The sequence below is a fragment of the Anaerolineales bacterium genome (genome assembly GCA_037382465.1).
Taxonomy (GTDB): domain Bacteria; phylum Chloroflexota; class Anaerolineae; order Anaerolineales; family E44-bin32; genus WVZH01.
In genome coordinates this window covers 1-56,638 of sequence record JARRPX010000014.1, presented here as the reverse complement: position 1 = coordinate 56,638, position 56,638 = coordinate 1, and the positions used below count along the sequence as shown (strand labels likewise).

Below are 56,638 nucleotides of genomic sequence, written 5' to 3'. Positions count from 1 at the left end.
TCGAATCCGGGGGAATGGCCGGCGCAAGGAGTCCGTCGTGCCGACGTATGAATATCTGTGTATGGATTGTGAAAAACGAATTTCTGTGTACCAGTCGTATGAGGAGTACGGCCGCGTCACAGTTTCATGTCCACACTGCAACGGAACAAATCTTCAGCGCCTGATCAACCGGGTGCGATTCGCCCGCTCGGAGGATTCACGCCTGGAATCGTTGGCCGACCCAAGCGAGTGGGGAAACTTCGACGAGAACGATCCCCGCTCGATGGCGCGCATGATGCGTAAGATGGGGCAAGAAATGGGGGATGAGATTCCCGGCGAATTCGACGAAGTCGTGGATCGATTGGAGGCCGGTCAGAGTCCGGAGGAGATCGAAAGGGACATGCCGGACCTCGATATCTAAATCAATGAGGTGAGCGGACTGCCGGCGTTTCGATTCTCCCCATCTCCTGCTTGCGAAGCGTGGGACGCCGGAAAAAGTTCCTCCTTAAAGGAACCATCTAACCACCCAGCGTTCCACGACGATACAAAAACCCGAAGGCGTCGCCTTCAGGCAGAGGTCGATTGAGCCAGTTTCGTCTCGACGGCTTGTTGGATTTCGGCATGAACCTGCTCGACGTCCTGCAGCCCATCGATGACGATCCAGCGCTCGGGTTGGCTTTTCGCCAGCGCCAGATATCCCTGCCGCACCCGGCGATGAAATTCCAGATCGTAGGCATCCAGACGATTCCAGTTGCCACCTTGTTCTCTACGCTGCAAACCCCTTTCCACAGGCAGGTCGAGCAGCAGCGTGAGATCGGGCGTCAAGCCTTGCGTGGCGAAGGACGTAATCGTACGCAGCGAATCCAGATTCAGTTGATGACCATAACCTTGATACGCCAGGGAAGCATCAAAATACCGATCGCAGATCACGATCCCCCCGCTTTCGAGATGCGGACGGATGCGTTCGGATACGTGCTGTGCCCGGGATGCGGAGAAAAGCAGGAACTCGGTGCGCGGGTCCATGAGCGTATTATCGAGAGACATCAACACATGCCGGATTTGCTCTCCGATTTCCGTCCCACCGGGTTCGCGGGTGAGAAGGACATCATGCCCCAGCGTACGCAGCCGCTCGGCAAGCAATGAGGCTTGGCGGGTTTTTCCGCTCCCGTCGGGTCCTTCCAGCGTGATGAATAATCTCAATTGCGATAAATCCTTACCCGCCGTTGCGGTTCGTTGCCATAGGAATGTGAAACCAGGTTGGCCTGCCGGGCCATCTGGTGCTGCAGTCGGCGAACGTAGGCCGATGCCGGAGAAAGGTCCACCGAACGGGCGCCGTCGAGCACGGATTGGACGGCCCGACGGGCCTCCTCCATACCCGCTTCCAAAGCCGGATCATCGGAGGACAGCCCATCCAAGTTGAACAAATCGGCGAGGAAACTTTCCATCTGATTGACCGTATTCGACCGCAAGACGTAAATAGGCATACGGCGGCTCTCGGCGTTGGAGATCACCTTCTGCCGTTTCCGGTAGTAGGAACGCAAAGTCACCATCACGTCGGATTCCCCCAAATCGTTGACCAGGACGACCGGCACACGCAGGCGTTTGGCCGCCTGGCGCAAACGATTGCGAGCCACACCGTAAGCATAGATACGCACCGTTTCCAGCGCCGTACCGGGCATGCGGGGTGGCGTGGGGGAATAAGGCAGCCCGTTATCGGAAGCCATGGGTGCCGAGGGAAGCGCGGTCTGACGCCGGTATCCTTCTTGGCCGCGGCCTCGGGAGGAAGTCGTCTGCGGGGGTGTTTCGATCTTGACCTCGCCATTTTCATCCCGGTAGCGAAGCTCGGGAGTCAGCGGACGGCCGCGCAGCATGGCGTCGACGGAGGCGGCGACGTCGCGGTGAACCGCCAGCCGTTCGCGATCCTGGATTTCGATCAGCACCGGGAAGGTGGGCGCAGCACGGCGCTCGAGCACCGTTTTCTGCGTACCTCGACGGCGGGCTTCCTCGTCGGAGAGAGTGACCGATTCGATGCCGCCCACAAGATCGGACAAGGTGGGATTGAGCAGGAGATTTTCCAGCGTGTTTCCGTGTGCCGTACCGATTAGCTGCACCCCGCGTTCGGCAATGGTGCGCGCCGCTACGGCCTCCAACTCCCGCCCGATCTCGTCGATCACGATGACCTCGGGATTGTGATTCTCGACCGCTTCGATCATCACCTCATGCTGCAAGGTGGGTTCGCGCACCTGCATGCGTCGAGCGCGCCCGATGGCCGGATGTGGAACGTCACCGTCGCCGGCGATTTCGTTCGAAGTATCCACGATAACGACCCGCTTCTCCTCGGCCAGGATTCGCGCCGCCTCACGCAGCATGGTCGTTTTCCCGACGGCAGGACGTCCGACCAACAGGACGCTTTTCCCGCCGAGAATGAAATCCTGGATGATGTCGATCGTGCCGTAGACGGCACGGCCCACCCGGCACGTCAATCCCACGATCTGATCGTGCCGGTTGCGAATGGCCGCTATTCGGTGCAGCGTACGTTCGATACCGCCGCGGTTGTCGGCGTCGAAACCACCGACTCGCGAGACGACGTAATCCAGCTCTTCGCGCCCGACTTCCCGATTGCTGAGGGTCACCTCGCCATCGACGAAACGCGCCGTTGGTACGCGCCCAAGATCCAGGATGACTTCGAGCAAATCGTCCTGACGATTGATTTTCCGAATCTCTTTCGTGATCTCCGGCGGTAAGATGGCCAGAAGGTCATCCAGATTATCCGTAATTCGTTTTCCAGTCATGTTCATACACGTTTCTGCATCGATGTTCGTTCTTGTTGGTTTAATGAGAAACCTCAGTAATTATTATAAACTTCAGCTACTTGAACGCGTCCATCCTGGACGGACCAGATTCACACTAGTCCGCTGGATTCTCCCATACGACGTAAACGGTATCTCCGATGGAATTCTTGACTTCTTCAGGCTGTTTACCCGCCCGGATGAGAACACGTTCGATCGACGTCCTGGTTTCACCGTATACCCATGGGGTAATTATAATCAAGCTGTGCGCATCGTGAAGCCATTCGTCATACTTTGTTTCGTCTTCCAGGACAGTTACGGCGTCCACTTCTTCCAATTGTTCCCGGTGATACGGAATGCGATAGATGTCGAGAAGCTCGTACAGCGATTCCAGTAGATGCGTGTCTGGCCGATTCAATATCGTAATCTGCGGGTCCACATCGTTCCCGGGCGTGAGCAACCGTGCCGCATCTCGCAGGAACAGGACCTGGAATGAATGATAGCGATCTGACATTCGTTTCTCCGCCAGGGGAAACGCCTGGTAGAGATTTAAACCGAGACAGCCGACCATAATCATTCCGGCGACGACGGACGTGACCGTTCGTTGCGAGGGTAGACATCGCGATCGACGAATGATCCACGTCATTCCAATCGCAGATGACACAGCAAACCAGGGCAGCAAAAGGAACATTCGTGTGGTCGAAGGAACGCTGCGATCGTGCGTCGCACCGAGAAAGAACAACAAGAAAGCAAACCCGGTGACGAAAAAGGCTGCGAATTTTTGAGTGCGGAATTTCGACAGCAGCAGCGAGAAACCAATCAGCGCCAATGCGGCAGATAACGGATCGATATATGAAGCGGCAACGAAGTGTGTTTCTTGCGGCGCGTAAAGGAAAGAAAAAGTCGCGGAGAGCAGATTGCTGGAAAGGTGATAGGCAATGCTCGATGGGCTCCGACTCAATTCCGGCGTGTTCAAAAAAGTGCCCGGAATTTTATTCAACCAGTAAACTTGTTGAGAAAAAAGGGGGAGAAGCAAAACGAGTAAACAAAACGAGAAAATGGCCCAATTTCGAATTGCGCCGCGCGTAACCGGCGGATCGTACAGCAGTAAAAGAAAAAGAGCGAGTGGAGGCACGAACAATGCCGCGGGATAGACATAGAAACATAGGCCGCACGCGGCGCCCAACAAGGCGAAATCGTACGCTCTCCTGTGCGCGATCGTTTTGCGGGCGAAATAGAGCACGACTGCGAGAAGGAAGAAAGCTTGCAGATTGTTGTAGCCGATCTTTCCGAACGAGATCAAGTACTGCGAGAAAGCCAGGAATAGAGCGGCAAAGTCGGCAACCCGTTCGCGCAGGAATCCCCGGAAAACAGAATGCAAGAGACCAATCGCCACCGCTGAAAGATAGATGTTGCTGAAACGCCAGCCGAAGTTGTTCACACCGAATATTTTCATGAACGCGGCTTGAATCAAAGAAGAAAAGTAGGGATGCGTCTGATATACCCCCTGGCCGAAGAAAAGGTGATCCCCAATATTGGATATGCTCTGTGCTTGGACGATGTTTTGGGCGTAGCGAAAGAAAGCGTATTCGTCGCCAACGATCGAAAAACCCCAATGGTTGATACCCGGCGTGAAGACAATCAACGCCAGCGTAAATATCCAATAACTGACCGGAACGCGCCGCAATGCGTTCCGATACGCGATGAGGCTCAGAGCAAACACGAGGAGAAATATCTGCCAGTATTTGCCGGACGTGAAAACACTCGCCAGAACTCCGAGCAGGGAAAGATGATTGATCAGCAGAAAACCGAATCTGCTGCGCCTCTCTTTCCAACCAGCGGCGATTCGGGCAAGCGGAACCTCTCGCAACAGCCATCCACACAGCAACAAGAGATAGGCACAAAGATATTCCCGGCCCGGCAAGGAAATTCGAGTCCAAACATTCAGGATGCGCCATCCGAGCCAAACGATGGAGATCATGATGAGAAAATTGCCGGCGCGCCGTTGTCGCAGAGATGGTCGCTGATCGGTCCGGCCGAGAAAGGGGTCTCGAACAGATAGGTAAGTGCGGATATCGTCGCTGCGCAGGACGAACAAGAGCAGAAGGAGCAGCACGCCGGGAAGGATGATCACGAAGTAAGCCGGGAGGACGGCATTACAGTACTCCGTCGGGTAGCACCACGCCGGTAGAAATTGGGTTCTTATCCACTGGACATCCAGCCAGCGATCGAGCACGACCAGAATCGGCGGGAACAGGGCCAAAAGTAGAATCACGAAAGTCATCACGTTTTCTCGAAGAAACCTGGATCCCGAAAAACGTGATGGTGTACGCCAAACGGCTCGAATCGCGCGCTGCGCTCTAGACGACATATTGATACAGATCGATCGTCGTACGAAATTTTTCCATCGACGCCGAGGATATTATACGGTTGAAGTACATTCCCGCTATCCATGACGGAGATGGGCGCATTAATGAATTGTTCTGGCCTGGCTCGCAGTGAACTCAGGGGTGAATAACATTCGAGTCGAGGTGATTTTGAATCGGACTTTCCGCAACCGCCTGAGCCGTAGAGGGGGATTGCGTAATCGGTGCGGTTGGTTCGGGCTGCGTTCCTTCGATGGCGGGCAACGCAGCAGAGACCCGATCCCGCATCGCGACGGTCAGACGCTTCACCATGACCGCTTGATCGCTTCGAGGAACAAAACCGAGATCCTGGAGGATGCGGCTCAAGCCAGCCTGGTATGAACGCACGCAGAAATAAAGCGGTTTTTGCGTGCTCGTATTCACATGTTTCAGGAAACTGATCAACAGGTCATCCGTACGTTCGACCGCAGGATGAATGTAAGCTTGGACCCAGAGACCTCGGGGGCCGTCTTCCATTTCCAGATATCCGAGAAGCTCTTCCTGCCGCCAGTGGACCAGGCTGCGGTCGTTCGACGACGGCGGGGCTTCCACCTGCTGAACCAACCCCGGCACCAGATTTTGGTACAGGCTACGAATCGCCGCTACGTCGGTTGCCGCTTCGAGACGCCAATCCACGTTGATTCTCTCCGGGTCGATTGAAAGCGGAAGGGAATGCTGCCAGATTCTCTGCCGGGCATAGACGGCGAACCCCGCTCTGCGCAAGAGCTCGAAGGCGGGGCTGTGCTCGTCGATTTCGGCAATCAGGTGATGGATGTTATGCGATCCGGCGGCTTGACTCAGCGCGTCGACGAGATTCAAACCCGGGGACAAGGAGAGTGCTTCAACCGGACCGAGAAATGTGAGACGCGCGAACACGTGACGGATCTGGCGCGTGAATTGACCCACGGCGATGGCGTCATCCGAACGGGCAATTAAAGTACACGTGTTTCTGCTGCGCGAAAAAGGATCCAGCAGCGCATCATGAAAAGCATCCGGGCCTCGCGTGCTGTCGAGCTGGGAGTCAAGGCACAAACCACGACTGCGCAGTCGATGCAGCATTGCCAGGTCTCGCCAATCCATGGGCCGAATCATGAGCAATTCATCCTTCCACGAGATTCAGAAAATAGCGATGGAAGCGATCGTCGTGTGTGAGTTCGGGATGGAAGCTGGTAGCGAGCAAACGGTCCTGCTGTGCGGCGACGATGATTTCAGGTGAGCCGTTATCTGCCGGTAAGCGTGCAAGCACCTCGACGGCCTTCCCCGTCTGTTTGATGATCGGTGCACGGATGAAGACGGCCGGAAAAGGTTCCTGCGGGGATTCCAACGCGGGGACGTAAATATCGCTTTCGAAACTGTCGACCTGTCTGCCGAAGGCGTTGCGTTCAATGGAAATGTCCATCAACTTCAACAGCGGCTGCTTTCGCTGGACCTCACTCGCAAGCAAGATTGCGCCGGCACAAGTCCCCCAAATTGCGTGCCTCTTTCCGAAGCGCTTGATGGGAGCCATTATTTTATACTGAGTCGCCAATTTCCCGATGGTGGTGGATTCGCCGCCGGGGATGATGAGACCATCGATCTCTTCGAGTTGTTCCGGCAGGCGAACTTCGACGGTTTCCACGCCGATTCTGCGGAGCATCACGATGTGTTCCGCGAAATCTCCTTGAAGCGCAAGAACGCCGATCTTCACGAATCTGCAACTTTCCGCTTTCCACTCCAAGATTCGATCTCGATGGCAAAGACTGTGGTGCGTTTGATTTCGTTGCGGGTGATGGGACGATAGTCTTCTCCGGAAACGTGATCCGGAAAATACTTATCCAGAAGGCCTTGCAGTGCGAATCGAGCTTCCTCTTCGTCCTCGACAATTCTGGCCTCTCCGAAGACACAGACGCTATCGTAGGCGACACTGAATTCGTACGCGGTTTCAGCAGGGAGCAATTTCCCCATCGTCGCCACACTGGCACTGACCTTGGGATTGGATTCCACATTCTCGCGCGTGCGGCCCTCGGCGGCGGTGTGGAAGTAGAGGGCTCGTCGATCGGCATCAAACCAGTACAGATTGGGAAGGACGTAGGGCTGATCGTTGGAGCAAGTCGCCACGAATGCGACCTGTCCTTCGCTCAGCATTTCGGCAATGTCGGCATCATCGAAAACCGCCCGGTCACTGCGCCGGATATCTGCTCGCTCATCTTGTGTGCGAGGTTTACGGGCCGTGGGAGTTACCAACCGCGTACCGCCAGTCGCTCCGCTTCGGGAAGCTCGCTCACGCCGATGCCGACCATGGCCTCGCCGAGACCGCGACTCACTTCGGCGAGAATTTTGGGATCGCGATAGTGGGTCGTCGCCTCAACGATCGCCTTGGCGCGCGCCGCAGGATCTCCGGATTTGAAGATGCCCGAACCAACGAAGACGCCGTCCACACCGAGCTGCATCATCAGCGCAGCATCGGCCGGTGTGGCGATCCCGCCGGCGGCGAAGTTGACCACGGGCAGGCGTCCAAGCTCTTTGGTTTCATTGACCAGGTTATATGGAGCACCGATCGTTTTGGCAAAGGCCATCAGTTCTTCATCTGGCATGTTTTCCAGGCGCCGGATATCACCAAGCACGGACCTTGCGTGGCGCACGGCTTCCACGATGTCGCCGGTTCCGGCTTCGCCTTTCGTGCGAATCATGGCGGCGCCTTCTCCAATACGTCGTAGCGCTTCGCCCAGGTTGCGGCAACCACACACGAAGGGAATCTTGAAGGGATGTTTATCGATGTGGTTCGCCTCGTCTGCCGGTGTGAGCACCTCTGATTCGTCAACGTAATCCACGCCGAGCGCCTCGAGGATTTGTGCTTCCACGAAATGGCCGATACGGCATTTGGCCATCACGGGTATGGTTACGGCCTCCATGATTTCGAGGATGAGTTTCGGGTCGCTCATGCGGGCCACCCCGCCCTGGGCCCGAATGTCCGCAGGCACGCGCTCCAACGCCATCACGGCAACGGCGCCTGCATCCTCGGCGATGCGAGCGTGCTCCGCGGTGACCACATCCATGATCACGCCGCCTTTGAGCATCTGCGCCAGGCCTTTTTTCACGGCAAAAGTACTGACTTGCTTCTCCACACTTTCCTCCTACGAGGACATTTTCGGCCCTCACTGCGATTTTACCACGCTGACGGATTCATCGGCAATGAAACCTATCTCCACGCGCAAGTCAACAAACCCAGCACCGCTGCAAGAAATGCCCGGTCTACTTACCTCGCTAGCGCTTGACAACGCCGTCATAACTAGTACAATTAGTACAATGAGACAATTGGTACAATGCAGACGATGTTTCTAGAACTCGATTTCCGCAGCCACACGCCGATCTACGTTCAGATCGTAGAACGCATCAAACACCTGGTCGGCACTGAGGCCCTCAAGCCGGGGCAGCAGCTGCCGACGGTGCGGCAGTTGGCTACGGATCTGCGGGTGAACTTCAACACAGTGGCCCGTGCGTATCGCATCCTGGACGAGGCGGGCGTGATTTCGACGCAGCAGGGACGGGGCACTTTCGTCCTCGAACCACCCCTTCCGGAGGATGCAAAACGAATGCGGAACGCCGCACTCGATGCGATGACTCGCTCGTATCTGTATGAGGCGCATCGACTGGGTTTCGAACCCGAGGAAGTAGAAGAGATCGTGGAAAATCTGCTTGCACACTGGCAAGAAGAAGGTTCGCCACCGGACGAACTCTAACATTGGATAGCAAGTCCTTAAAGGACCAAGGAAGGTGTGAGATGATACAAAAAGCATCACAAATTTCCCGAAGGAAAGAGGGAGGAATGCAGCAGAGGAACATCATCCATGTTCCTACAGTTGCAGTGGCATTGGATCTACTACTGCTGGTTATCTCCATTTTGCTGGCACAGTTGATGCGTAAGATCAGCGCTCCGGACTGGACAGTCACGGCCATTCTGGTGGGGATCAATCTTATCGGCCTGTACCTTTTATTCGGGGTGAAAGTGGCCGATCAATGGGAAAAAGCCGTCGTGCTGCGTTTTGGACGATTCGTGGGATTGCGCGGGCCGGGATTGTTTCTCATCGTCCCCATCATCGATCGAGCGTCCGCATGGATCGATCACCGCGTGATGGTCACCCCGTTCAGCGCCGAGAAAACGCTCACCAAGGACACCGTTCCTGTCGACGTCGATGCGGTACTGTTCTGGATGGTCTGGGACGCCGAGAAAGCTGCCCTCGAGGTGGAAGACTACCAGATGGCGATCGCCTGGGCCGCGCAAACCGCCCTGCGGGAAGTGCTCGGTCAGATGAATCTGGCGGACATCCTGGTCGGCAGGGCGCGCATGGACAAGGAACTGCAGAAAATCATCGACGAAAGGACGACGCCGTGGGGAATCACCGTTCAATCCGTAGAAATCCGGGACGTCGTCATTCCGCAAGATTTGGAAGATACCATGAGCCGCCAGGCGCAAGCCGAGCGAGAACGGCAGGCGCGTGTCATCCTGGGCGAATCCGAGCTGCAGATCGCCCAATCGTTTGCCGACGCTTCGCTGGCGTATAAGGACAATCCGACCGCACTGCACCTGCGGGCAATGAACATGCTCTTCGAAGGCTTGAAGCAGCAGGGCGCGCTGGTGATCGTTCCCTCCAGCGCCGTCGAGACGATGAATCTGGGCGCCATTGCGGGCGTAACCTCGCTCGCCGAAATCGGCCTGGCGGAAAGCCGGGGTGCACAGGAGCGGAAAAAGTGAGCGCACAGTGGGAATACATCGTCGAGGTGTTGGGAGGCTCGTTACGCGGCACAAGACCGGAAGAATTGGCAGATTTACTCAACCAGGCCGCCGAAGAGGACTGGGAACCCATGGAGATTCTGCATCGTTCTTCCAACAGCAATCAGTTGATGGTCGTATTTCGACGGCCCTCCCAATCCCGTTCGCGCGAGCGAAAACGAGTCTGGCCGTAGCGGGTAATGTTTCACGTGAAACGTCGAAGCCGTAACGCCCGTGGACTACCCGGCTGCTCACGCCGTCGCGGGTGAACCGTAGGCTGAAGCTGCCGATCTGGGAGCGATCAATGGACGTGTTTATTCACTCACTCAACGCACTCGTAATGATCGGACTACCCATTTTATTGGGAGTCCTCTTCGTCAAGCGCCTCCGTGTTGAATGGCGGCTGTTCCTGGTCGGTGCGGTGACGTTCGTCGCCAGCCAGACCGGGCATCTTCCATTCAATTCGTTCGTTTTGCCCGGGATTCTCGATCGACTCGGTTTTTCCGTGCAGCAAACGGGGTTCCCGCTGGTTGGAGCCGCCCTCATCTTGGGACTTTCAGCCGGCGTTTTCGAGGAAGGCGCCAGGTATCTCGTCTACCGCTTCTGGCTGCGAAAAGAGCGTTCATGGCGGGAAGCCTTGATGTTCGGTTTGGGGCATGGCGGCGCTGAGGCGATCATCCTGGGTGGCCTGGCGACATATGGATTGATCCAGGCCATCGCACTGCGAGGTGTGGATCTCTCATCCCTCGTACCCGCAGATCAGGTTGCAGATACGGCGGCGCAGCTCGAGGCATACTGGAGCATGCCCTGGTACGCCTCACTGCTCGGTGCCGTCGAACGCTGTTTCGCCCTGACGATTCAGATCAGCCTGGCCGTGCTCATGCTGCAGGCGTTCACCCACAAGCAGGTACGCTGGGGCGTTGCCGGCGTGCTCTGGCACACGCTGGTCGACGCACTTTCGGTGTTTGCGTTTCGCACGTGGAACGCCTACGCGGCGGAAGGGCTCGTCGCATTAACCGCGATCGCCAGCTTGGTGATAATATTTAAATTACGCGATATCAACGTGGAATCCATAGAACCGGACGCCGAACCATCGGTCGAACCGCCTCCACCCGCAAAATCGATCCCGGCGGCGGACGCCGATGACATAACGGCAGAACAGGTTGACGATAGCCGATTTGTGTAATCCTACATCATCAGAAGACCTCCAGCGCATTTCGTGGGTTCTCCTACAGGACGCGATAAGGGGAAAGTATTCCGAAACGCATGTGTGGTCTGACAGGTTGAGAAGATGATAAAAACCGATTCATTGACCAAGCAGTTTAACGACGTCGTTGCCGTGGATCGATTGAGCCTGGAGGTGAACTCCGGTGAGGTGTTCGGCTTTCTGGGTCCGAACGGCGCCGGGAAAACGACGACGATCCGCATGTTGACAGCGTTGATCGCCCCCACATCCGGAAGCGCGGTGGTAGCAGGCTTCGAACTCGGCAAGGAGGATACCCAGATCCGCAGAGTGGTGGGCATCCTGACCGAATCGCCGGGATTGTACGATCGCCTCAGCGCCGAGCGCAATCTGGATTTCTTCGCCCGTCTCTACGAAGTCGAAGACGTTCCCGGGCAGGTCGAACGCTATCTGCGCATGCTGGAATTGTGGGATCGACGCCAGGAAGCGGTTGCCCAGTTTTCGAAAGGTATGCGCCAAAAGTTGGCCATCGCCCGGGCCCTGCTGCACGAGCCTCAGATTTTGTTCCTCGACGAGCCGACCAGCGGCCTCGATCCGGAAGCAGCGCGCCTGGTGCGGGATTTCATCGCCGAACTTCGCAGCGAAGGGCGTACGATCTTCATGTGCACGCACAATCTGGATGAAGCGGATCGATTGTGCGATCGCATCGCGGTTTTCAACCAACATATTCTGGCGCTCGATACACCTTCCGCGCTGCGGCGTTCCGTCTACGCCCGCACGGTGGTTTTCCATCTGCGCGGCATCCATCCGGGTTTCGTCGAACGGATCGAGAACTTTCCATTCGTGCGCTCCGTGGAAACGATGGACGGGAAATTGGTGGTTGGCCTCGACGAACCCGAGGAAAACAATCCCGCCATCGTTCGGGCATTGGTCGAAATGGGCGCCGATATTCAATTCGTCGGCGAGCTGCGGCGGTCGCTCGAAGATGTGTATTTACGGCTGGTCAATCCGCAGGATCATGACGCCGACGATTCGAAGTAACGGAATGCAAAAACGCGTCGCATACCGACGACAGAGGTGATGGATGAACAAGGTTTGGATTATCGTTCGCAAAGAATGGGCGGAGGTGTTCAAGAACCGCTTTGTGCTCTTCACTGTTGCCTTCCTGCCCATCATTTTCACCGCGCTCCCGTTGATCATGCTCTACGCGACCCGCAGTTCGGCGGATGTCAGCGGTCTTTCGTCTGCGGACATGCCCAGCGGATTCACACAATTATGCGGTGATCAGATGAACGCCGCAGAATGCAGCCAATATTTCATCATCAGCCAATTCATGCTGCTTTTCATGATCATGCCCTTGGCCATTCCCGTTACGATTGCCTCGTACAGCATCGTCGGTGAGAAATCCACACGAACACTGGAGCCGGTCCTGGCCACACCGATAACCACGGTAGAACTGCTGGCCGGCAAAGGCCTGGCGGCCATTCTACCTGCGATTGGCGCGACGTGGCTTGGATTTATAATCTTCGCAGTAGGGGCACGCATGCTCTCGGCCAGTCCCGTCGTGTTGAGTCGATTGGCGGATGTGCTCTGGCTGACGGCGATTTTCGTCGTAGGCCCGCTGTTGTCGATTGCTGCAGTCAGCGTGGCGGTGATGGTCTCTTCGAGAGCCAACGATCCCCGGGTCGCCGAGCAGCTCTCGATGCTGGTCATCCTGCCGCTATTGGGAGTCTTCTTCGGCCAAATCACCGGACTGTTCTTCATCAACGACCGTCTGATCCTCTGGATGGCCGCCGTCCTTCTGGTGATAGACGCCGGATTGGTGGCTCTGGCCACACATCTCTTTCAGCGTGAGACGATTCTCACGCGTTGGAAATAACCTCATGAAAAATACGACTCGACGCACATCGATCATTCTCTTGCTTTTGGCACTTCTCGTTCCGCTTCGCTTTGCTTCGGCACAGGACGAAACCGGTTCGCTCACCTTGAATCTGCGCAGAGATTTCGGCTTCAGTATGGGCGGACAGATCCAGGGCAGCTTCACGCTCTCGGCCTCGGGTCCGGCCGATCTCCGCAGCGTGGATTTCATGATCGACGATACGTTGGTATTTCATGATGCCGATTCCCCCTTCGAATTCAAATTCCATACTTCGGATTACAGCCTCGGAGTCCACACCATCCAGGCCGTCGGTTCGACGGCCGGCGGCGCGTCGCTGCAGAGTAAGGTTTTGCGCTTCGAGTTCGTCAGCGCCGAGCAGGGCTGGAAATCGGCCTCGGTGATTATTATTCCTTTGTTTATTCTAATTGTCGTAATTGGCGTCGCCGGTGTTTTGGCTTCTTCTCTTTTCGGTCGCAAGAAGGAATTTCACCTCGGAGAATACGGCGCTGCCGGCGGTGCGGTGTGCTCTCGCTGCGGCCTGCCTTTCAGCCGCCACGTCTTTTCGCTCAACGTGTTTTTCGGAAAACTCGAGCGCTGCCCGCACTGTGGAAAGTTGGGACTCGTTCGCCGGGCGACGCCCTCCGAGTTGACGCAGGCGGAAGCCCGGTACCAGGCCGATCGTAAACAAGGGCGCATCGAGCCGCAGGACGATAAAACCAAGCGGGAGCGCCTGATCGACGAATCCCGATTCGAAGACCAATAACAAAACCCGGATGCATTCCTGAAAGCCACGCATCCGCTGATGCGCCTTTTCTCTGTTTGGATTGCATGGAACGGAATTAACTGCAGACGAATGCGCGTTCGAACTGCGGGTTGAAACGTTCTTCCTTCCCATGCAGCGCAACTTGAGGGTACAATCGAAACGATCAGCAAACACCGGCGGCGACATGCCCCGGTTTTTCTATGGTGATGTGGAATGCAAAAGGACCGCCCGCCCGTCTGCGATTACGAAGGATCCGATTACCAGACACGTTTCTGGGAAAACGCCGATCGTGTCTACGAGGATCGTGTCGAAGCCGTCGCATTGCGACGTTTACTGCCGGCTGAGGGCAACTTGCTGCTCGAGGTGGGTGCAGGTGCAGGGCGGAACACACCGCGCTACTCGGGCTTTCAAAGAATCGTTCTTCTTGATTATTCGTATTCGCAGCTGCAGCAAGCCCGCCGCCGCCTCGGTGACAGTTCGCGTTATTGCTACGTGGCAGGAGACGTGTATCACCTGCCCTTTGCCGAGTCTGTTTTCGACGGCGCCACGATGATCCGCACCCTGCATCACATGGCCGATCCCTTCGCAGCCCTGCGTCAAATACGAGTTGCGCTCAAACCTCAGAGTGTTTTCGTGCTGGAATATGCGAATAAGCGGAACATAAAGGCGATAATCCGCTGGCTTCTGAGGCGGCAATCCTGGAGTCCATTCGACCCTGAACCCGTCGAATTCGCCGAATTGAATTTCGACTTCCATCCCAAAACCGTGCGCAAGTGGTTGGATGAGGCGGGCTTCAAGCTCGAACGTCAATTATCGGTTTCCCACTTTCGAATTGCCATCCTGAAACGACTCGCGCCACTCGATCTTCTGGTAACGCTTGATTCGGCACTGCAGTGGACCGGTGCATGCTGGCAGTTATCGCCGAGTATGTTCGTACGCTGCAGATCGATCGCCGAGTCGCAAAAATCCGTAAGAGAAAATTTTTGGAAGTGCCCCGCTTGTGAATCGAACGATATGCAATCGAACGACGAGGGAATTCGGTGTGCAGCATGTGGACGGATGTGGGCGATACGAGATGGGATCTTCGACTTTCGAGAACCCCTGGGATAGCCACTAACCTGACGGCATAGGGCCTAACCCCATCGCCTCCATCCAGATCCGACCGCACCTTCAAAACATCTGCGACGATAGCCGCGAATTGATGACCGTCCTCGATTCGAAATAATTGCATAGATAACGTAAAATCAGCAGACGTTCCCGAACAAGTGCTGATAACCCGGAAAAACGCGCGACGCCGGAGCCAATCTGCCGTATATTATGTTAAAGAACATCAGGAGGTTTGCATGGATAAAAAGCGACGCTCTAATCTCGGTGCGGGATTGGTGTTGATTTTACTCGGGATCGCATTTTTGGTTGGCCAGTTGTCTCCAAATTGGTATGAATGGCTGGATCCAGGCCGTAATTGGCCCACGATTATCATCGGCGTCGGACTGCTGTTGTTGATCATGGGTTTAATGATCGGCGTACCGGCGATGGCGGTGCCCGCCTGCATCGTGGGTGGGATTGGTGCCTTACTGTATTGGCAAAACGTAACCAACAATTGGGCGAGCTGGTCCTACGCCTGGGCCCTGATACCGGGTTTCGTGGGAATCGGTGTCATTCTCTCCGGATTGCTCGGTACGGGATTTAGACAGGCGCTCCGCGAAGGGTTGAATTTGATCAAGATCAGCATGTTGTGTGTGGCGATATTCGGTTCCATTTTCGGCGCCAACGATTTTCAGGCTCCTGTGTGGCCCATTGTGCTGATCGCTGCCGGTGCACTCTATTTACTCCAAAGTATCTTCCGATGGCCATGAGTGTGCGTTGACTTCATTCGATCTCGGAAGGCAGCCGCCGGCTGGTCGTCGGCGATGTTCCTAGCAGAAGGTTGTGGAGAGCGTTACCATGGAAACGAAAAGGATGAGACGCAGCAGCACCGATAAAATGATCGCGGGAGTGTGCGGCGGATTGGGCGCATATTTCAACATCGACTCGACATTGATCCGCCTGGTATTCGTGCTGCTGCTGTTTGCGCAGGGTGTGGGCGCGATCCTCTATCTGGTGCTTTTGATCGTACTCCCTTCGGATGAGGAGTTGGTGAAATCGGAGAAGGCACATTCGATCCAAAATCAAATCAGCGGCGCAGCGCGCACATCAGGCGATCAGATAGCATTGATCCTCGGTGGAACGCTGGTTGTGTTTGGCGGTATATTCCTGCTCGAAGAGATAAGCCCGGCGGTGTTCGCTACGATCAGCCATTTCTTCTGGCCTGCTATCCTCATCCTGGGCGGGCTTGCTTTGATCCTGCGTTACCAAAGAGCAGAATGATCCTTCCCGACGAGCGCGTGCTTTCGACTTCTACCGTGTGCCGCTGAAAGGAATCGAGAATGATGACTGCTTGGGACGATCTCATGAGTGGAGAAGGCGTGGTCCTTGCAGACGGGGGCATGGGCACCACGCTCTTTTCATTGGGACTCGACCGGGGAACCGCGCCTGAAATGTGGAATCTCGAGCACCCAGATAGGATCGCGAAGATCCACCGAGGTTACATCGATGCCGGTGCACAGATCATTCTGACCAACTCGTTCGGCGGAAATCGCGCCCGCCTCGGGCGACATAAATTGGCGGAAAGAACGCGGGAAATAAATCGGGCGGCCGCAAAAATCGCACGCGGTGAAGCGGATGCCGCAGAAGAGCCCATCCTCGTTGGTGGTTCCCTCGGTCCGACCGGTAGATTGATGGAACCGCTGGGTGACCTGTCACCCACTGAGGCGGAGACGATTTTTACGGAGCAGGCATCGGGATTGATCGACGGAGGCGTCGACGTACTCTGGATCGAGACGATGTCGGATTTACAGGAAGTACACGCCGCCCTGCGGGGTTGCATTCAAGCAGGCACCGACCTCCCACTCGTCGCCACGATGACCTTCGATACGCACGGCCATACATCGATGGGGGTTTCCCCCGAAGACGCTGTCGCGAATCTGGCAGACTTCAACCTGTCAGCCATCGGCGCAAATTGCGGCAACGGACCGGAGGAGATCGAAGTTGTGATCGCCAAGATGCACGCCGCTGCGCCCTCCAAAATTTTAGTGGCCAAATCCAATGCGGGGATGCCGCGACTTCATGAAGGTAAAACAACCTACGACGCCTCGCCGGAGATCATGGCCGAGCATGCCTTAAGGGTTTCCGCCCTTGGTGCGCGGATAATCGGTGCATGTTGCGGAAGCACCGCCGACCACATCCGCGCCATGCGCAAAGCCATTCTGTCCCATGCCGGATAGGAATCGCCGTCCAGCGAACAAACAGCGGACATCGTTTCGCTCTATACCCAAGTCCACCGAAGTGGAATGAACCACGCAGAGGCCATGCTAGATGGTTCGAAATAACGCAAAGCGACCCATTCCCATCTTCCATTCGCTTACTTACAACGAGATCCGGGGGCTTCGCTTCTGAGTCTGTGATACTATGGATACTGCTACAATCGTATTCTGGGACTTGGCAGCCGTGGTTTAAATCAGTGCCGGAGGCAGCACATTTATGTTAACTTCACGGGATGATCGCCGCGAACTGGAAACCGAGATGCGTAAAGCTGGCCGCCTACCACCCGGCCAATCTGCGACGCTGAAGTTTCCGGTTTTGCATTACGGCTCCGTTCCTTCCTTCGCTCCCCAGGCGTGGACCTTCCGCATCTGGGGCGAAGTCGAACAACCAAAATCCTGGACCTGGACAGAATTCCAGGAACTACCTCGCACGAAAGTCACACTGGACTTGCACTGCGTCACGAGATGGAGCAAATTCGACACACTCTGGGAAGGCGTGGCCTTGAAATCTATCGTTAACGCCGGCTTCATCGATCTAAAACCTTCGGCCCGATACGTTATGCAGCATTGTGAGAACGGATTCACAGTAAACATACCCATTGAAGTCGCGCTGGCCGATAATTTCCTTTTGGCCATACAATTCGACGAAGCGCCCATCGAGCCGGGTCATGGTTATCCTCTGAGGGGCGTCGTCGGGTCGATTCCAGGGCGCAAGGACTTGAAAGATCTTTACCTGTGGAAAGGTGGAAAATGGTTGAGGGGCCTGGAGTTTATGGCCTCCGATCGCCTCGGTTTCTGGGAGCAGGCCGGATATCACAACGAAGCCGATGTATGGAAGGAACAACGCACCGTTTGAAACGACACGACTTTCCTGTCCACCTCGGCCACGTTCCAGCGTAGGCGCTGCACTTCTCTCTCATTCTTCGGAATTGTATAATCGAGGGGGATGATGAAAGAAGAGCAGATTCGAGAAGCGCGCGAGCGCATGGTAGAGCGGCAGCTACGCAATCGAGGCATATCTGATGCCCGCGTTCTCGACGCCATGCTCAAAGTTCCCCGACACCTCTTTGTTCCCGACGAAAATCGTGAAGTGGCTTACGCAGATGCACCCCTGCCGATCGGATGCCGCCAGACGATATCTCAGCCATACATCGTTGCGTTGATGAGTGAACTGCTCGAGCTTACCGGCTCCGAAACCGTCCTCGAAGTCGGAACGGGGTCCGGCTATCAGGCAGCAGTCCTCGCGCACTTGGCCAAAAAGGTATATTCCCTGGAACGCATCGAAGAATTGGCCAATAAAGCCCGACAAACGCTGCACTCTCTTGCGCTCGACAACGTGGAAGTGATCGTTGCCGATGGATCCTGCGGTTTACCTGAGCACGCACCATATGGTGGAATTATCGTGACCGCGGCGGCACCGGACGTGCCGGATCCACTGAAAGAGCAGTTGGACGACGGAGGCAGGTTGGTGCTGCCCGTTGGCGGCCAAACCGGACAAATTCTCGAGTGCTGGCAGAGACTCGGAGGACAGTTCAAACGCGAACACGTCGTTCCGGTCTCATTTGTTCCACTGATCGGTGAACACGGCTGGAAATCAGACGAGCGCCCCTCATCCTGGTGGAAGTGAAGCCACGAACGCCGAGACAATCGATGATTGGCGTTACGTCCTTACATCTCTAGGGATACGATTCTTGGATATGGGCGTCGATCTTCAACGCTACATCTTGAATGGGCATGACGGCGATTTCTCCGTCCAGATAAATAGTGACACAGTACACTCCCGCGGCATCACGGCGGAACAGAACCATATCGAATCGAAAATCCACATCTTCGATCTTCGCAACGACGGTAATTGCCCGTGAAAAATCGCCCAGATCCGCCGGCATTCCTAATTCTTGTTGATCGATCACCTCTTCCACACTGAGATCTTCGATCATTTGCTCCGTAAAAAGATCCATCTCCCGGATATCGGAATCGAAGGCGGCTTGATCCGACTCGTCTTCGATCAGGAACGTCCAGCCGTAGATTCCTTCGAACTCTTCGTTGGAGTCGATGAAACTAAAAATATTGATCAGAGGATACTCCCCCTCAAAGAGAAGATTGTCCGATACAATGCCCAGCTCTTCCAGGGTAGTCGCCTCGAAATCGGCCGTCAAATCATCCCGTTCCAATGTCCAGGAAGCGGTATCGATGGGCACTTCGGTCAACGTTGGCGTTGGAGTCCATGTGGCGGGCAGCAGGTTGCTTTCCACCGTTTCGGGGGTCACGCTCGGAGACGGCGAGGGTTTGCTCGTAGAAGTCATCGTCGGCGTCGCTGGAGATTGCCCCACAAGTCTGGTCTCCGCGCCGCCGATGAGTCCCGAATCGCTGAGAACGTAGTATCCACCCCCAATGATGACGCTGAAGGTGAGTACGGCCAAAACGGCCAGAAACGCAATTTGTTTGCCCGTCATACCGAAGCGGCTTCGTCCCTGACTGAAATTGCGCATGTCTTGATTTCTCATCAACGGTAGTCCCAGGATAAGCGACCGTAGAATGTGTTAATCATACACCGGTTGCACGCCATTACGACAGGCTGCCTGTGCAGAACGAAATCCTGCACCCACAAGTAATACCCGGCTAAGGATTTTTGGCAACGTCGGAAGAATGCGTTGATCCAACGTATATGCAAGCTCTCGAACAGAAGCCGCCTCCGGATAGCCGTCTACGTAACCCGTGAACATCATTACCCCGGCAATGTCCCTGCGGAAAACGATGACGTTCAAACGCAGTTCGATACCTTCCATGTCCAGGAGATAATGATAGCCAACGGCAACATCCCCGAGATCTTCCAAACCGCCGATTTCCTCTTGCTCCAAAATACCGTTGTGATCCAGGGAATTGACGACCTCCTCGACCGACATTTCCGGCCGGGAGATCTGTGCGTCGAATTCCTGCTGCTCGTGCTCCAGGATCAGGCCTGTGATGCCGAAGACAAATTGGGAGTCGTCGCCCTCTTTCGTGAAGGCAAACGAATTAACCATTGTGCCTCGACCATCCTCGCCGATGAGGCCAGATTCTGAATCGAACGCTTCAACGGGTGATATCTTGAATCCCTCCGGCAGATCCGAAAGCCGTAGTGACCATTGTGCGTAATCGATTTCTGAGAGACCAAACGGGGTAGGAGTCCACGTGGGTGGAAGAAGCTTGCCGGCTGTTTTATCGGGAGCCGATGTGGGTGAAGATTCATCGGAGGGGATCGGAGTTCTGGTTGTCGGGGGCCGAGCGACAACTTCGTTTTCATTGGCTCCGATGATACCGGAATCGGCAAGCACATAATATCCCCCGCCAATAACTACCACGAGGCTAAGCACAGCCAAAACGGCGAGTATCGTTATCTGTCCCCTTGTCATACCGAAGCCACCTCGATCCTGACCGGAATGATGCATCGACCGTTTTGCCCTTGAAAATCAATCATATCGAACCCCGGGTAAGCCGCGCAAACGCCGAGTGCGTGTTTCTGCATCCAGATGCCGGAACACGAGTTGGTCGCGTTTCACCAAAAACGGATCGGACCTACGGATTGCTCGGCAATGTGGGGATGATCCGCTGGTCTAAAATCTCGGCCAGGTCTTGAACGGAGATTTCCAGCGGATATCCGTCGATGTGAAGGACAAACAAAAGCGCACCGGCGATGTCCCTGCGGAAGCCGAGGCCGTCCACGCGCATTTCTACGGCTTCCATGTCCAGAACACAGGTCAGTCCGTAGGAGTAGTCCCCGATCCCCTCCAAGCCATAGATTTCATCTTGTTCCAATATCCCGTTGTGATCAAACGAGGAGAGGATATCGTCAACGATGAACTCGGGGTTTGATATTAGTTCATCGAATTTTGCTTGTCCGCTTTTACTTGGAATATACAGCGTGAAGCCGATGAGCAATTGAGGAGAGTCGCCCTCTTCAGAAAATGCGAAACGCTTAACGAGCGTGGCGTCCTCAATTCCGTTCGCAAGACCCGGCGGAATCCCCGTTTCATCCATCGGTTCTTTCTCGAATCCGAGGGGGAAATCCGGAAGCTGGAGGCCCCATTGGGCAACATCGATTTCTGAAAAACCAAACGGCGTTGGAGTCCACGCAGGGGGCAAATCGACGCTCGAACCAGCGGATGTACTTGTCGGTTCGGGCTGCGCCCCCTCCGATCCTGTGGGAGTTGTGTTCGACGTGGAGCCGATGATGCCCGAGTCCCACAAGACGTAGTACCCACCCCCAACCGCAATGACGAGCGCAACACTGGCCAAGGCGATGATCAGCGATCTCTGGCGTTTGCTCATCCCCTGGAGTCTCCTTTTCCGTCCATGTTTGCTCGTGGCTCTTGGTCCCTCAAATCACCTAAATGCACTCAACTGCGATTCGCGTTTTCGAGTGGAGAATTAACGGGGGAAGCCACAGATTTAGATTAACGACCCATCTCCNNNNGAAGGGGAGATGGGTCGTCAATCTAAATCTGCGGCTTCCCCCTTCGATACGATTTTCAGCGACCGAGATGCATGGGCATGATCACATGGATGAAGTCGGTCTGGTCGACGGGGCGAAGTACACCCGGGGAAGAAGCTCCGGTGGTTTCAAGAGCGACGTTGGGCGCTTCGATGACGTTCAGCGCCTCAGCCAGGAAACGTACATTAAAGGCGATTTCGATCGGCTCACCCTCAATCGTAGCATCGACGATGCTTTCGTTTGACCCGGTCTCCGCGGCGGTCGCCGACACTTCGACGACGCCCGGTTCGAGCTCACTTCCCGGCGTGATCCGCAAACGCGCAGAATGCGCCGCTTCACGGGCAAATATATCGGCCGCCTTGCAGGCTTTCAGGAATGCACCCGTGGGCAGTACACTCCGGGTCGTGTGACTCGTGGGGATGATGCCCTGGAAATCCGGGAACGTGCCTTCGATGAGCTGCGAGACAAGTTCGGCGTTCGTGCTGCGAAAGATCACCTGACCGCGATTGGGAGGAAGATGCATGGTCACAATTTCGTCGTCCTCCGAGATCACGCGGGCCAGTTCTGCCAACGCGCGAGCAGGAATGATGGCTTTCAAGGGGCCGCTCGCCGGTGATGAAAGCTGCGCCTTTCGTACAGAGAGGCGGAATCCATCCGCGGCCGCCATCGTCATCTTGTCGCCGTCTATTTCGACGAGAACGCCAGTTAGCACCGGTCGTGCATCATCGGCGGACGCAGCAAAAATGACCTGGCGGATGATCTCGCGCAAGTCTTCGATGTTGAGTTCCAGCCCGTCATCCAGATCGGATGGCGGCAATGGGGGGAACTCTTGAGCATCGATGCACTTGATCTCATTGTTGAAAACCCCGCACCGCACGTTGATCGTTTGCGTGCGGGTGTCCAGTTCCATTTCGACCTTATCCGTGGGAAACGTGTTCACCAGGTCGACAAACGTTCGCGCCGGAATGGTTGTCGAACCATCTTCTTCGACCTTCGCCCCAATCCAGCAGGTAATTCCCATCTCGAGGTTGGTGGCTGAGAGCCGAAGACGGCCGTCTTCGGCGGCGACAAGCACGTTCCCCAGAACGGGCAGCGTGCTGCGTTGGGCAACCGCACGCGCAACGGTGCTCAACCCGCTGGCCAAATTTTCTTGTAGACAAGAGACTTTCATCTGCAATTCATCCTTGGAATTCGATCGAAACCGTGAGGAAGTATACAACGAACGCACATACGGGACAATGCCGCATGGACAAGGCAACCCATCTGGCATAAACTTGAATCATGGACGAAACCGTTCCATCGTTCGATATCGAAGATCTACGCCGCATGGTGATCCGCCTCTCTCGTCTGGTCGAGATCAGCGTCACGCTAAATTCAACGCTGGATCTCGATCGACTGCTGCAGTTCATCACAGAATCCGCTGCCGACTTACTCGAAAGCGAAGAGGCTTCGATCCTTCTTGCGGATGAGAAGACGCACGAACTTTGCTTCGTCGCCGCGACCGGCTCGGATCCGAGCGAACTGCGCAAGATTCCCGTACCGCTTGAAGGATCGATCGCCGGTACGGTTTTTCGGGATGACGAGCCCTTGATCATCAACGAGGTCGAAGGTGATTCGCGGCACTTCAGCAACGTAAGTGAGACGATCGACCTCGAGGTCCGTTCGCTCATCGCGGTTCCCTTGCGCATTCGAGATAAAGTGACGGGGGTACTGGAGGCGCTCAACAAACGGCACGGGCGTTTCGATGAGATGGATCTGCAAACCCTATCCAACATCGCTTCCCAGGCCGCCGTTGCGCTCAACAACGCACACCTGGTCGAGGCACTCAAGCGCGCCTACGATGAATTGGGAGAACTCGACCGCTTGAAAAGCGATTTCATCGCCATCGCTTCGCACGAACTGCGTACGCCGTTGGGATTGATCATGGGATACGCCGCACTGCTGAAGGAGGGCACGGATACGAAAGCCTCGGAACACGCCGACGCCGTCCTGTCCTCCGCGCTGCGCATGCGCGCATTAATCGAAGCAATGACGAACATGAACATGCTGCAGGCGGGTTCGGCAGAAATGGAAACCACTGAAACGTCGTTACAGAAGATTGTTCAAACCGCACACGACGAGGTGATCGGCTTGGTCGAAACCAAAGGCCAGACGTTCACACTTCAACTGCCCGAAACGCCGATCGAAATTCTTGCCGACGAAAGGAAGCTTACCCTGGCTTTGGTCAACGTATTGAACAACTCGATGCGCTTCACGCCCGCCGATGGTCATATTCAGCTCATGTTGGAAAGAAAGGGGCGCGAAGCGTGGATCGAGGTCAACGATAACGGCATCGGCATCCCTGCGGAACAACTCGACCGGATTTTCATCGGGTTCTATCAGGTGGACGATCACATGAAACGGCGCTACGAAGGTTTAGGGCTGGGCCTGGCCATCGCCAAAGCGATCGTCGAAGCGCATCATGGTCGTATCTGGGCGGAAAGCGAGGGGGTCGGCCACGGATGTACGATCACGATGGCGCTGCCGTTGACAACGTAGGTCCATAGCTTGCCGTTCGATCTGCGCACCTCGCGGCGCTGAAGCTCCGACTTGAATTTTGAACGAATCCAGCGCAGTCAACTAATCTTCGTCCGCGAGGCGATACACAGTATCTCCGTCGCGAACGCGGTCCTTGACCTTCATCGCCACATCAGATCCCGCATCAGCTTCCGAGACGTCTTCGTGTTCGATCTGCAAGGATTTGATTTCTTGGGAAAAGTCGGTATGCGTTCCGACGAAATGCAGCTTCTCCCCGAGCTTGATTCCTTTTTCGATCTTCAAGACGGCTACATCGATCTTTCCAAAATAATGTGTCACCTTGCCGATCTTCTCTTCGTTGGACATACTCACCTTCCCTCAGGTCCTCGATCGTTTCCGATTGACGATCAACGATCGCTGTTTCGATTGTACATCCAGTTTATCTCTCGTCAAATCGTACTGCGCGACAAGCCGGTCTCGACCGGGCATCTCCGGGGCTCCGGAATTTTGATCAACGCAATGGATGAAAGCAGGAAGAGGATCGCAAAAACGGCAAACAACAAGACGTATCCAAGACCGGGGGTCTGCGGAACGGCTCGGGTTATGGAATCAGCGATGGGACCGCCGATGTACGCTCCTACGGCACCCGCGCCGGCGCCGGCCAGGTTTGCGATTCCCAGGTACCTGCCGGCTTCGTCTTTCGGAACCAGATCCGTGCCCAACGCCCAATTGGCGCTGTAAAACAAGCCGGTCCCACCGCCGATCAGGCTCGCACCAATGAACAGAACGGTCAGGTTGGGAGACAGCAAGGTGACCAGGGTTCCGACGGCCGAGATCAGACTGCTGGCGATCAATATCCGCTTGCGGCCGTAGCGGTCAGCAAGCCATCCGCTTGGAAGCGCCACGAGCAGCAAAAACAGGCCTACGACCACGATCAACTGGCTGGCCGGCACCGCAGCCTCTTCGTTGGTGAAGCCAAAACGCCCTTGCAGGAAGTAAACCGCGAAGGCCGCCAGGTTCGACGCCGGCACCAGATAAGTGAGACGATTTACGATCCACCAGAAGAATTCTTTCCGCTCCCGGATCGCCTCGCCGACTGCGATGCGTACACTGATCCATACGCCCAAACCGATGACGATCACCACGGCCGCGAGCCCGAGTACGCCCAGATACGCAAGCAGCATCGCTGCCGAAGGGATCGCCTCGAGAACCACCGCCATGCGTTTCACAAGTTCTCCGACGCCCAGGATAATGCCCGTGAAAATCACCGTCATGAAAACCAGGCGGAGAAATGGTGCCCAATCCCCTTTGCTTGGCGCAGCTTCCGATGGCTTTTCGCGCACGAACATCGCTATCAGCATACTGAGAAAGAGGATGCCACACGTTACGGCGATTCCCGTCACCAATCTTCCCGCTGCAATCAATCTTCCGACGGTAAACGCAACCAGGATGATGGGGATGGGCAATTCGAAGATGACCTTGACCGCCGAGAATCGCCCGCGATGATGCTGCGGCACGAGGTCGGGTATGAGCGCTTGCTGCGCACTGTATGCGGTGTTGGAGGAGATGGAAAGCAGCGTGGCGCTCGCGAAAAGAACCCAATAGCCCGTCATACCCTCGAGGCCGGCGGAAAAGGCGATCAGTCCCAGAAATACAAGATCCACCATCGTCCCCAAAAGGATGAACGGCCTGCGGCGTCCCCAGCGAAATGTGCTGCGGTCGGACAACATTCCCATGAATGCCTGGGAAAGAAGTGCGACCATCAAAGTCCACAGGCGGATGCTTCCCAGAAACGAACCTTTGACAGCCTCGCCGACAAAGCGCTGCACGAGCAGTGGCCCGATCAAGGGGGTAAGGGTGCTCGTGATCGTGGTCAGTCCGACCCAGTAGATATTTATGGTGAAGCAGTCATACCAACGCAGATTTTTCGTCATGACCCCCGGCGATCCTTGGGCCGCTGCAGTTGAATTCGTTCCTCCTGCTGCGCGTTGATTGATTCATTCAACCCGGGTTTCAGGCTCAACCGGTTCACTTCGCGACGAGTTGAAGATAGTACACACAGATGTCCTTCAAGACGCAGCGCTCGCATTCCGGATTTCTCGCGTGACACACCTCTCTGCCGTGCCGGATCAGATTAAGGTGCACAGCGTAGTACTGGTCCTCCGGGAAAATTTTCGCCAGGGTCCGGTGCGCTTTTGCTTCGCTCGTTCCTTCTGCTCGAATGCCGAGCCTTCCGGTGACCCGATACACGTGTGTGTCCACCGGAAAGGCAGGTTTGTCCAACGAAAAGAGCATCACGATCGATGCCGTTTTTGGACCCACGCCTTTGAAGCGGGTCAGCCAATTAAAAACCTCATCGGCAGGCCAATCACGCAGGAATTCGAGATCGAGTTCGCCGCGTTCCTGCGTGATCTGCTGCAGCACGCGTTGAATGCGGGGGCCTTTCTGATTCGCCAGCCCTGCAGTGCGAATGGCTGCAATCACCAAATCGGGATCGGCATCCCGCACCGCTTCCCAAGTGGGAAAAGCAGCCTGTAGCGATGCGAAAGCACGGTCGCGATTGACATCGTTTGTGTTCTGGGAAAGGATCGTGGAAACCAATTCGTCCAAAGCTGGCAATGGATTGCGCCATTCGGGCTGGCCGTACGCATCCAGGAGACGTTGGCATACCTCCAACGCGCGCGCTTTGATCGACTCCATGGTTGTTTAATTCCCCATGTGCTCGATCACCGCACTGCCGAATTCGGAGCACTTCAACTTCGTCGCACCCGACATGAGACGATGGAAATCGTAGGTCACGGTCTTGGCCGCGATAGCGCCTTGCATGCCGCGCACGATACAGTCCGCAGCTTCGTTCCAACCCATATAACGCAGCATCATTTCGCCGCTGAGGATCACCGACCCCGGATTGACCTGGTCCAGGTTTGCATATTTCGGGGCAGTACCGTGGGTGGCCTCGAAGATCGCGTGGCCGCTTTCGTAGTTGATATTGCCGCCCGGGGCGATGCCGATTCCACCGACCTGCGCCGCAAGGGCATCTGAAAGGTAGTCGCCGTTGAGGTTCATCGTTGCGATCACGTCGAATTCACGCGCGCGGGTGATGGTTTGCTGAAAGGCAATGTCGGCGATGGCGTCCTTGACGAGCATACGTCCCGCGTCCAGGGCCGCCTTCTGTTCCGCGTTTGCTGCCTCTTCCCCCTTTTCCGCTTTGGTGCGATCCCACTGCGACCAGGTATACACGCTGTCGCTGAATTCCCGCTCCGCCAGTGCGTATCCCCAACTGCGGAACGCCCCTTCCGTGAACTTCATGATATTACCCTTGTGCACCAGGGTCACCGAACGTCGTTCGTTGTCCAGCGCATAACGGATGGCCGCGCGGACCAGCCGCTCGCTGCCCTGCCTGGAAACGGGTTTCAGACCGATGCCGGAGGTTTCCGGGAAACGCATCTTGGCGTACTCCTCGGGAAAGTTTTCCTTGAGCAGTTTTTTGAACGCTTTATTTTCTGCGCTGCCCTGTTCGAATTCGATTCCGGTGTAGATGTCCTCCGTGTTCTCGCGGAAGATGACCATGTCGACGAACTGTGGGTTCTTGACCGGTGAGGGGACTCCTTCGAAATACCGCACCGGACGCAGGCATACGTAGAGATCGAGGGCCTTGCGCAGCGCCACGTTGAGCGAGCGAATGCCGCCGCCGACGGGCGTAGTCAACGGGCCTTTGATCCCCACGAGAAATTCGTCGAAAGCTTTCACCGTCTCCTGTGGAAGCCATTCGCCGTATTGATCGTAGGCTTTTCCGCCGGCGAAGACTTCCATCCAGGCGATGCGGCGCTCACCGCCGTAAGCCTTTTCCACAGCGGCGTCCAGGACACGCACCGAGGCGCGCCAGATATCCGGGCCGGGTCCGTCGCCCTCAATGAAGGGCAGAATTGGATTATTGGGCACATCGAGTACACCATTGGATATGGAGATCTTCGCTCCATCATTGGGAACTTTGAATAACTCATAGGTCATGGAAAAATTACTCCTCGAAAGATTTGGATATGGGTATTCGGGCGATTATAGCACGGGGTTGCGGCATGGCCGCAGATCATCCAGCGAAACGGGCTTTGTGCGGCATGAGCGTGTAAAAATCATCGCACGCCGCTTGAACGTACGGCAGTTCAGAATTCTTGTGCCATCCCGTTCTCCCACACGCGCTCATCTCAGGCGTATCCCTGGGGATGCGTTCGATGCCACTCCCAGGCGCTGGCGATGATCTGCTCCAGTTCGGTGAACTGTGGTTTCCATCCCAATTCGCGCACGATCTTATCGGCACAAGCCACAAGGCGCGGTGCATCACCGGGTCGGCGGGGTGATTCCACGGCTGGAATCGGATGACTCGTCACCTGGCGAGCGGTCTCGATCACCTCCCGCACCGAATATCCCGCGCCGTTGCCCAGGTTATAGATCAAACGATCGTGGTCTTGAAGTGCGTCGAGCGCCAGTATGTGGGCGCCAATCAAGTCCAGGATATGGATGTAATCGCGGATCGCCGTTCCGTCCGGTGTGGGGTAATCGCTGCCGTAGATTTGGGCTTCTTTACGCTGCCCGAGTGCGACTTGAAGCACGAGCGGGATGAGATGGGATTCGGGCTGGTGCGCCTCCCCTCGCTCGGGCAGCGCGCCGGCGGCGTTGAAGTAGCGCAGCGCACTGTAGTGCAGGCCGTGGATGCGGCGGTACCATTCCAGTGTCTGCTCGATCATCAGCTTGGTCTGACCATAGGCGTTGACCGGTCCGATGGCGGAATCTTCCAAAAGCGGTTCGTCGCTGGAGGCGTAAACGGCGGCCGTGGAGGAAAGCACGAAACGCCGCACGCCGGCCTTGAAACAGGCGTCGATGAGATCGATCGACAGCGAAACGTTGTTGTAGAAAAATTTTCCCGGAAATCGCATGCTTTCCCCGGCTTCGATGAAGGCGGCGAAATGCATCACGGCGTCGTAATTTTCAGCCGACAATTCGGTGTCCAGCCTATCCCGATCCGCCAGGTCGGCGTGGACAAAACGCGCGCTCTCAGGGACCGCCGCGCGGTATCCCTTTACGAGCGAGTCGTACACCGTGACCTGATGGCCGTTCTCCAGCAATATCTGAGCCGCAGCCGATCCGATGTAGCCGGCGCCGCCCGTGAGGAATATGTTCATCTTCATCAACCTGATTTTGGATATCTTACCGGCGATATTATAACGGCATTTCAGCCGTTGCTGGCGGGCGTCCGTACTGCCTCGCGATATTCTATGCTCACAGCAGGGAATTACCGCATCCGATCATTCCGCCAGGATTTTCAGATTGGCCAACGAAGCGACCAGGTGCTTCGTCTCACCGTCGTCGAAAACGATGGTCACCTCCTCGTCATCGAATTCGATTTCCGTGGACAGAACGATCCCTTCTCCAAATCGGGGGTGTACGACGCGCATGCCTGCCTGATAGCGCGCTTGAGTCCGAGGCGGTGCCGCATCTTCCCAACGAGTCTGGCGTTGAAAAGAAACTTGATCCCAGGCATGTCGATTGGGGTGAATCCCATCGAGTCGATCGGGGGGGAGATCGTCGAGAAACGGCGAAGCATCGCTGAGCGTGGAAACGCCGGCCTGACGACGTCGGAAGGCGCGCAGCAGAAAAAGTCGATCCTGGGCTCGCGTGATGCCTACGTAAAAGAGCCGGCGCTCCTCTGCCATCGCCTCCGGATCGTTGAAGGATCGCTGGTGGGGCAGCACCCCATTGTCCAGTCCAATGATGAACACGACGGGAAATTCGAGTCCCTTGGCGGCGTGCAGCGTGAGCAGCGTAGGGGCGTTCAACCCTTCCGTCAGAGTGTCTTGATCCGAGACCAGGGCAACGTGTTCGAGGAAGGTGGTCAATCCCATTTGTGCGAATTCCTGCGCTGCAGCACGCAACTCCAGGACATTCGCCCAGCGCTCATCTCCCTCTTCCGTGCCATCATCGATGAAGTCCCGATATCCGGTATCTTGCAACACTCGATCGATCAAGGCATCGATGCCCAGCTTATCGCGCTGCTCGAGCCAGCCCTTTAACATTCTTCCGAATTCAGACAGGGCCTGCCTCGTACGCCCCGAAAAAGCCGCTTCCGCCTCAGGCATGGTCTGGTCTGCCAAAGCCAAGATGATCTCACACGGGGTAAGATGCTGAGTCTCGGCCGTTTCGAGCAACGTTTCGATGGTCCTCGCCCCGATGCCGCGGGGCGGAACGTTGATCACTCGCAGCAGCGCGACCTGATCGCGCGGATTGTGGATCAAACGCAGATAGGCGACGACGTCCTTGATTTCCCGCCGGCCGTAGAACCGCTGGGCGCCGACGAGCCGGTAGGCAAGCCCGGCCTTCAGAAACGCCTCTTCCAGCACCCGGGATTGTGCGTTCGTGCGATACATCACAGCGCAATCCCCGGGTTCGATATCTTCCAACAACGTCAAACCGGCGATGGTTTCTACGATGTAGCTTGCCTCGTCGTTTTCATCATACGCTTCATGCAGCGTGATCTTCGCCCCCTCTCCCCGGTCGGTGAAAAGGCGCTTGGGCTGACGATTGGGATTGCGATCGATGACCGCCATCGCTGCGTCGAGTATGGTCTGCGTCGAGCGGTAGTTCTGCTCCAGCAGGATGACTTGGGCATCGGGGTAATCCTTGCGAAAACGATTCACGTTGCGGTAATCCGCACCACGCCAGCGGTAGATGGACTGGTCGGGATCGCCGACGACGAAGAGGTCCGGCCGGTCTCCCGCGAGGAGGCGCAGGAGCACATACTGGGCGGTGTTCGTATCCTGGAATTCGTCGACCAGAATGTGTTGGTAGCGCTGCTGGTAATGCAGGCGCAGGTCATCGTTTCCGCGCAGCAGCAGCACGGCGAATAGCAGTAAATCGTCGAAATCGAGTGCATTGTTGACGCGCAGCTGTTCCTGATAACGCTCATAGACCCGCCGCGTGACCTCCGCATTGTAACTGTCGGCCGAAAAATCTTCGAGCTCGATAAGTTCGTTCTTCGCCCGCGAGATGCTGCTGAGGATCTTTCGCGGGGAGATCTGCTTGGGATCGATGTTTAGTTCCTTGAAGGCGTTGCGGATCAGAGCCTGCTGGTCGGCGTCATCGTAAATCACGTAGTCCCGCGTGAAGGGCAAACGGTCCGCTTCGCGGCGCAGCATGCGAGCGCACAGGGAATGGAAGGTCCCCAGACTGACGCCCGTTTGCACGGCGCCGCGTTTGCTGCTGGATTCATCGAGCAGCTGCGCCACGCGCTTCGCCATTTCGCGCGCCGCCTTGTTGGTGAAAGTCACAGCCATGATGTGGCCCGGTGATACACCGACGTGGCTAACGAGATAAGCGATGCGATGCGTCAATACGCGCGTCTTCCCCGAGCCAGGCCCCGCCAGGACAAGAACCGGGCCCTGATCTGCAGTGACCGCTTGACGCTGTTGCGAGTTTAATGTTTCCAGGAGTTTCATCATTCAACAGATCAGGATAACGACGTAGTGGGGGATTGAAGAAACCAGGGATCACGATCTGTGTCTCCCTGGCTTCGAATCCAAATTAACACTCGTGAAGAAAGATACCACATTCTAACGAACCCTCGGACGATCGACAAGAGCAAGGCTCACGAAAGGTGAGGTCCCAGATAAAGCACCTCCGGACCGGCGAGCAACCCCTCCAACGGCCTGGCCGCCAGATTCATCACCCGGCTGTCGGCGAAGTAGGGAAAGTCGAAGTGGATTTCGTCGCCCGGCTGGCTTTCGGGAATGGGCATGAGCCGGGCCGTGAGCGGCTTGTTGTGCCGCAACGAGACCGCCCCGATGTCGAGCAAAACGGCCGTCATGGCTTCCGCCGTAACGTCGCCCGGAAGCGGTATGGTGTCCAATCCTGTGCCGCACAGCGTGGCATAAAGCAGCAAGGCATTGACGCTGAGCGCCTTTTTCGCCGCAGACCCCGCCAGGACATAATCCTCCAACACCGGCATGAACATGCCGCAGAAGCCTGTACGAACGAATTGCGCCCGGTCCAGACAGTCGGCCAGAAAAGCCACGCCTGCAGCCGTGCCGCTCAAGCCAACCGTGGGAATGCCCAGAGCCTCGAGTGCACTCCCGATCGAGCGGGCCTCCTCGGGGTACGGCGCCATGGAAAAATCGATTCCCAGGAATTGTGTTTCGTGTTTAACGGCCGCTCTCTGGGCGATACTTTGTATCGAGGCGGCGTGCGTTTCGATCGCGCCGACAAGACGCCGGCGGGCATGGGACAAGGAACGGGCTTCTTTTAAGGATTCCACTGCCAGATCGGCCGCCTCGGTGGCGATGGCGACGGTCATGTTTCCACCCCGATGGTACGCGGCCGGGAAGAACGGAGTCCCGGGCGCAACGTTGGCCAAGGCGGCAAAACGTAAATTCGAGAAACCGTCGTCTGTCAACAGCGATGTCTCCTGTATGGCACGCGCGCACGCTCGCGCGGCGGGGAGGGAAACGCCGTTTTCAGGATCGGCAAACAAACCCGATGCGAAGACGATTTCCGTCGCACCGAGCACGTTGGGGATGAAGGCGTAGCCGTCGAGTTCATCCGGCAGCGCCGGTCCGATCGAAGCATAATCGATGGCGTTGACAAAACTCTCGGCTTCCAGTTGGCGGGCAAAGTTGGCGCGCTCACCCGGTGGAACAGGCTGTTCCATCTCTGCCGGTGGAGGCGCGGCGATGCGCAGCGTTTGTACCTCGTAGCCAGAATCTTGCAGCATCTCTTTGCAGGTCTGCAGGCAGGCTGCGATGGTTTCGATCCGTTTGGGTTCGACCGGATAGCCGGGATCCAAAAAGCCCGTCAGGGCGCGTATTTTCATCTTACTCCTCGCTGACGTATGATTTCGTAGAGAATGACGGCCGTCGTAACGGCCGCATTTAACGATTCCGTCTTACCCGGCATGGGAACGCGGACTCGATGCGCGGCGATCTTTTCGACAGCCGGCTGCACCCCGTTCGCTTCCGATCCGATGATCAATCCCGCCGGCTCCCGCCAATCCACCTCGAGGTACGAACGCTGCGCACGGACATCTGCCATGTATAGCTGCAGGCCTGCCATATATTGCGCTAATTCTTCGACGGATGAGCGCACGATGGGCAGGTGAAAATGAGCGCCCATGGCGCTTCGCACCACTTTCGGATTGTAGGCATCGACCGTGCCTTCAGTCAGCAGTACGGCATCCACACCAGTTGCGAGTGCCGTGCGCAATATCGTGCCCAGATTGCCCGGATCCGTAATGCGATCGAGTATCAATGCCAGGTTGACGTCCCTGGGAATCGGACGCTCCGGAATCGACAGGACGGCCAGGATTCCCTGCGGTGCAACGGTATCCGAGCAGGCCGACATGATTTCATCCGAGACGGCGAAAATCTCCGCGCCCAGGCGCTGCATGTTGTGGATCAAACCGCGCCCGTTCTCGTCGAGATGATCCGTGTGAAACGCCGCCCGGATAGGCGCTTGCGCTGAAATTGCCTCGCTTATCAGACGCGTACCTTCGATGATAAAAACCCCTTCCTTTTCGCGGATCCCGCGGTGATTTTGAAGCCGGCGCAGCAGTTTCACGCGCGGGTTGTTGATGGAAGTGATCATGGCTCCACGACGCTGTTCGGCCAACGTGAGGCGAATGCCGCGATAAACACGCGCACAGTGGGGGCGTCGATCAGGATTATGCGTATGTCTTTCAAAGACGCGTCCGGATGTTCGGCACAGAAATCGGCAATGGCGTCCAAGATCACATCCGCAGCGCGCGCCTTCGGGAATCCGAATATGCCGGTGGAGATGGCCGGCAATGCTACATTCTTGAATCCCCGTCGATCTGCCAGGGATAATGCAGCCCTGACCGCGGTTCGCAGTTTGGCGTCCTCGTCGCCTTCCCCCCATCTGGGTCCGACGGCATGGACTACATATCGACAGGGCAGCGATCCGGCTCCCGTCAGCGCCGGCCGAGCGTGGGAAACAGGACCATGTTCTCGCACCCAGCCATCGCTTTCTTCCTGGATACTCCTTCCCCCTCTGCGAACGATTGCGGCCGCCAAACCACCCGCGTGGAGAAGGTGAGCATTGGCAGCGTTGACAATGGCGTCTACCTTCTCCTCGGTCAGGTCTCCGTAGAAAAGACTCAGGGTCTGGCCCGTGGGAAATTCGTGCTCGGCGACCAAATCGGACATAGACTTCTTCCTCGACATTAATTCTCATTGATTGTAGCATCAGAATTAACAACACATGAGTTTCTCTTGAGATTAACAACTTCGAACATGATGCGTTATGAATTTCATTCTGGGTTATTGTATGCTGGTGGTGGATTGCAAAGTCAAAAGCCGCTGATCATCCCTCCACAAAGACAGCTGAAGCGGTTCACTTCACAACATCCAAGCAGGTCTTGTATTTCGTGTCACAAATCGATTTTCGGTGACGTGTCAGATATGAGCATACATACGAATTTACCTTGCGGGGACGAAGGCGATCATCCGATTGGTGGGAAAGGATGTGGAAAATGCGCGCCAACCAGTTAAACGATCGTTGTGGAGTGATGGCAAAGGGCTTTACGATCGGTATTGTATGTGTTCTGATCGCTTCCTGTGGCTTGATGGGTTGGGGGGAGTCCCTCGAACAGGAAGCGGACGAACAGAACACTGGAGATGTGCTCGAAGAAGACTTGTATCTTGGAGAAGCCGACTCGGAAGAAGATATGAGTCTGGATGAGATCGATATCAGCAGTGATGATGAGATTGGATCGGGTTTGATCACAGGCCCCGGTGAGTCTTGTCCGGACTATTCGAGGTATTACAACCTCTGGTACGATCATACCTGTGTTCTCAAGATGAGCACAGCCTCGGAGGAACTCTACCTTGAGGAAACATCGGATTTCAAGCCATTTGTCCTGCTCATCAAAGATGATGGAGAAGTGGAGGCCGAGCTCGATCAAGAGATATCGTTAACAATGTCGGGGCGGCTCAATAGTAACAACTCCTCCTGCCCGATCACAAATTACAAAGGGATTTATTCCATCCGAGCCGAAATTTCGGGGAGCTGTCAAAATGAGGCCGTATATCTGCACGTGAAATTGGAGAGGTTCAATTTTAATCTGACAGGCGATTGCCAATTATCGAGTGGTTTCGCGTTGCCACGTCCGAGTTCCGCTCCCGAGATCGATCATGTTTTCGTGCACCGCGAAAGTGGCGATGCGTATGTTCTGAACGTCCCAGAAGGTGGCGCACTGGCGGACATCCCGGGTGTTCTCAATTGCACATACATCTTTGTACTTCAGCCGGCAGGTCTGGACGAGCCCGATTTGGAAGAATTGGAACTGGTCCCGCTCGTGCCAATTGAAGAATAAACGTTATTTAGAAAATTAAATCGGGTCAAGAGCAATCGAGGGGGATTGAAATTTTAAACGAACAGCAGGACGCCGATGCGTCCTGCTGCATTTGTTCTCGAATTTGAATTTATTTTGACGCGGCTTCAACGATCGATGTAAACGCATTGGGATCGCGCACGGCCAAATCTGCGAGCATCTTTCGATTGAGGCGAATTTCGCGCTGCTTCATGTCATGGATCAAACGGCTGTAGGTCGTGCCGTTTTGTCGTGCGGCGGCATTGATGCGTGCGATCCAGAGGCGGCGCAAATCGCGCTTCCTTGTGCGACGGTCGCGATAGGCATACCACAGGCTCTTGAGCATTGCCTCGTTTGCGCGTCGAAATAGGTTGTTGCGTGTGCCGTACATCCCCTGGGTGAGATTGAGTACTTTCTTGTGCCGGCGGCGTGTGACGATGCCGCCCTTAACTCTGGTCATGGTCTTCGCTCCTGCGAACCCCTGGGCGCCGATGCGGAGAACTGCATCCGTTTGGTACGCCCAACGGCCGCAACTCAGTTACCCGCGGTTACGATGATTGTCCCGTTCGAGCGTTCGGGTTGGCCTTGTATTTACTCAGATACGGGGCCAAACGACGAACCCGTTTCGAGAGTTTCTTGCTTTTGACCGGCACCATTTTGGAAAACATGCGCTTGGTCCGCTTTGGCGTATTGCGGCGCAGATGGCCTTTACCGCTGACCGTGCGAACGATTTTCCCTTTGCTGGTCTGGCGGAACCGCTTGGCGGTCGCCTTGTGCGTCTTGAGTTTGAATTTACCCTTCCGTCCCACTGTACCTCTCCTTCGAGACAGCCCCGCGGACGACGTTCAGTCCGCGGGGTAGAATTTCCATCGGTTGTCGAGAATTCTACTGCGCTTACTTGCTCTTCAGCGGCGCCAACATCATCAGCATCGTACGGCCTTCCATGTCGGGCATCATTTCGATCGTGCTGACATCGGAAAGCTCCTCGGCAATCTGCTTCAAGTCTTCGATCGCGATTTCGGGGTAGGTGATTTCCCGGCCGCGAAATCGAATGCGGACTCTCACTTTCTTGCCTTCGGACAACCAGCGCCTTGCGTTGCGCACTTTAAAGCCGCGATGATGCGGGGATGTCTTTGGGCGCAGTCGAATTTCCTTGATTTCTACCTTGGTTTGTGCCTTACGCGCTTCACGATCCTTTTTCGATTTTTCGTAAAGGAATTTCCCGTAATTAAGAACACGACAGACGGGCGGTTCGGCGTTCGGTGCAACTTCAACCAAGTCGAGATCGGCTTCCCTGGCAATATCGAGCGCTTCACGAATGGAAACGACGCCAACGTTCTTGCCATCGGGACCGATGAGACGTACTTCACGCGCGCGAATGTGTTCGTTAATTCGAAATTCTGATGCGCTGATGTTGTGTTCCTCCGATTCCTGCATCAGAGCCGCCCTGCGCACGAGCGGCTCACTGGATTTTCGGATCATACCACGAGAAAGGGGAAATCGTCAAATCCGAATTGGTTTTTCTGCGTTCATACAGCGTCTATCGAATTGAGAGTCGGCTCATAAATTACAGAAAAGGAAGGAAGCGCCTTCTGTTCGGCGCTTCCTTCGTTTATTTCAGATCACTAAATCGTGGGGTTTAATTGAAAAACTGCCATGCAAATCCGAAGTTGACGTTGGTCATGTTTTCGCCTTCGGTAATGGTGACGGTTTGATAAAATCCATCCGCCCCACGCTGCGGGTAAGTCGGTCCACCGGGGAGGAGAATAACGTCATTGCCATCCGTCAATGCACTGTAGGACACACAGTATGTGCCGGCCAGCAAACCGTTGAAGCTGTAAACCCCGTTCGCATTCGTAACTGCGGTGGCCAGCCCCGTCGATGGGCAGGCGCCACTGCCGATGTGCAAAGTGACACCGGACCATCCGGTCTCAAAGGCGTCGTAAACCTGATTGGGACCAAACTCACCAATGTCTGGGTCACCCCAGGAAACACAGCCCTGTCCCAGCACGACGGGTTCACCTGCTTCCCCGCCGGTGAACTTGCAGATATCATGCCAGAGGACTCCGCCGATCGAACCCAACACGGGGGTGGGCGTTGGAGGTGAGGCAATGATCTTTATCATGGCCGGATCGAAATTGATCGAAACGATCGAAGCGGATATCCAGCAAGGCCGGGAACGATCTGGTAGTTGCGCCACGTACCAGCTGTTGTCGCTCGCCCTGCCGACGACCGGCGCCGATTGCCCGTTGAGCAAATACCCATACTCGTCGAATATTACGTTCGGGCCGGTGCGGCAATTCGCGTTGACCTTGGCCGTCAACGTCGGCGGTTCGTCGGTCGGTTCGAGTGTTGCGGTGGAAGTCGGTAAACGTAACTGCTCTTCTTCGGTCGGTGTCTGGCGCGGGTTTGACCCGTCTTGTCTTTCGCGCGTCGGAGTCGCCGTCGGCGCATCTCCGGTTTCCTCCTCAATCGTCTGAAATCCGGGAAAATCACAAGCCGCCAGAATCAGCGACACGACGGCAATAGCGATGAACAACGATCGTCGGTTGCGAGTAAGCATTAATTATCCCTTTCCTGCAGGCTACGTCAGAAATCGAAACAATCGTCGGATCTCAAATTCGTTTCCAATCCTGGAACGACTCCGGCGAGGGATTTGTGACGCGCGGATTCTACAACATCGGCGATGGCAATCCGTCAGCACATGAAAACCCAGCAAAAACCGGAGCCCCTCGAACATCTGGTGATCGAATTTTTCGGCAGAGCTTCGATTTCAATCCGATCGGATCTTGGCTAGGAATCCTTGGTCAAGGTCAGATCGCCCACAGCAGAGTCTCCCGTCGTAAAAGCGACGATGTACTCGAGAGAAATTTCCTCCGGAGTAACCGTTCCTACCGCAGAGACTTTATCGATCCTCTCATCGGGCACCGATTCGCCTACGATGACGACCTCGCCGTATTCCGTGATGGTGATGGTCAAATCGCCGAACAGCGGGTCGCCGGGGATGGTGAAGACGGCGCCCTCGGCGTCGAAATTGCCGCTGTAGATAACCGGATCGGGATCGGAAGCGCCGAAGACGGAACCGTCCAGATCCAGGCTGATGGTCAACGTGCCCTCTTCATCGGCGCTTACCGTTGCACTAACGGCTCCGGATGAACCAAAGGTTATGTTGTGCCACTCACCACTCCAGCTTCCCAGATATGCCTGGAGAGCCTGGAAGACGGGGTCTTCCGTTGGCGTCGGTGGCACTTCCACTATCGGCTCAGGCGCAGTCGTGGCCGTCGCTTCCGGCGTCTCATTTCTGCCACACGCCCCGAGCAGCAAAGTCATAAGCAGAACCAGGATGGATATGTGCTTTCTCATCTTTTACTCCTATGGTTGATCGATGTTCAAGATTCGATGTTGACGGCTCAAATGAGGCTGGATGACAACGTATCGAAAAAGTTGACTTATATTATCGAGATTTTCTTCGTATGCAAGTCGATCAAGCTCTCCTTCTTAGTGATGGCGACGGGGGACTTTCTAAATCTCGGATTGGATGCGTTTGGAAGAGAGTTTTTTGAAGGCCAAGTACAGTAACGCGCCAGTCGAACATTCGAGTTTTAGATCTCCGCAGCTTTAACGGTGAATATGGAACGTGCGAGAAAGCCAAGAACTCTGGCAGACGCTTGCACGTACTCTTGGAATCGTAAATAATAGTAGGGTGCGATTGGGTATAACGAGCTGGGAAAGTCGATGATGCATGTATCCGGGGGATCTGTGTATGCCTGCAAGGTCCACGACACCATTCGAGGCAGATTCCATTTTTACCATTCGATGTTTATTCCCCCGATTCCAACACGACAGTAACGAGAAGCAGCATGCGATTGCATCGAGAAATCATCCTGGCATTCATTGCCATCCTACTCATTACAGGTATTTACCTGGGATTTGCCTCGCACCCTTATCTCCCCGCTTCAAGTGACCCGACGGGGCACAGCATGGGCATCACAGGATTTCTCCTCCTACTGGCGACAGAGACGTTGTACTCGATTCGCAAGCGCTCGCGTCGTGTGCAGTGGGGTCAAATGCAAACTTGGCTTCGAATCCATATTTTCACTGGCATCGTTGGACCGTACTTGATCTTGCTCCATAGCGCATTTCATTTTCATGGCTTGGCCGGCATTGTGGCCTTGATGACGGGCATCTTGGTCTTCAGTGGATTTATTGGGAGATATATCTACACTGCGGTACCTCGGACGCCACAAGGAAATGTGGTGACACTTGAAGAGCTGAAGCAAGCACTCGATGATGCTGAAAAAGAATTGCAGAAACAAGACCATGAAGCAGTATCGGCCTTGCCTCAGAATCTTGAAAAGATTTCAGGTGGGATTGGTACGGTTTTAGGTCGGACGTATTTACACTGGCGTGCTAATTCGGCATGGCGCAGTGGATTGCGAAAAGCCGACGATAAAACACGCGAGCAGTTACGCCAAGTTGATTCCTTACGCCAGCATAGAAACGATCTATTTATTCAGATACGTACTTATGAAATCGCACCGCGATTGCTTTCTCTTTGGCGCAGCGTTCACATCCCACTCGGGATTTCACTTTTCGTCGCATCATTCGTGCACATCGGAGCAGCTCTGTATTACGTTGTTTTGGCGCGGTGACGGTCGATGAAAATTACGAACGTTATGAAAAGAATTCTCGGCATTCTAACCCGGAAGGAAGCTCTGGCAGCGCTCCTTCCCAGCGCTGCCATTTTAGGCGCCTCCATAATATCTGGCGGCGCAATGTTCAGTCCAGGTGATCTAAACGATTCGGAAAGCAATCTGCCGAAAGGCGGAGTCCGCAGCCACGCCGATCTTGAACGAGAATGTGCTGCTTGCCACGTTCCGTTCTGGAGTGAGGAACACATGCAAGACCGATGCATCGCATGTCACACCGAGGTTGCAGAAGAACGCGAGATTGAGTCAAGCATGCACGGTTTTTTCGATACGTTGTATACCTGTCAGGAATGCCACATTGAACACCATGGCGCCACAGCACCGCTCACAGATTTTAAACGCGTTGTTTTTCCGCACCAGAATGTGGGGTTCTTCCTCACCGCGCATCGGGAGCTGCCGCCCGCAAGCCAACCTGAGTGTCAATCGTGCCATCCACAAAGCGTGCATGAGTTCGACGTTAATTCCTGTCGAGAATGCCACGAACAAAATGATGCCAGCGGCACACAGAAACACATCGATATCTTCCACTGGGATTGTTTAGGTTGTCACGACGGTTCCTTCCGCGTCGGCGCCGGCTTCGATCATCAGCAAGCCCTTTTTCCCCTCCAAGGCGCTCACCTCAATGTGCCCTGCGAGGCGTGTCATAAGATCGCCTCCAACATGGACGATCTGCAATCGACCCCACATGAATGCATCGAATGTCATGCCGAGATGGACGAACATGCAGGCCAAATGGGAGAAAACTGCGGGCAATGTCATTCTCCGCTAAATTGGCAAACTGTATCCGTCGACCACGACCTGACGGATTATCCCCTCGCCGGCGCACACATAAGCGTGCAGTGTTCCTCCTGCCACATCGATAAACAGTGGATCGGTTTGGACACGGCGTGTTATACCTGCCACGTTACGAAAGACGCACACGAAGGACAAAATGGAGTTCAGTGCGAAATTTGCCATCAGGAGGCGGCCTGGAGCGAGACGATTTTCGACCACGCCGACACCGACCTGCCCCTCGCTGGCGGCCACGCGGGCATTACCTGCGAGAGCTGTCATGTAGAAGTGGAATTTGCCGGCATTTCACCCGCATGTGCGGAATGCCACGTCGATCCGGAATTCCATGCCGGATATTTCGGGACCGAATGCGGCAATTGCCACAACGCAGACGCCTGGGTACCGGCGACCCACTGGCGCCCCCATGATGACTTTCCCCTCAATCATGGCGGCGGCAGTCCTTCCTGCAAGACTTGCCATCCAAGCACACTCGCCACCTACACCTGCTACGGATGCCACAGACACAATCCCGACAGACTATTCCTGGAACATAAAAGATTGACGAAGTTCCTAAAGCCGGAGGGTGGTCAAATCCAGAACTTCGACGCTTGTCACCGCTGCCATCCAACAGGCCGGCAGTGTACTGGCCGCGTCCACTGCGAGTGACCGGGCAACCCTTTCAACCAATCTTTATTCCACAAATCGGGCTCCTCATTCCTTGCTGCGGCTGAGCAACGGCCCCAATACTTCTCCCACGCTGATCAATCCCAGGCTGATGAACGGCGTCGCTCCCCAGGCGCAGCCCATGGCCAGCAGCCAGCGCTGCGGCGCTGTGGCCTCCGTAAAGATGACCAGCGAAAACAAAACGGACAACCACACGGTCAGCAGCGGAAATGCCGCCAGCGCGGTGAGCAGGAAGGCCGCCGAGCGGCGCATCTTTTGTCTACTGCTGCGCGCACGCTTGCGCGTCCAGCGCCAGATCAACACCGACCAGGCCGTCAGGCTGTAGGACATGAGCACGAAGGTGATCGCCACCCACAGACCGGGGTCGATATGCCAATCGGCAAAGGCGCCTCCCTCGCTGAAATAGCTGACGATGGCCAACACGTTGACCGTCAGGCTGATCAAACCGCTGATGACGACGAACACGCTTGAACGTTTCATGGCGATGTCCCCACTGGCCGCAGCAGCAACCGCTCGCGACTTGCGCTTAACACCGGAAGACGGGATCGGACCTGCGTGTCCTGCTCCCGAACCCCTGTACTTCGTTTCCCAACCCAGATGAAATTGCTTTGCGCCAACAACGGCATGCGGATGTCCGCGCCAGGCGGCGGCAATACCCCCGGTGGGCCCCAGTAGCCGGCGTTGGCCAACAGCCAGGTTTCCAACGTGGCCCGGTCGACACCGACGGCGGCAAAGACGCTCTCGACGGCGCGCAGCATGAGCTCGCTGTAGGCTTCCCGATCGTAGGCAATCTCGCCCTCGATGTGTTCCCAGGCGCGCGCTTTTTCCGGCCCGGGGACGAGCAAGAAGCGCAGCCGCTCGCCGGGGCTGAGTTCCACGCCCCGGTTGGCCAACTCTACGGCGACGCGGGCGGCAACCGTGCGCACGACGTATTCCTCCGGCCGGCGCGAGAGACGGTGGGTGACGACCAACTCGTTCACCGGCACGCCGCCGGCGCGCAGCCGGCGCAGGCGCCGGGCGGCGCAGGCCACCGCGGCGGGCATGGCGGCGCGGAAACCGCTGGCGTCTTCCCCCTGCGCCAGGATGTCAAGCATCTCGAGCTGGGTCTGCTTGATGTAGGGCGGCGTGTCGCGGCGGCGGGCCTCGATGCCGCGAATTTTCAACGAGCCGTCCTCGTAGGCGCCAAAGTAGCGGTTGGCCACCGTCACGCGCGGCTCGGTGCGCGAGGGCAGAAACGCCAACCAGCGGTAGACGCCCTCCAGGCCGATCTGCAGACCGGTCTCGGCGTGTATATCTTCGAGCAGCGCTTCGTAATCCGGGCGCTGCTGCGCGCCGGGTTTGTGGATCCAGAGACCATCGACGTACAGGTGCAGCACGCGAAAGCCGCGCGCCTCGACCAGCTCCTTGGTGCGCAGCAGCACCTCGCGGCCGTAGGCGTTGACCGCCTCGTGCGCCTCGATGCGCCCGAAGCGGGCGTTCTTGTAGCCCAGATAACCGAAACAGGTCACCAGGAGCCATTTGTGGGCCGAATAGCGCCGGCGGTAGGCCTCGACCCGCGGGTCGTCTCCGGGCAGCTGGCGGATGAGCGCCTTGTAGCGCTTGCGTTTCTCGAGCAGCGGCGCCAGCGTCTCCGGCACCAGGCCCTGGCGGTGGCGGCACACGCGGGTTCCCAGCTCGGGGATCTCTTCTCCGGGGCAGCACGTTGCCCCGACGGTCTCGGGCGAGATGTTGAAGTGCACCATGATGCTGGGATACATGGCGGTGAAATCGAGTTCGGCGACGTGTTCGTGCAGGCCGAGGATGGGCGTGTAGACCAGGCCGCCCTTGTCCGCCAGGCGCAGGTCGTTGCCGCTCTTGAACGTTTCGGGCTGGCGTTTCTGCCAGGGCACCATCACGCCGCGCCGCAGGGCGGTGTTGACCTGCATGGCGCTGATGCCGGTGCCGGTGGAGACGCGCGCCGTGGTTTGCACGGGCAGGTTGGTCAGGCGCGAGATTTCGAGGATACCGTCCATGCCGTAGTCATTGGAGAGGAAAGCATTCTGGCGATCGAGGTGCCAGCGGCCGAAAAGCGTGTGCTGCTCGTTGCGGAAGACCACCCGGCCGTAGGAGAAATAGGAAGAGGCCGATTTGCGCTGCACCGTTTTCGTGCGGTCGCGGTTGAGCGGCAGGGGAATGCCGTAATGCCGGGAGAGATCGAGCAAGCGCGGCAGGATGTAGTTGTCGCCGTAGGTGCTGACCAGTGCGTCGGGATCGAAGCGCTCGAGCAGATGGCGCACGCCCAGCAGCAGCTCGCGGCCCTTGCTGCGCGGGAAGCGGAACGTCTCCCCGGCGATCTCCACCAGCAAATCGCCGCGGTGGCCGCGCCCCGGGTCGCGGCTCTGGTCGACGAGCTGCAGCGTCATCACCCGCAGCGGCGGCAGACGGTAATCGATCTCCCAGGGGCTGTCCAACGCCTCGATGTGCCGGATTCGTTCCCCCTCCTGTTCGACGGCGCAGTACGCCAGCGGGAAAACGTCGCGCGCCAAAGCGTAACGCTGCGGCAGCGAGATGTCGGCGTCGTAATAGGTCAGGTCGGGACGAAACTCAGCCGTTTGAAGAAACAGGCGCCGCAACAACCCGGGGATGCGCACGCCGACCTCGAGCACCTCCACGGCGCGATCGAGGAACAGATCCAGGCGCTCCGTGCGCCGCAGGGTCACCGGCGCGCGCTGCCCGCGCAGCATGCGGCAGACGGCGCGCAGTTCCTGCCGCGGCCCGCGCACGTAGAAGCAGGGCGTGAACGTGTCGCGCAGCAAGTGAGCGCGGCCGTCCTCGTCGAGCAGCCACACGGCCATGCCCTCCGCGGCGGGATAGATGTCGAAGATCCAGCCGAAAGCGGGTACCATCAACCCTCCCGGTCGGGCGCGCCCAGCCGCCGCCCCGCACCGGCCTGCAGCGCCTCGACGAGATTCTCGAGGTGCTCGAGGCGCCCTTCGAGCTGCAGCACCTGTTTGTGCTCCTCGACCAGCATGGCCAGAAGCATCACCTCGAAGGGCAGCAGGTGGGAAGCGTAGGCCGCGGCGGCCAGGTGATGGCGCGAAGCAGCGAGCAGGTCGTCGAGCGCGTGCTGATCCTCGATGCGCAGCGCGCGGCGAAAACGGGACAACGATTGCTGTTCGTGGAGGAACGCCTGTGTAATGGATGGAAGAGTTCGGCCCATGATCTACCTCACAATGAATCGGGAACGCGGAACCGGGCAAAGCAGACGCAGCCCGATTCCCATCAGAGTAACCTCGGCTGCCGTTCGAGCCCCGCTTCCGGCGCACGCAGCAGCCAGGCGATGTCGGCGGCGGTTTGCAACTGATCCAAAAAAGCCCAACGTTCTTTCACCAGCTCGCGCGGCTCGCGCGCCCCAACGATCACCGGGCTGACCGTCGCCAGACGCTTCAGATGGGAAATAGTGATCTCCAGCAGGCGTTCGCTGTCCCGCAGCGGCACGTTCTGGTCGTAGAAGGTGGTAAGCAGATCGAGGACGAAGATCGGCTCCGGTCCGGTCGGCGTTTTTTCGATGCGCTCGGCCAGTTGAAAGCAGGTGAAGGCGCGCGAGAGACGGATGCGCTCCAGCGCGGCGTAGGGGTGTTTGCACATGCGCCGCGCCAGCCTGGCGACGAAGTAACCGTCGAAACGGTTGCCCCCGTCGAAAACGCGCAGAGTCTGGCCCCGGACGGCCAGGGCGGTGAGCATGGTCAGGAGCGCCCGCGTGGGCGTGTGCGCGCCCCAGAACAGGGCGACGCGCGGCTGCATCAGCGCCTCGAGCAGCGCCGGGTCGCCGGCCGGTAACGGTAGTTGTGCGGACGCAAAAGGGTCACTCCCGTGATGCATGCAGATCCTCCTGATGGTGTGTGATTGTTCCATGAATAGAACGTTTGTTCTATATTTTAAACACAGTGCGGGAAAATGCCATCCCGCCTGGGGTGTAACCAAGAGGGGGATATTGAATCACGCCCAGGGGGGAGGGGTGAATTTCAGGGGGATTGCGCGCCTCAAGGCGCAGAAGCGCTTATTCGGCTTCCTGCGCTTGCGGAGCAGCTTCGCCGAGCAGTTCTTTGAGACGGGGATAATTGGCGTACACGCCGCGATAGGAAGGGGGCAGCAGGGCGGCGATGCGGCACATGATCTCATCGGTGTTGCGACGCAGGTCGGCGGCGCGAGTCGCTTCGTTCAGCGGGGGCAAACGGAAAGGTTTGCCGATGCGCACACCGACACGGGGACGACGCAGGCGCAGCAAGGTGCGCAGGGCTTTGTCGGTGCCCACGACGGCCGTAGGGACGATGGGGACGTTCGCTTCGTGCGCCAGGTAGGCAGTGCCGGTCTTGCCGCGCGCCAAAGCGCCCGTTTTGCTGCGCGTCCCTTCCGGGGCGATTCCGAACACGTAGCCATTCCGCAGCCGGTCCACGGCGGCGGAGAGCGCCTGACGATCCACCTTGCCGCGTTGGATGAAAACGCCGCCGTGCAGGCTCACGAAGGGTCCGAAGAGCGGGTGATGCTCGTATTTCTCCGCGGCCCAGCCGGTAATTCGCGGCACTTTGAGGGCCGTGAAGAGCAATGGGGCGTCGAAGTAGCTGAGATGATTGGCCACGACGATGTACGGCGGGGAGCCGGGCAGATTGTCGATTCCGTCGAACGTGCGCCGCGTGAGCAGCCGAAAGAGGGTGTTGAAAACCCAGCGGGTAAAAGGAAATTGCAGGTGAGGCCTCGAAATTCTGGACACTGCCTGATTGTAGTTGCTTTTCGGCGATGCTACAATCCATTGGGGAGATCTGATTCGGGAGGTCGCCATGATTGGCATCGAGCAAGTGGATACCCGCGACAAGCGGCAGGTGCGGGATTTCATCGACTTTCCTTTCCGGCTGTATGCCGGGCATCCACTGTGGGTGCCGCCGATCCGCATCGACGTCGCCACGCGCATGAACAGCAGCAAGCACCCATTCTACGAACACTCGGACGCTGAGTTTTTTGTCGCCAAAACGGGCGGTGAAATCGTGGGGCGGATTACGCTGTTGGAAAACAAACCCTACAACCGCTACCACGATAAAAAACAAGCGCAGTTCTACTACTTCGAATCCCAGGGCGACCTGGAGATTGCCCGGGCGCTGTTCGAACGCGCCGCCACCTGGGCGCGTGAACGAGGGCTTGATCAACTCGTGGGACCGAAGGGTTTCGGTCCGCTCGACGGCTACGGCATGCTGGTCGAAGGATTCGAACACCGTCCGGCGATGACGATGATGAACTACAACCCGCCCTATTACCCGAAATTCATGGACGAATTGGGCTTCCGCAAGGAAGTCGATTTTGTATCCTGTTACCTGGGAGCCGGCAAATTTGGTTTGCCGGCGCGCGTGCACCGCATCGCCGAACGGGCCGCCAAGCGCAGCGGGTTGGCCGTCAAGCGCTTCCGCAGCAAGCGCGAACTGCGCCAGTGGGCGCCGCGGATCGGAAAAACGTATAACGACACGTTTGTCAACAATTGGGAATACTATCCACTGAGTGACAACGAGATCGACTACGTGTTGAACGAGATCCTGACCGTCGCCGACCCGCGCCTGATCAAGATCATCGTGCACGGGGAACTCGTCGTCGGATTCCTCTTTGGCTTCGCGGACGTCTCGGCGGCCATCCAGCGCAGTAAAGGACGTTTGCTGCCCTTCGGGATCTTCGACATCCTCATCGAAATGAAACGTACCAAGTGGATCGCCTTGAACGGCGCCGGCGTCTTACCGGAGTATCACGGACGCGGCGGGAATGCCTTGCTCTACTCCGAAATCGAGAAGACCATTCGTGAGTTCGGCTTCCAGCATGCAGACCTGACCCAGGTGGCCGAGTCCGCGGTGCAGATGCGTAAGGACCTGGAAAACGTGGGCGGTATTCCTTACAAGAATCACCGGGTTTATATCCGCGATCTTTAAAATTGACGTTATGCCTCTTTATATGACTGCGTGCTGCATTCCAGCAGCACGCAGTTGATTCCCCATAGGGTCTTCTTGGAAACCAAATGGAGTTTGCCGATCAACTCCTCGATAAATGGAATGGGCTCGGTTAACTCACCACAGCGCGAGCAGCAACACCCAGAAGGCCAAGGATGGCGCCAGTGATGAAGGTGAACACGAAGATGATGATCCAACCGATCACCACGGTGACCGCGGTTTGGACCCATTCCAGATCCAGGGCTTCCTTTGCCGCCACGAGCCAGGCAGCCAGTCCGAGGATCGCAGTCGCTAACTGAACCAGTCCTGTAACACAGGTAAGAATTCCCAGGGCGTGGAAAATTCCAAGTACACCTACGATTTGCCACACATAAGCCAGACCGAGCGTGCGCACCAATTCGTCGAACGTTACCTCGGCGTAGAAAACCGTGCGGCCTACCCAATCGATCACCCAGGCAGCGATGGCGAAGCCAACGACAGAGATGATCGTACCAACCACTGCAGCAACCAACCACTTGAATATGTTGCTCTGTGCGTGGGATGCGATGTTGACGAGGAAAGAAACGACCGCAACGATCGTCCAGGCCGTTGTGGTGAAGGTCGTATCACTCTCGACTTCGGCGTAAACGCCTTTGCGAAATGTGAACGCGCCGATAATCCGATCCGTAAGCATGTTTTCCTCCGTGTGATTTTACGCTGAAATGAATCCGGTTTTCTTGTCTCGGTAGTAAAAACCCCAAAGCGGAGCTTTGGTTTCCTGTATTCTACGCCGATCCCATCCGACCGCAACCGATGTGCGTGCGGTCGATTCAGGCGCGACCCCGCAGCCACTGCAGGGCAAAGTCAACGGCCTTGCGCTGTGAAAATAGCAGGGAAACTGCCGAGCCCACCTTGCCCTCGAGCACGCTGCCGGCCGCCTCGAAATCCGCACCGATCTGCCCGAACGGATCATCGTCGATTTCGATGTCGTCGAATTCCTTCCAGACGCGCCGGCCGTTCTCGATGATCGGCGCACCCTGCCGTGAGGGCTTGGGGTTGGGCAAGCGATACTCAGCGAGGTGAAACGAGGTATTGCTGTCGTAGCCTACGCCCAGGAGCAGCACCCGGCCGTCGAGATCGTAAACACGCGCAAGCGGTGATGTCTCCCCCATCTCGTAATCCAGGAGATGGTTTTCCGTCACGAAGGCGGCCTGCGAGCCCCAGGCGGCAAACGATGTCGCCGGATGGGCGCTGCGCCGTACGCCGGGCCACGTGCGAAAAACCTCGACGATGCGCCCCATCCCCCGCGTGGGCGTCGTGCGCGGATCGTATGCGGGCATGGTCTGGCGAATCGTCGGCCACCAGCTTTCGGGGACGGGCGGGTTCTTCCACAGGGCAGGATCGCTGAGGTCGCCGGAATGTGTGGGCATCACCAGCGTGCCGTCGGGCGTGATCGCGTCCATCAACGCCTGGACCACAGCGACCGGACCGCCGCAGACCCAACCCAACGCATGCAGCGAACTGTGCACCAGAACGGTCGTGCCCGCCCGAAGACCCAGGCGGCGCAGGTCGTCCGCCAGGGACGCTCGCGTGCGCGGCCCGGGAGTCGCCTCGATCAGCTTACCTTCACGCATATGTACACTCCTTCGTGTTGCAGTCCTGTATTATAACCGTGAGGCGAGTGCGCATCTGCTTCAACAGCGCGGTCTGCGCTTTCCCCCTCGATTTCTTCTTGTCCGTTCCGGGCGGACGAAGGTCGGCGGATCGCGCTCAGCGCTCCCACCAGCGCACGCCCAGATCGACGAAGAGCAGGCGCAGATCGGCCTTGCTGTTCACGCTGAACTTATCCAGCACGTGACGCATGTGCGTCTTGACGGTTTCGGGCGAGATCACCAGATCCTCGGCGATTTGGCGATTGGTGTGGCCTTGCGCCGTGAGCCAGGCGATTTCCTGCTCGCGCGGCGTGAGTGTGCCCAGCGCGGCTTCCGCCCGGGTGCGGAACGCTTCCTGCTCGAGGCCGCGCACGAGCAGGTCGCCCACCAACGTCTCCGGGGTGACGTCCTGCAGGCGCGCCGCCAACCACAATTGGGTAGAGAGTTCGCTGTCCGTCTCGAAAATCAGGTGCCCGTTACTCGAAGCCTGCCGCGATATCGGCCGGTTGCTTTTCCCGGCGTCTTTTTGAAGGTCGGATGCCGCCGCATGCTTGTCTTCTCCGCCCCAAACCGCCGACCGCTCGGCGACCCGGTATCGCTCGCGCCGCGCCGAGGCAGGCTCGAGGAAACTGCGAATTCGTTCCGGCCGCAACCAACGATGAAACCACACGAAATACCTCCCGCTACCAGGCCGATGGGTCGTGAAGTTCCGCAAAGCGCACTGGTATTCTGATTATATAGAACAAATGTTCTACCGTCAAATGGTTCCTTTGGGGGAAAGCGAAGGGCGCATGCGATAATCGGGCTCGCATTCATGCGCCGGCTTGACGCTTGGCGTGCGATTCACCTACGTCAAGTAGACCGAGGCGGCAATCCCTGTTACACTGGCCTGCACGGAACGTCGAAATCCGCTTCGCGCCTTGAACCGCTTCAGGGAGCCGATCGAGGGAGAGCATGTCCGGCAGACAAGATCAAACCGATTCGCACAGATCGCCCGGCGGCGCAAATGACGCCGGCCGCACCCCGCGGCTGGTCGCCACCCTGGTGCTCGTTCCCAGCGTGCCGATGTTGATCGTCTCCATCGCCGCACTGGCGCTCTTCTACCTGGCGCCAACGCGTTTCGGCAATCTGATCGACCGCCTGCCCGGAGAAACGTTCATCCGCACGGCGCTGGTCTTCGCACCGGCCACGTTGTTCGCCATCGTCGTCCTGGCCGCGCTCTACGCCGTCGAGAAACCCGGCGGCGCGCAGGAAGCCGCGCGGGGTGAAACCGTTCCGGCTCGCCCGCGCGCCGCGACGAGCCGGGCCAGCCTCGCGCTCGGCGGGCAGCGGATCGCCCGCAGCGCCGTGGCGCTGCTCGTGCCCGCACTGTTGTTTTCGGTGGGTCTTTGGGCGCTTTCCTTCGTGTCGCCGGGGCGGTTCGATCGCTTGATCGAACCCCTGCCGGGAGATCGCTTCTTGCGGCCGCTCGTCGGCGTGGCGCCAATCGTGTTGTTCGTACTTACTTTGGCTGCCCTGCTGTTCGCCTTCGGTCGCGATGAACGCAAGTGGCTGGAAAATGCACAGGAGCGTATCGTGCGCATCATCGTGCGCGCCGTCCTCGTCCTGGCCGTGCCCGCCTTCTTACTCACTTTGGGCGCTTTGATGCTGCTGATTTTCTCGCCCACGAACGTCGCTCGAGTCATCGAGCGGCTGCCGTATGAAGAATTCCTGCGGCTCGCGCTGGCGTTTGCTCCGGCCGTTCTGTTGGCTACGGTGATACTTGCGGTGCTTTTCCTGCGGCGCTCGCAGCGGGAATTGGTTGAAGGGTTGAAAGAGACGGCCAAACGGCAGCTCGCTGCACCGGAAATCCAATCCCTGCGCGCCCGCATTGCGCCGTGGATTCTGGTAGCCGGGCTGACGCTGACGACGACCCTGGGTTTGGGCTTACTGGGCGCTGGGGTCTATTTGCTGCTCAAATAAGTTCCCCCATTAATTTCCGGGTGCGCGTTCCAGACGATAGACGACGCCGTTGAGATCGACGAGGTAGACGCCGCCGCTCGCATCTTCTCCGAAGGCGCTGATCACAAACCCCGTGCCCCGGAAAAGGATGTCGTCCATCCAATTCCCGTCTGCGGTATGCAGCAGACCCCAGATCAGTCCCGTGCAGTAGTCGCCATACAGGTAGACGCCGTTCCACTCCGGGAGCGCGGGGTCGTGCACGACGACGCCGCCGGTAATCGAACAACCCAATGTGTGATCGTATTCCGCGACGGGATCCGTGAGGCCCTCTCCCGTCTGTCCCTCGAAGGGATGCATTCCCTCGCGAATGTTCCATCCATAGTTGACGCCGCTCGGACTACCCGCCGGCCAGAAGTCCACTTCCTCATAGGTTCCCTGGCCAACGTCGGCGATGTATAGATCCCCGCTCACCCGATCGAAGGCGAAGCGCCAGGGGTTGCGCAGACCATAAGCCCAGATCTCGGCTCTCCCGCCGGTCTGGAAAGGATTGTCCGGCGGGATGGCGTAGGGATCACCTCCGAGCACGTCGATGCGCAGCATCTTGCCGAGCAGGGAGTCGAGATTTTGAGCGTTCCTTTGCGGATCGCCCCCCGAGCCGCCGTCACCCGTCCCGATATACAAACAGCCGTCCGGCCCGAAGACGATGCCGCCGCCGTTGTGGTTATTGTAAGGCTGCTGGATGCCGAGGATCAAACGTTCGCTGCTTGGGTCAGCGAGGTTCGGATCGCCGGAGACGGAAAATCCGGCAATTACGGTGTTTCCGCTGTTGCCGGTATAGTCGACGTAAAACTCTCCAGTCTCCCGGAAGTCGGGCGCGAATGCTAACCCCAATAGACCCCGTTCGTTGGCGTCCCTGCCAACGCGGTCCTGGATATCGAGAAAGGGCTTGTCGAGAAGGGCTCCGTCTTCCATGATCCAAATCACACCACGCTGCTCGACGATGAAAATCCGCCCGTCTCCCGCATTCTGCAGGTCAAGCGGTCGAATTAATCCAGCGACGACTTTCGTCCAACGATAGCCCGACGCGTCCGGCAAGGTTTGCACGGATTGCATTGATTCTGTTACAGTGGCGGGCATCGTTTCCGTTGGAACGGATTCCGGCGTCGGGGGAACCTGATTAGGGATCGACTCGGTCGCGGATGGGGATGCGGTTGAGGCGGAACATCCTACCAACAACAAGAATACCGGCACGATCCAGAATCTGCGCATGTCCACTCCTCCCTCGATGGAAAAATTGTACCGCGCGGACATGCTTCGCAGTCCGGCCGGTGGAAGATCGAGTACAATGAAGCGATGCCGGTCCGGATCACCGTGATGGAGGATGTCTACGGTAATCCAGATCAAGGAGAATGTATGTTCAACGCATATAAAGCGGAAGCCGAATTTGCCGTCAGCGCCGTAGAGACCGCCGCACGCCTCTGCCGCCGGATACAGGCAGAAATGGTGACGGCCGCCCTTTCCAAAGCGGATCACTCACCGGTCACGGTGGCCGACTTCGCCTCGCAGGCCGTCGTCGCCCACATGTTTCAGGAAACATTCGAGCAGGAAACGCTCGTGGGCGAGGAAAACAGCGCCGTCCTGCGTGAACCCGATGCTGAGAAGACGCTATCTGCGGTGACCGCTTTTGTGTCATCAGTGCGACCTGAAGCGACGGACGACCTCGTCTGTTCCTGGATCGATTTCGGCGCAAGGGAACCTGCGCAGCGCTTCTGGACCCTCGACCCGATCGACGGCACAAAAGGTTTCCTGCGCGGCGACCAGTACGTCGTGGCGCTGGCGTTGATCGTCGACGGTCGAGTAATGGTTGGCGCCCTGGGTTGTCCCAACCTGGACGCCGATCTTGCCCCGGATATCGGCGGATTGGGGAGTGTGGCGGTTGCCGTGCGCGGCAAGGGCGCATACGCACGCGGCATTGAAGGCGAATCGTTCAAACGTTTGCAGGTGTCCCAGATCGACGACCCGGCCCAGGCGCGGATTTTGCGTTCCTATGAATCGAGTCACACCGATCAGGATAAGATGAACGAATTGGTAGATGTCTTGGGTGTGCAGAAAGCTCCGCTGCGCCTGGATAGCCAGGCAAAATACGCCGTCCTCGCAGCCGGCGGAGGGGAGCTGCTCTTTCGTCTGCTTTCACCCAAAATGCCGCAGTACACGGAATACATTTGGGACCAGGCCGCGGGCTCACTGATCGTGGAGGAGGCGGGCGGGAAAGTCAGCGATCTACGCGGCGAACCGCTCGACTTCGGCCAGGGGCGGCGATTGAAAAAGAACATCGGCGTGTTGGTCTCCAACGGACGTCTTCATCAAGCGGGATTACGGGCGCTGCACTCCATCGGGGTGGACCACCGTCCGCAGACTGCTGAAAACTAGGAATTTGGGAAAGATCCCCTCATCGTTGGCGATATTTTTCCCACGAGGATGCATTCCCCGTCGAACAACACCATCCGGCTTAGGCGATCCGTTGCATCACCTGTATAATGGTATGTAAATTTAACCCATTTTATGATCGGCGCAGGCAGAGTTTCACGCCGCCGGACTGGCATTCGATGGGTCACGACTTTTACCGAGAATGCGTCTTGAATCGGGAGAAATGCGGCACATGACATCGAAAGACACAAGCCCATCCGCGAGAGCGATTTTCGATCGTGATTTAGAGGATTTGCGCGAGAACGTATCCCAGATGGCCGAATTACTGAACTCGGCCATTGGGGGGTCCCTGAGGGCATTGCGTGAGGGAAACGTAGAACTCGGCGAGGAAATCATCAAGGGGGATTTGACCATAAATGAGATGCGTTACAGAATCGAGAATGCCTGTCTTCACATGATCGCCACCCAGCAACCCGCCGCCGGCGATCTGCGCGCCATCGTTGCGGGGATGAATCTCGCAGGCGACATGGAACGCATGGGAGATTACGCCGCCGGGATCGCCAAAGTGTTTCTTCGTATGGAAGAGAAATGCGCAGGTGACTTGCCGCCCAGTCTGGACGAAATGGCAGAACTCGTGTTCAGCATGCTCAAACGGGCCATCAAAGCCTACCAGGAAGCGGACGATGAACTGGCGTACAAAGTTGCTTCGATCGACACGCAAATCGATGAACTTTACCACGCGCTTTATTCCGATCTGGTCGAACGCATAACCCATCATCCCGAGAAAACGACCGACTGCCTCTATCTGATGTTCATCGGACACAACCTCGAACGCTTTGCCGATCGCGCCACGAATTTGGCCGAGCACGTCATCTTCATGACCAGCGGAAAAATCCAGGAATTGAATCCGGAGGACGGCCTCTCAGAGGCAAATTAATCAACGCAATGCCGGACGAGCATTGAACTGAGTCGAAGCATAATTGGAGATCAGTACTGCAAGCGGAGCTGGTCTCCTGATATTTATCCCTACACGATTATCGGGTCGAAGGCGGCAGGATAACCCCACGGTTCAGATGACGAAGTTTGATCCGATACTGAATCTGCGTCCGTCTTTTGGGAAGGAATTGTCAGATTGGCAGGAAAGGCCGCATGCTATAATCCACTTGCTGGGGCAAGCGCCCCAGACTTTCACGTAAGGAGCTGCTCGAATCCGTGAGCGAGGAATCACCCGAACTACCCGTCAGTCCCGGCCAGCATGCCGATAGAGAGAAAGTCTGGCACGCCCTGGAAGCCGACGAGGTCGTCCACGCGCTGGAAACTTCCCCGAAAAGCGGGTTGACTTCGGAAGAAGCGAAGCAGCGGCTCGAAGAGTACGGTCCCAACGAACTCAGCGAACAACCCGGGACGACCTTGTGGCAGATGGCCCTGGAGCAATTCAATAATTTCATCGTCATCATACTGCTCGTCGCAGTGGTCATATCTGCGCTGCTTGGCGATTACATCGAAGCGGCGGCCATCCTGATCATTGTTATTCTCAATGCCTTGCTCGGTATCGTTCAGGAGCGGCGCGCGGAGGAAGCGCTTGCTGCGCTGCGGCGTTTGGCGGCACCGGAAGCGCACGTGATCCGGGACGGTCATCACCAGACCGTATCCGCTCGCGAGCTGGTGCCGGGCGACGTCGTCCTGTTGGACAGTGGGAACTATGTGCCCGCAGACCTGCGTCTGGTCGAGACCGTCAATCTGAAGATCGAAGAAGCTGCACTTACCGGCGAATCCGTCCCGGTTCAGAAGGACGCGCGCGTAGTATTGACCATGGATGTTTCCCTGGGAGATCGCCGCAACACGGCGTTCAGCGGAACCCTGGTCTCCTACGGCCGCGGCCGCGGCATCGTGGTCAACACCGGCATGCGTACCCAGCTTGGCATGATCGCCGCCATGCTGCAAGCGGTTAAAGAGGAACCCACGCCCCTGCAGCGCCGGCTGGATCAACTCGGCAAAGTGCTGGGTTGGGCTGCCCTGGTCATTTGCGGCATCGTGTTTGCCGTCGGGTGGATGCGAGGTGTAGATCCGCTGGAAATGTTCCTCGTAGCGGTCAGTTTGGCGGTCGCGGCCGTTCCCGAGGGACTTCCGGCCGTGGTTACCATCACGCTGGCCTTGGGCATGCGCGAGATGATCGCGAAGCATGCCTTGATTCGCAAACTCTCCTCCGTCGAAACGCTGGGATCCACGACGGTCATCTGCTCCGACAAGACGGGCACACTGACACAGAATCAAATGACGGTCACACGCCTGTGGGTCGACGGCGTGAACTTCGGGATCACGGGCGGTGGGTACGAACCTGTTGGAGATTTCATCGTCGATGGCAAGACGGTTGCTCTCAAGGATTACCCGGCCTCCACGACCGCGCTTTGGGTCGGAGCGCTGGCGAACGACGCGCAGGTAGAAATCGCCGAAGACGAAAACGGGGTGACCGCACCTCGCATCGTGGGTGATCCCACGGAAGCGGCGCTGGTCGTTGCAGCCGCAAAAGCCGGTGCGGATCGCGACAAACTCGAAAGAGCGTACCCGCGCATCGAAGAAATCCCCTTCGACTCGACGCGCAAGCGCATGACCACGGTACATCGAATCCAGGAACCCCGCCCGGATGACGCAAGCCCGTTTTACGATGACAGACTGCAGGAATGGGAAGTCGCGGCGATCAAAGGCGCCCCCGATGTGGTGCTCGATCTATGTACGCAATATCAAAACATCGACGATCAATCCATGCCCTTGACCGACGAGGTGCGGGCGCGCATCCTGCAGGCGAATGAAACCATGGCACAGCAAGCGCTGCGGGTTTTGGCAGTGGCCTACCGGGTGGAACAGGACGTGGCGGTCGATGTTACGCCGGAAGAAGTGGAGCGCGATTTTATCTTCGTGGGGTTGATGGGCATGATCGATCCGCCGCGTATGGAAGTGCGCCCCGCAATTCAAAAAGCACGCCAGGCCGGAATCCGCACCGTGATGATCACCGGGGATTATCCCGATACGGCGCGCGCCATTG

General features: G+C 57.1%; 57 protein-coding genes. 23 read left to right on the top strand and 34 right to left on the bottom strand.

What is annotated here, in order from left to right; genetic code table 11:
• Nucleotides 1-37: 37 nt before the first annotated feature.
• Nucleotides 38-400, top strand: coding sequence for a zinc ribbon domain-containing protein (locus tag P8Z34_05735; GenBank protein ID MEJ2550167.1), 363 nt, complete (start codon nucleotides 38-40; stop codon nucleotides 398-400).
• A gap of 146 nt (nucleotides 401-546) precedes the next feature.
• Here the strand turns inward: P8Z34_05735 and tmk are convergent, their stop codons facing one another.
• The 7 genes from tmk to pdxS form a co-directional block, all read right to left on the bottom strand.
• A complete protein-coding gene (gene tmk / locus P8Z34_05730; protein ID MEJ2550166.1) occupies nucleotides 547-1,179 on the bottom strand; it encodes a dTMP kinase in 633 nt (210 codons plus the stop codon).
• Nucleotides 1,176-2,771: a R3H domain-containing nucleic acid-binding protein gene (locus tag P8Z34_05725; protein MEJ2550165.1), complete on the bottom strand. Its 1,596-nt coding sequence runs from the start codon at nucleotides 2,769-2,771 to the stop codon at nucleotides 1,176-1,178. The genes tmk and P8Z34_05725 overlap by 4 nt, the downstream gene beginning before the upstream one ends.
• A 115-nt stretch (nucleotides 2,772-2,886) precedes the next feature.
• Nucleotides 2,887-5,052 (bottom strand): glycosyltransferase family 39 protein, encoded by a 2,166-nt coding sequence (locus P8Z34_05720; protein MEJ2550164.1) that lies wholly within the window; start codon nucleotides 5,050-5,052, stop codon nucleotides 2,887-2,889.
• 220 nt (nucleotides 5,053-5,272) lie between these two features.
• The gene (locus P8Z34_05715; GenBank protein ID MEJ2550163.1) at nucleotides 5,273-6,265 is read right to left on the bottom strand and encodes a hypothetical protein; all 993 of its coding nucleotides are present in this window, start codon (nucleotides 6,263-6,265) and stop codon (nucleotides 5,273-5,275) included.
• 7 nt (nucleotides 6,266-6,272) lie between these two features.
• Nucleotides 6,273-6,860 (bottom strand): pyridoxal 5'-phosphate synthase glutaminase subunit PdxT, encoded by a 588-nt coding sequence (gene pdxT, locus P8Z34_05710; GenBank protein MEJ2550162.1) that lies wholly within the window; start codon nucleotides 6,858-6,860, stop codon nucleotides 6,273-6,275.
• Nucleotides 6,857-7,396 (bottom strand): pyridoxamine 5'-phosphate oxidase family protein, encoded by a 540-nt coding sequence (locus tag P8Z34_05705; protein ID MEJ2550161.1) that lies wholly within the window; start codon nucleotides 7,394-7,396, stop codon nucleotides 6,857-6,859. Before P8Z34_05705 ends, pdxT begins: the two co-directional genes overlap by 4 nt.
• A complete protein-coding gene (gene pdxS, locus P8Z34_05700) occupies nucleotides 7,390-8,277 on the bottom strand; it encodes a pyridoxal 5'-phosphate synthase lyase subunit PdxS (GenBank protein ID MEJ2550160.1) in 888 nt (295 codons plus the stop codon). The genes P8Z34_05705 and pdxS overlap by 7 nt, the downstream gene beginning before the upstream one ends.
• Before the next feature lie 198 nt (nucleotides 8,278-8,475).
• On the opposite strand from pdxS, the gene P8Z34_05695 reads away from it, so the two are divergent.
• From P8Z34_05695 to P8Z34_05635, 13 genes are all read left to right on the top strand, one after another.
• The gene (locus P8Z34_05695) at nucleotides 8,476-8,892 is read left to right on the top strand and encodes a GntR family transcriptional regulator (GenBank protein MEJ2550159.1); all 417 of its coding nucleotides are present in this window, start codon (nucleotides 8,476-8,478) and stop codon (nucleotides 8,890-8,892) included.
• Nucleotides 8,893-8,978: 86 nt separating this feature from the next.
• Nucleotides 8,979-9,905: a slipin family protein gene (locus tag P8Z34_05690; GenBank protein ID MEJ2550158.1), complete on the top strand. Its 927-nt coding sequence runs from the start codon at nucleotides 8,979-8,981 to the stop codon at nucleotides 9,903-9,905.
• Complete coding sequence (locus tag P8Z34_05685) at nucleotides 9,902-10,117, top strand: hypothetical protein (protein ID MEJ2550157.1); 216 nt, start codon at nucleotides 9,902-9,904, stop codon at nucleotides 10,115-10,117. Before P8Z34_05690 ends, P8Z34_05685 begins: the two co-directional genes overlap by 4 nt.
• 110 nt (nucleotides 10,118-10,227) lie before the next feature.
• Complete coding sequence (locus P8Z34_05680; GenBank protein ID MEJ2550156.1) at nucleotides 10,228-11,109, top strand: YhfC family glutamic-type intramembrane protease; 882 nt, start codon at nucleotides 10,228-10,230, stop codon at nucleotides 11,107-11,109.
• 105 nt (nucleotides 11,110-11,214) lie between these two features.
• Entirely contained in the window at nucleotides 11,215-12,147 is a 933-nt protein-coding gene (locus P8Z34_05675) for an ABC transporter ATP-binding protein (GenBank protein MEJ2550155.1), read from the top strand.
• A gap of 43 nt (nucleotides 12,148-12,190) precedes the next feature.
• Nucleotides 12,191-12,985: an ABC transporter permease subunit gene (locus tag P8Z34_05670; GenBank protein MEJ2550154.1), complete on the top strand. Its 795-nt coding sequence runs from the start codon at nucleotides 12,191-12,193 to the stop codon at nucleotides 12,983-12,985.
• Nucleotides 12,986-12,989: 4 nt separating this feature from the next.
• The gene (locus P8Z34_05665) at nucleotides 12,990-13,748 is read left to right on the top strand and encodes an Ig-like domain-containing protein (GenBank protein ID MEJ2550153.1); all 759 of its coding nucleotides are present in this window, start codon (nucleotides 12,990-12,992) and stop codon (nucleotides 13,746-13,748) included.
• A 213-nt stretch (nucleotides 13,749-13,961) separates the two neighbouring features.
• A complete protein-coding gene (locus P8Z34_05660; protein MEJ2550152.1) occupies nucleotides 13,962-14,858 on the top strand; it encodes a class I SAM-dependent methyltransferase in 897 nt (298 codons plus the stop codon).
• Nucleotides 14,859-15,091: 233 nt separating this feature from the next.
• Nucleotides 15,092-15,604 carry a hypothetical protein gene (locus tag P8Z34_05655; GenBank protein ID MEJ2550151.1) on the top strand — a complete coding sequence of 171 codons (513 nt, stop codon included), beginning with the start codon at nucleotides 15,092-15,094 and terminating at the stop codon, nucleotides 15,602-15,604.
• 88 nt (nucleotides 15,605-15,692) lie between these two features.
• On the top strand, nucleotides 15,693-16,115 hold the full coding sequence (locus P8Z34_05650) for a PspC domain-containing protein (protein ID MEJ2550150.1): 423 nt from the start codon (nucleotides 15,693-15,695) through the stop codon (nucleotides 16,113-16,115).
• Between the two features lie 59 nt (nucleotides 16,116-16,174).
• Nucleotides 16,175-17,071, top strand: a complete 897-nt coding sequence (gene bmt / locus P8Z34_05645) for a betaine--homocysteine S-methyltransferase (GenBank protein MEJ2550149.1) — start codon at nucleotides 16,175-16,177, stop codon at nucleotides 17,069-17,071.
• Nucleotides 17,072-17,369: 298 nt separating this feature from the next.
• Nucleotides 17,370-17,966, top strand: coding sequence for a molybdopterin-dependent oxidoreductase (locus P8Z34_05640; GenBank protein MEJ2550148.1), 597 nt, complete (start codon nucleotides 17,370-17,372; stop codon nucleotides 17,964-17,966).
• A gap of 93 nt (nucleotides 17,967-18,059) precedes the next feature.
• A complete protein-coding gene (locus P8Z34_05635; GenBank protein MEJ2550147.1) occupies nucleotides 18,060-18,737 on the top strand; it encodes a protein-L-isoaspartate(D-aspartate) O-methyltransferase in 678 nt (225 codons plus the stop codon).
• Between the two features lie 49 nt (nucleotides 18,738-18,786).
• On the opposite strand, the gene P8Z34_05630 is transcribed toward P8Z34_05635, so the two are convergent.
• The 4 genes from P8Z34_05630 to dnaN form a co-directional block, all read right to left on the bottom strand.
• On the bottom strand, nucleotides 18,787-19,614 hold the full coding sequence (locus P8Z34_05630) for a hypothetical protein (protein MEJ2550146.1): 828 nt from the start codon (nucleotides 19,612-19,614) through the stop codon (nucleotides 18,787-18,789).
• A 36-nt stretch (nucleotides 19,615-19,650) separates the two neighbouring features.
• Entirely contained in the window at nucleotides 19,651-20,133 is a 483-nt protein-coding gene (locus P8Z34_05625) for a hypothetical protein (protein MEJ2550145.1), read from the bottom strand.
• A 532-nt stretch (nucleotides 20,134-20,665) separates the two neighbouring features.
• On the bottom strand, nucleotides 20,666-21,418 hold the full coding sequence (locus P8Z34_05620; protein MEJ2550144.1) for a hypothetical protein: 753 nt from the start codon (nucleotides 21,416-21,418) through the stop codon (nucleotides 20,666-20,668).
• Between the two features lie 200 nt (nucleotides 21,419-21,618).
• Nucleotides 21,619-22,752, bottom strand: coding sequence for a DNA polymerase III subunit beta (gene dnaN / locus P8Z34_05615; protein MEJ2550143.1), 1,134 nt, complete (start codon nucleotides 22,750-22,752; stop codon nucleotides 21,619-21,621).
• 110 nt (nucleotides 22,753-22,862) lie between these two features.
• On the opposite strand from dnaN, the gene P8Z34_05610 reads away from it, so the two are divergent.
• Nucleotides 22,863-24,119, top strand: a complete 1,257-nt coding sequence (locus P8Z34_05610) for a GAF domain-containing sensor histidine kinase (protein ID MEJ2550142.1) — start codon at nucleotides 22,863-22,865, stop codon at nucleotides 24,117-24,119.
• A gap of 81 nt (nucleotides 24,120-24,200) precedes the next feature.
• On the opposite strand, the gene P8Z34_05605 is transcribed toward P8Z34_05610, so the two are convergent.
• The 9 genes from P8Z34_05605 to P8Z34_05565 form a co-directional block, all read right to left on the bottom strand.
• Nucleotides 24,201-24,464, bottom strand: coding sequence for a hypothetical protein (locus tag P8Z34_05605; protein MEJ2550141.1), 264 nt, complete (start codon nucleotides 24,462-24,464; stop codon nucleotides 24,201-24,203).
• 83 nt (nucleotides 24,465-24,547) lie between these two features.
• Complete coding sequence (locus P8Z34_05600; protein ID MEJ2550140.1) at nucleotides 24,548-26,032, bottom strand: MFS transporter; 1,485 nt, start codon at nucleotides 26,030-26,032, stop codon at nucleotides 24,548-24,550.
• 94 nt (nucleotides 26,033-26,126) lie between these two features.
• The gene (gene nth, locus P8Z34_05595) at nucleotides 26,127-26,798 is read right to left on the bottom strand and encodes an endonuclease III (protein MEJ2550139.1); all 672 of its coding nucleotides are present in this window, start codon (nucleotides 26,796-26,798) and stop codon (nucleotides 26,127-26,129) included.
• A 6-nt stretch (nucleotides 26,799-26,804) separates the two neighbouring features.
• Nucleotides 26,805-28,109, bottom strand: a complete 1,305-nt coding sequence (gene icd, locus P8Z34_05590) for an NADP-dependent isocitrate dehydrogenase (GenBank protein MEJ2550138.1) — start codon at nucleotides 28,107-28,109, stop codon at nucleotides 26,805-26,807.
• A gap of 191 nt (nucleotides 28,110-28,300) precedes the next feature.
• Nucleotides 28,301-29,275 (bottom strand): UDP-glucose 4-epimerase GalE, encoded by a 975-nt coding sequence (gene galE, locus P8Z34_05585; GenBank protein MEJ2550137.1) that lies wholly within the window; start codon nucleotides 29,273-29,275, stop codon nucleotides 28,301-28,303.
• Between the two features lie 123 nt (nucleotides 29,276-29,398).
• Nucleotides 29,399-31,588, bottom strand: a complete 2,190-nt coding sequence (locus P8Z34_05580) for a UvrD-helicase domain-containing protein (GenBank protein ID MEJ2550136.1) — start codon at nucleotides 31,586-31,588, stop codon at nucleotides 29,399-29,401.
• A 146-nt stretch (nucleotides 31,589-31,734) separates the two neighbouring features.
• Nucleotides 31,735-32,955 carry a DUF711 family protein gene (locus tag P8Z34_05575; protein ID MEJ2550135.1) on the bottom strand — a complete coding sequence of 407 codons (1,221 nt, stop codon included), beginning with the start codon at nucleotides 32,953-32,955 and terminating at the stop codon, nucleotides 31,735-31,737.
• Nucleotides 32,952-33,725 (bottom strand): RNA methyltransferase, encoded by a 774-nt coding sequence (locus P8Z34_05570; protein MEJ2550134.1) that lies wholly within the window; start codon nucleotides 33,723-33,725, stop codon nucleotides 32,952-32,954. The genes P8Z34_05575 and P8Z34_05570 overlap by 4 nt, the downstream gene beginning before the upstream one ends.
• Nucleotides 33,722-34,303, bottom strand: coding sequence for a macro domain-containing protein (locus P8Z34_05565; GenBank protein MEJ2550133.1), 582 nt, complete (start codon nucleotides 34,301-34,303; stop codon nucleotides 33,722-33,724). The genes P8Z34_05570 and P8Z34_05565 overlap by 4 nt, the downstream gene beginning before the upstream one ends.
• A 473-nt stretch (nucleotides 34,304-34,776) precedes the next feature.
• On the opposite strand from P8Z34_05565, the gene P8Z34_05560 reads away from it, so the two are divergent.
• On the top strand, nucleotides 34,777-35,472 hold the full coding sequence (locus P8Z34_05560) for a hypothetical protein (GenBank protein ID MEJ2550132.1): 696 nt from the start codon (nucleotides 34,777-34,779) through the stop codon (nucleotides 35,470-35,472).
• 109 nt (nucleotides 35,473-35,581) lie between these two features.
• Here P8Z34_05560 and rplT read toward each other — a convergent pair whose 3' ends face one another.
• The 5 genes from rplT to P8Z34_05535 all read right to left on the bottom strand — a co-directional run bounded on the left by rplT (nucleotide 35,582) and on the right by P8Z34_05535 (nucleotide 38,832).
• Nucleotides 35,582-35,929 (bottom strand): 50S ribosomal protein L20, encoded by a 348-nt coding sequence (rplT, locus tag P8Z34_05555; GenBank protein MEJ2550131.1) that lies wholly within the window; start codon nucleotides 35,927-35,929, stop codon nucleotides 35,582-35,584.
• A gap of 88 nt (nucleotides 35,930-36,017) precedes the next feature.
• Nucleotides 36,018-36,278 (bottom strand): 50S ribosomal protein L35, encoded by a 261-nt coding sequence (locus P8Z34_05550; protein ID MEJ2550130.1) that lies wholly within the window; start codon nucleotides 36,276-36,278, stop codon nucleotides 36,018-36,020.
• 85 nt (nucleotides 36,279-36,363) lie between these two features.
• A complete protein-coding gene (gene infC, locus P8Z34_05545) occupies nucleotides 36,364-36,951 on the bottom strand; it encodes a translation initiation factor IF-3 (protein ID MEJ2550129.1) in 588 nt (195 codons plus the stop codon).
• A 157-nt stretch (nucleotides 36,952-37,108) separates the two neighbouring features.
• The gene (locus tag P8Z34_05540; protein MEJ2550128.1) at nucleotides 37,109-38,032 is read right to left on the bottom strand and encodes an SdrD B-like domain-containing protein; all 924 of its coding nucleotides are present in this window, start codon (nucleotides 38,030-38,032) and stop codon (nucleotides 37,109-37,111) included.
• 230 nt (nucleotides 38,033-38,262) lie between these two features.
• Nucleotides 38,263-38,832, bottom strand: a complete 570-nt coding sequence (locus P8Z34_05535; GenBank protein ID MEJ2550127.1) for a hypothetical protein — start codon at nucleotides 38,830-38,832, stop codon at nucleotides 38,263-38,265.
• Between the two features lie 497 nt (nucleotides 38,833-39,329).
• On the opposite strand from P8Z34_05535, the gene P8Z34_05530 reads away from it, so the two are divergent.
• A complete protein-coding gene (locus tag P8Z34_05530; GenBank protein MEJ2550126.1) occupies nucleotides 39,330-40,121 on the top strand; it encodes a hypothetical protein in 792 nt (263 codons plus the stop codon).
• Between the two features lie 768 nt (nucleotides 40,122-40,889).
• Nucleotides 40,890-41,615, top strand: a complete 726-nt coding sequence (locus P8Z34_05525; GenBank protein MEJ2550125.1) for a hypothetical protein — start codon at nucleotides 40,890-40,892, stop codon at nucleotides 41,613-41,615.
• 45 nt (nucleotides 41,616-41,660) lie between these two features.
• Here the strand turns inward: P8Z34_05525 and P8Z34_05520 are convergent, their stop codons facing one another.
• From P8Z34_05520 to P8Z34_05500, 5 genes are all read right to left on the bottom strand, one after another.
• Nucleotides 41,661-42,113, bottom strand: coding sequence for a hypothetical protein (locus P8Z34_05520; GenBank protein ID MEJ2550124.1), 453 nt, complete (start codon nucleotides 42,111-42,113; stop codon nucleotides 41,661-41,663).
• Nucleotides 42,110-44,518 (bottom strand): DNA polymerase domain-containing protein, encoded by a 2,409-nt coding sequence (locus P8Z34_05515; protein ID MEJ2550123.1) that lies wholly within the window; start codon nucleotides 44,516-44,518, stop codon nucleotides 42,110-42,112. The genes P8Z34_05520 and P8Z34_05515 overlap by 4 nt, the downstream gene beginning before the upstream one ends.
• Complete coding sequence (locus P8Z34_05510; GenBank protein MEJ2550122.1) at nucleotides 44,518-44,832, bottom strand: hypothetical protein; 315 nt, start codon at nucleotides 44,830-44,832, stop codon at nucleotides 44,518-44,520. The genes P8Z34_05515 and P8Z34_05510 overlap by 1 nt, the downstream gene beginning before the upstream one ends.
• Before the next feature lie 62 nt (nucleotides 44,833-44,894).
• The gene (locus P8Z34_05505) at nucleotides 44,895-45,596 is read right to left on the bottom strand and encodes a hypothetical protein (protein MEJ2550121.1); all 702 of its coding nucleotides are present in this window, start codon (nucleotides 45,594-45,596) and stop codon (nucleotides 44,895-44,897) included.
• Nucleotides 45,597-45,672: 76 nt separating this feature from the next.
• On the bottom strand, nucleotides 45,673-46,452 hold the full coding sequence (locus P8Z34_05500; protein ID MEJ2550120.1) for a lysophospholipid acyltransferase family protein: 780 nt from the start codon (nucleotides 46,450-46,452) through the stop codon (nucleotides 45,673-45,675).
• On the opposite strand from P8Z34_05500, the gene P8Z34_05495 reads away from it, so the two are divergent.
• On the top strand, nucleotides 46,451-47,578 hold the full coding sequence (locus P8Z34_05495; protein ID MEJ2550119.1) for a hypothetical protein: 1,128 nt from the start codon (nucleotides 46,451-46,453) through the stop codon (nucleotides 47,576-47,578). The two genes, P8Z34_05500 and P8Z34_05495, sit on opposite strands and share 2 nt — an antisense overlap.
• 130 nt (nucleotides 47,579-47,708) lie before the next feature.
• Here P8Z34_05495 and P8Z34_05490 read toward each other — a convergent pair whose 3' ends face one another.
• The 3 genes from P8Z34_05490 to P8Z34_05480 form a co-directional block, all read right to left on the bottom strand.
• The gene (locus P8Z34_05490) at nucleotides 47,709-48,269 is read right to left on the bottom strand and encodes a YIP1 family protein (GenBank protein ID MEJ2550118.1); all 561 of its coding nucleotides are present in this window, start codon (nucleotides 48,267-48,269) and stop codon (nucleotides 47,709-47,711) included.
• A gap of 136 nt (nucleotides 48,270-48,405) precedes the next feature.
• Nucleotides 48,406-49,209: an AAC(3) family N-acetyltransferase gene (locus P8Z34_05485; GenBank protein ID MEJ2550117.1), complete on the bottom strand. Its 804-nt coding sequence runs from the start codon at nucleotides 49,207-49,209 to the stop codon at nucleotides 48,406-48,408.
• A 136-nt stretch (nucleotides 49,210-49,345) separates the two neighbouring features.
• On the bottom strand, nucleotides 49,346-49,897 hold the full coding sequence (locus P8Z34_05480) for a LuxR C-terminal-related transcriptional regulator (GenBank protein ID MEJ2550116.1): 552 nt from the start codon (nucleotides 49,895-49,897) through the stop codon (nucleotides 49,346-49,348).
• A 284-nt stretch (nucleotides 49,898-50,181) separates the two neighbouring features.
• Here P8Z34_05480 and P8Z34_05475 point away from each other — a divergent pair, with 284 nt between their 5' ends.
• Nucleotides 50,182-51,189, top strand: a complete 1,008-nt coding sequence (locus P8Z34_05475; protein MEJ2550115.1) for a hypothetical protein — start codon at nucleotides 50,182-50,184, stop codon at nucleotides 51,187-51,189.
• Between the two features lie 9 nt (nucleotides 51,190-51,198).
• Here the strand turns inward: P8Z34_05475 and P8Z34_05470 are convergent, their stop codons facing one another.
• Complete coding sequence (locus P8Z34_05470) at nucleotides 51,199-52,437, bottom strand: PQQ-dependent sugar dehydrogenase (GenBank protein MEJ2550114.1); 1,239 nt, start codon at nucleotides 52,435-52,437, stop codon at nucleotides 51,199-51,201.
• A gap of 144 nt (nucleotides 52,438-52,581) precedes the next feature.
• Between P8Z34_05470 and P8Z34_05465 the strand changes: the two genes are divergently transcribed.
• The 3 genes from P8Z34_05465 to P8Z34_05455 all read left to right on the top strand — a co-directional run.
• Nucleotides 52,582-53,598: a 3'(2'),5'-bisphosphate nucleotidase gene (locus tag P8Z34_05465; GenBank protein ID MEJ2550113.1), complete on the top strand. Its 1,017-nt coding sequence runs from the start codon at nucleotides 52,582-52,584 to the stop codon at nucleotides 53,596-53,598.
• 229 nt (nucleotides 53,599-53,827) lie between these two features.
• Nucleotides 53,828-54,532: a phosphate signaling complex protein PhoU gene (gene phoU / locus P8Z34_05460; GenBank protein MEJ2550112.1), complete on the top strand. Its 705-nt coding sequence runs from the start codon at nucleotides 53,828-53,830 to the stop codon at nucleotides 54,530-54,532.
• Between the two features lie 275 nt (nucleotides 54,533-54,807).
• Nucleotides 54,808-56,638: HAD-IC family P-type ATPase (locus P8Z34_05455; GenBank protein ID MEJ2550111.1), on the top strand; the 1,831-nt coding region annotated here is incomplete at its 3' end.

What these genes read in the sequence shown, in the direction of transcription:
- P8Z34_05575 (MEJ2550135.1), bottom strand. Translation starts at nt 32,955, where the DNA reads ATGAAAATACGCGCCCTGACGGGCTTTTTGGATCCCGGCTATCCGGTC.
- galE (MEJ2550137.1), bottom strand. Translation starts at nt 29,275, where the DNA reads ATGAACATATTCCTCACGGGCGGCGCCGGCTACATCGGATCGGCTGCG.
- P8Z34_05650 (MEJ2550150.1), top strand. Translation starts at nt 15,693, where the DNA reads ATGGAAACGAAAAGGATGAGACGCAGCAGCACCGATAAAATGATCGCG.
- P8Z34_05485 (MEJ2550117.1), bottom strand. Translation starts at nt 49,209, where the DNA reads ATGCGTGAAGGTAAGCTGATCGAGGCGACTCCCGGGCCGCGCACGCGA.
- P8Z34_05465 (MEJ2550113.1), top strand. Translation starts at nt 52,582, where the DNA reads ATGTTCAACGCATATAAAGCGGAAGCCGAATTTGCCGTCAGCGCCGTA.
- P8Z34_05620 (MEJ2550144.1), bottom strand. Translation starts at nt 21,418, where the DNA reads ATGAGCAAACGCCAGAGATCGCTGATCATCGCCTTGGCCAGTGTTGCG.
- P8Z34_05600 (MEJ2550140.1), bottom strand. Translation starts at nt 26,032, where the DNA reads ATGACGAAAAATCTGCGTTGGTATGACTGCTTCACCATAAATATCTAC.
- rplT (MEJ2550131.1), bottom strand. Translation starts at nt 35,929, where the DNA reads ATGACCAGAGTTAAGGGCGGCATCGTCACACGCCGCCGGCACAAGAAA.
- P8Z34_05675 (MEJ2550155.1), top strand. Translation starts at nt 11,215, where the DNA reads ATGATAAAAACCGATTCATTGACCAAGCAGTTTAACGACGTCGTTGCC.
- P8Z34_05490 (MEJ2550118.1), bottom strand. Translation starts at nt 48,269, where the DNA reads ATGCTTACGGATCGGATTATCGGCGCGTTCACATTTCGCAAAGGCGTT.
- P8Z34_05580 (MEJ2550136.1), bottom strand. Translation starts at nt 31,588, where the DNA reads ATGATGAAACTCCTGGAAACATTAAACTCGCAACAGCGTCAAGCGGTC.
- P8Z34_05470 (MEJ2550114.1), bottom strand. Translation starts at nt 52,437, where the DNA reads ATGCGCAGATTCTGGATCGTGCCGGTATTCTTGTTGTTGGTAGGATGT.
- P8Z34_05670 (MEJ2550154.1), top strand. Translation starts at nt 12,191, where the DNA reads ATGAACAAGGTTTGGATTATCGTTCGCAAAGAATGGGCGGAGGTGTTC.
- infC (MEJ2550129.1), bottom strand. Translation starts at nt 36,951, where the DNA reads ATGATCCGAAAATCCAGTGAGCCGCTCGTGCGCAGGGCGGCTCTGATG.
- P8Z34_05690 (MEJ2550158.1), top strand. Translation starts at nt 8,979, where the DNA reads ATGCAGCAGAGGAACATCATCCATGTTCCTACAGTTGCAGTGGCATTG.
- P8Z34_05535 (MEJ2550127.1), bottom strand. Translation starts at nt 38,832, where the DNA reads ATGAGAAAGCACATATCCATCCTGGTTCTGCTTATGACTTTGCTGCTC.
- P8Z34_05665 (MEJ2550153.1), top strand. Translation starts at nt 12,990, where the DNA reads ATGAAAAATACGACTCGACGCACATCGATCATTCTCTTGCTTTTGGCA.
- nth (MEJ2550139.1), bottom strand. Translation starts at nt 26,798, where the DNA reads ATGGAGTCGATCAAAGCGCGCGCGTTGGAGGTATGCCAACGTCTCCTG.
- P8Z34_05520 (MEJ2550124.1), bottom strand. Translation starts at nt 42,113, where the DNA reads ATGAAACGTTCAAGCGTGTTCGTCGTCATCAGCGGTTTGATCAGCCTG.
- P8Z34_05510 (MEJ2550122.1), bottom strand. Translation starts at nt 44,832, where the DNA reads ATGGGCCGAACTCTTCCATCCATTACACAGGCGTTCCTCCACGAACAG.
- P8Z34_05525 (MEJ2550125.1), top strand. Translation starts at nt 40,890, where the DNA reads ATGGACGAACATGCAGGCCAAATGGGAGAAAACTGCGGGCAATGTCAT.
- P8Z34_05655 (MEJ2550151.1), top strand. Translation starts at nt 15,092, where the DNA reads ATGGATAAAAAGCGACGCTCTAATCTCGGTGCGGGATTGGTGTTGATT.
- P8Z34_05630 (MEJ2550146.1), bottom strand. Translation starts at nt 19,614, where the DNA reads ATGAGAAATCAAGACATGCGCAATTTCAGTCAGGGACGAAGCCGCTTC.
- P8Z34_05680 (MEJ2550156.1), top strand. Translation starts at nt 10,228, where the DNA reads ATGGACGTGTTTATTCACTCACTCAACGCACTCGTAATGATCGGACTA.
- P8Z34_05565 (MEJ2550133.1), bottom strand. Translation starts at nt 34,303, where the DNA reads ATGTCCGATTTGGTCGCCGAGCACGAATTTCCCACGGGCCAGACCCTG.
- P8Z34_05635 (MEJ2550147.1), top strand. Translation starts at nt 18,060, where the DNA reads ATGAAAGAAGAGCAGATTCGAGAAGCGCGCGAGCGCATGGTAGAGCGG.
- P8Z34_05500 (MEJ2550120.1), bottom strand. Translation starts at nt 46,452, where the DNA reads ATGGCGACCTCCCGAATCAGATCTCCCCAATGGATTGTAGCATCGCCG.
- icd (MEJ2550138.1), bottom strand. Translation starts at nt 28,109, where the DNA reads ATGACCTATGAGTTATTCAAAGTTCCCAATGATGGAGCGAAGATCTCC.
- P8Z34_05570 (MEJ2550134.1), bottom strand. Translation starts at nt 33,725, where the DNA reads ATGATCACTTCCATCAACAACCCGCGCGTGAAACTGCTGCGCCGGCTT.
- P8Z34_05715 (MEJ2550163.1), bottom strand. Translation starts at nt 6,265, where the DNA reads ATGATTCGGCCCATGGATTGGCGAGACCTGGCAATGCTGCATCGACTG.
- P8Z34_05495 (MEJ2550119.1), top strand. Translation starts at nt 46,451, where the DNA reads ATGATTGGCATCGAGCAAGTGGATACCCGCGACAAGCGGCAGGTGCGG.
- bmt (MEJ2550149.1), top strand. Translation starts at nt 16,175, where the DNA reads ATGATGACTGCTTGGGACGATCTCATGAGTGGAGAAGGCGTGGTCCTT.
- P8Z34_05640 (MEJ2550148.1), top strand. Translation starts at nt 17,370, where the DNA reads ATGCGTAAAGCTGGCCGCCTACCACCCGGCCAATCTGCGACGCTGAAG.
- P8Z34_05725 (MEJ2550165.1), bottom strand. Translation starts at nt 2,771, where the DNA reads ATGACTGGAAAACGAATTACGGATAATCTGGATGACCTTCTGGCCATC.
- P8Z34_05530 (MEJ2550126.1), top strand. Translation starts at nt 39,330, where the DNA reads ATGCGATTGCATCGAGAAATCATCCTGGCATTCATTGCCATCCTACTC.
- P8Z34_05540 (MEJ2550128.1), bottom strand. Translation starts at nt 38,032, where the DNA reads ATGCTTACTCGCAACCGACGATCGTTGTTCATCGCTATTGCCGTCGTG.
- P8Z34_05475 (MEJ2550115.1), top strand. Translation starts at nt 50,182, where the DNA reads ATGTCCGGCAGACAAGATCAAACCGATTCGCACAGATCGCCCGGCGGC.
- phoU (MEJ2550112.1), top strand. Translation starts at nt 53,828, where the DNA reads ATGACATCGAAAGACACAAGCCCATCCGCGAGAGCGATTTTCGATCGT.
- P8Z34_05515 (MEJ2550123.1), bottom strand. Translation starts at nt 44,518, where the DNA reads ATGGTACCCGCTTTCGGCTGGATCTTCGACATCTATCCCGCCGCGGAG.
- P8Z34_05605 (MEJ2550141.1), bottom strand. Translation starts at nt 24,464, where the DNA reads ATGTCCAACGAAGAGAAGATCGGCAAGGTGACACATTATTTTGGAAAG.
- P8Z34_05695 (MEJ2550159.1), top strand. Translation starts at nt 8,476, where the DNA reads ATGCAGACGATGTTTCTAGAACTCGATTTCCGCAGCCACACGCCGATC.
- P8Z34_05625 (MEJ2550145.1), bottom strand. Translation starts at nt 20,133, where the DNA reads ATGGTTAATTCGTTTGCCTTCACGAAAGAGGGCGACGACTCCCAATTT.
- P8Z34_05610 (MEJ2550142.1), top strand. Translation starts at nt 22,863, where the DNA reads ATGGACGAAACCGTTCCATCGTTCGATATCGAAGATCTACGCCGCATG.
- P8Z34_05660 (MEJ2550152.1), top strand. Translation starts at nt 13,962, where the DNA reads ATGCAAAAGGACCGCCCGCCCGTCTGCGATTACGAAGGATCCGATTAC.
- dnaN (MEJ2550143.1), bottom strand. Translation starts at nt 22,752, where the DNA reads ATGAAAGTCTCTTGTCTACAAGAAAATTTGGCCAGCGGGTTGAGCACC.
- P8Z34_05720 (MEJ2550164.1), bottom strand. Translation starts at nt 5,052, where the DNA reads ATGACTTTCGTGATTCTACTTTTGGCCCTGTTCCCGCCGATTCTGGTC.